At 67.3% G+C, this 43,702-nt stretch carries 40 protein-coding genes and 2 pseudogenes; 25 read left to right on the forward strand and 17 right to left on the reverse strand.

Annotated elements, in window-relative coordinates; genetic code table 11:
• Nucleotides 1–201 precede the first annotated feature (201 nt).
• Both ACWDNU_RS30285 and ACWDNU_RS30290 read right to left on the reverse strand, forming a co-directional pair.
• Nucleotides 202–567 (reverse strand): DUF2203 domain-containing protein, encoded by a 366-nt coding sequence (locus ACWDNU_RS30285; RefSeq protein WP_116201667.1) that lies wholly within the window; start codon nucleotides 565–567, stop codon nucleotides 202–204.
• 37 nt (nucleotides 568–604) lie between these two features.
• Nucleotides 605–1,081 carry a hypothetical protein gene (locus ACWDNU_RS30290; protein WP_449671412.1) on the reverse strand — a complete coding sequence of 159 codons (477 nt, stop codon included), beginning with the start codon at nucleotides 1,079–1,081 and terminating at the stop codon, nucleotides 605–607.
• A gap of 229 nt (nucleotides 1,082–1,310) precedes the next feature.
• Here ACWDNU_RS30290 and ACWDNU_RS30295 point away from each other — a divergent pair, with 229 nt between their 5' ends.
• On the forward strand, nucleotides 1,311–2,534 hold the full coding sequence (locus ACWDNU_RS30295; protein WP_449671413.1) for an NADP-dependent isocitrate dehydrogenase: 1,224 nt from the start codon (nucleotides 1,311–1,313) through the stop codon (nucleotides 2,532–2,534).
• Nucleotides 2,535–2,724: 190 nt separating this feature from the next.
• A complete protein-coding gene (locus tag ACWDNU_RS30300) occupies nucleotides 2,725–3,036 on the forward strand; it encodes an SH3 domain-containing protein (RefSeq protein WP_370932097.1) in 312 nt (103 codons plus the stop codon).
• A 380-nt stretch (nucleotides 3,037–3,416) separates the two neighbouring features.
• Here the strand turns inward: ACWDNU_RS30300 and ACWDNU_RS30305 are convergent, their stop codons facing one another.
• Entirely contained in the window at nucleotides 3,417–4,148 is a 732-nt protein-coding gene (locus tag ACWDNU_RS30305; RefSeq protein WP_449671414.1) for an MBL fold metallo-hydrolase, read from the reverse strand.
• Between the two features lie 64 nt (nucleotides 4,149–4,212).
• Between ACWDNU_RS30305 and ACWDNU_RS30310 the strand changes: the two genes are divergently transcribed.
• From ACWDNU_RS30310 to yhjD, 5 genes are all read left to right on the forward strand, one after another.
• Complete coding sequence (locus ACWDNU_RS30310) at nucleotides 4,213–5,028, forward strand: exodeoxyribonuclease III (protein WP_370940577.1); 816 nt, start codon at nucleotides 4,213–4,215, stop codon at nucleotides 5,026–5,028.
• A 350-nt stretch (nucleotides 5,029–5,378) separates the two neighbouring features.
• Nucleotides 5,379–5,852, forward strand: a complete 474-nt coding sequence (locus ACWDNU_RS30315) for a hypothetical protein (protein ID WP_449671415.1) — start codon at nucleotides 5,379–5,381, stop codon at nucleotides 5,850–5,852.
• 388 nt (nucleotides 5,853–6,240) lie between these two features.
• Nucleotides 6,241–7,260, forward strand: coding sequence for a tryptophan--tRNA ligase (trpS, locus tag ACWDNU_RS30320; protein WP_449671416.1), 1,020 nt, complete (start codon nucleotides 6,241–6,243; stop codon nucleotides 7,258–7,260).
• Between the two features lie 41 nt (nucleotides 7,261–7,301).
• Entirely contained in the window at nucleotides 7,302–8,558 is a 1,257-nt protein-coding gene (locus tag ACWDNU_RS30325; RefSeq protein ID WP_449671417.1) for a hypothetical protein, read from the forward strand.
• A gap of 54 nt (nucleotides 8,559–8,612) precedes the next feature.
• Entirely contained in the window at nucleotides 8,613–9,626 is a 1,014-nt protein-coding gene (gene yhjD / locus ACWDNU_RS30330) for an inner membrane protein YhjD (protein ID WP_370932092.1), read from the forward strand.
• 61 nt (nucleotides 9,627–9,687) lie between these two features.
• On the opposite strand, the gene ACWDNU_RS30335 is transcribed toward yhjD, so the two are convergent.
• A complete protein-coding gene (locus ACWDNU_RS30335; RefSeq protein ID WP_449671418.1) occupies nucleotides 9,688–10,917 on the reverse strand; it encodes a D-alanyl-D-alanine carboxypeptidase family protein in 1,230 nt (409 codons plus the stop codon).
• A gap of 42 nt (nucleotides 10,918–10,959) precedes the next feature.
• Between ACWDNU_RS30335 and ACWDNU_RS30340 the strand changes: the two genes are divergently transcribed.
• Nucleotides 10,960–11,205 carry an SCO4848 family membrane protein gene (locus ACWDNU_RS30340; protein WP_081654961.1) on the forward strand — a complete coding sequence of 82 codons (246 nt, stop codon included), beginning with the start codon at nucleotides 10,960–10,962 and terminating at the stop codon, nucleotides 11,203–11,205.
• 78 nt (nucleotides 11,206–11,283) lie between these two features.
• Nucleotides 11,284–12,666: a S8 family peptidase gene (locus ACWDNU_RS30345; RefSeq protein WP_449671419.1), complete on the forward strand. Its 1,383-nt coding sequence runs from the start codon at nucleotides 11,284–11,286 to the stop codon at nucleotides 12,664–12,666.
• A 64-nt stretch (nucleotides 12,667–12,730) separates the two neighbouring features.
• Here the strand turns inward: ACWDNU_RS30345 and ACWDNU_RS30350 are convergent, their stop codons facing one another.
• From ACWDNU_RS30350 to sdhC, 4 genes are read right to left on the reverse strand one after another with little or no spacing between them, the layout of a single operon-like run.
• Complete coding sequence (locus ACWDNU_RS30350) at nucleotides 12,731–13,504, reverse strand: succinate dehydrogenase iron-sulfur subunit (RefSeq protein ID WP_344270596.1); 774 nt, start codon at nucleotides 13,502–13,504, stop codon at nucleotides 12,731–12,733.
• Nucleotides 13,504–15,258, reverse strand: a complete 1,755-nt coding sequence (gene sdhA / locus ACWDNU_RS30355) for a succinate dehydrogenase flavoprotein subunit (protein WP_370932088.1) — start codon at nucleotides 15,256–15,258, stop codon at nucleotides 13,504–13,506. Before sdhA ends, ACWDNU_RS30350 begins: the two co-directional genes overlap by 1 nt.
• Before the next feature lie 35 nt (nucleotides 15,259–15,293).
• Nucleotides 15,294–15,710, reverse strand: coding sequence for a succinate dehydrogenase hydrophobic membrane anchor subunit (locus tag ACWDNU_RS30360; protein ID WP_037712346.1), 417 nt, complete (start codon nucleotides 15,708–15,710; stop codon nucleotides 15,294–15,296).
• Nucleotides 15,711–15,714: 4 nt separating this feature from the next.
• Nucleotides 15,715–16,164 (reverse strand): succinate dehydrogenase, cytochrome b556 subunit, encoded by a 450-nt coding sequence (gene sdhC / locus ACWDNU_RS30365; RefSeq protein ID WP_078870582.1) that lies wholly within the window; start codon nucleotides 16,162–16,164, stop codon nucleotides 15,715–15,717.
• A gap of 688 nt (nucleotides 16,165–16,852) precedes the next feature.
• Between sdhC and ACWDNU_RS30370 the strand changes: the two genes are divergently transcribed.
• The 6 genes from ACWDNU_RS30370 (at nucleotide 16,853) to ACWDNU_RS30395 (ending at nucleotide 23,674) form a co-directional block, all read left to right on the forward strand.
• Complete coding sequence (locus ACWDNU_RS30370; protein ID WP_449671421.1) at nucleotides 16,853–17,995, forward strand: BMP family lipoprotein; 1,143 nt, start codon at nucleotides 16,853–16,855, stop codon at nucleotides 17,993–17,995.
• 79 nt (nucleotides 17,996–18,074) lie between these two features.
• Nucleotides 18,075–19,640 (forward strand): ABC transporter ATP-binding protein, encoded by a 1,566-nt coding sequence (locus ACWDNU_RS30375; RefSeq protein ID WP_449671422.1) that lies wholly within the window; start codon nucleotides 18,075–18,077, stop codon nucleotides 19,638–19,640.
• On the forward strand, nucleotides 19,637–20,734 hold the full coding sequence (locus tag ACWDNU_RS30380) for an ABC transporter permease (protein WP_370932086.1): 1,098 nt from the start codon (nucleotides 19,637–19,639) through the stop codon (nucleotides 20,732–20,734). The genes ACWDNU_RS30375 and ACWDNU_RS30380 overlap by 4 nt, the downstream gene beginning before the upstream one ends.
• A gap of 47 nt (nucleotides 20,735–20,781) precedes the next feature.
• Nucleotides 20,782–22,014, forward strand: coding sequence for an ABC transporter permease (locus tag ACWDNU_RS30385; protein WP_336160549.1), 1,233 nt, complete (start codon nucleotides 20,782–20,784; stop codon nucleotides 22,012–22,014).
• Nucleotides 22,014–22,403 carry a cytidine deaminase gene (locus ACWDNU_RS30390; RefSeq protein ID WP_449671423.1) on the forward strand — a complete coding sequence of 130 codons (390 nt, stop codon included), beginning with the start codon at nucleotides 22,014–22,016 and terminating at the stop codon, nucleotides 22,401–22,403. The genes ACWDNU_RS30385 and ACWDNU_RS30390 overlap by 1 nt, the downstream gene beginning before the upstream one ends.
• The gene (locus ACWDNU_RS30395; protein ID WP_449671424.1) at nucleotides 22,400–23,674 is read left to right on the forward strand and encodes a thymidine phosphorylase; all 1,275 of its coding nucleotides are present in this window, start codon (nucleotides 22,400–22,402) and stop codon (nucleotides 23,672–23,674) included. Before ACWDNU_RS30390 ends, ACWDNU_RS30395 begins: the two co-directional genes overlap by 4 nt.
• Before the next feature lie 212 nt (nucleotides 23,675–23,886).
• On the opposite strand, the gene ACWDNU_RS30400 is transcribed toward ACWDNU_RS30395, so the two are convergent.
• Entirely contained in the window at nucleotides 23,887–24,978 is a 1,092-nt protein-coding gene (locus ACWDNU_RS30400; protein WP_370932083.1) for a PA containing protein, read from the reverse strand.
• Between the two features lie 211 nt (nucleotides 24,979–25,189).
• Here ACWDNU_RS30400 and ACWDNU_RS30405 point away from each other — a divergent pair, with 211 nt between their 5' ends.
• Together ACWDNU_RS30405 and ACWDNU_RS30410 are read left to right on the forward strand one after the other, a co-directional pair.
• Complete coding sequence (locus ACWDNU_RS30405) at nucleotides 25,190–26,281, forward strand: adenosine deaminase (protein ID WP_449671425.1); 1,092 nt, start codon at nucleotides 25,190–25,192, stop codon at nucleotides 26,279–26,281.
• 100 nt (nucleotides 26,282–26,381) lie between these two features.
• Nucleotides 26,382–27,602 (forward strand): annotated as a pseudogene (locus ACWDNU_RS30410) (MFS transporter); the annotation flags it as partial.
• Here ACWDNU_RS30410 and ACWDNU_RS30415 read toward each other — a convergent pair.
• Nucleotides 27,599–28,153 carry a TetR/AcrR family transcriptional regulator gene (locus ACWDNU_RS30415; RefSeq protein WP_449671426.1) on the reverse strand — a complete coding sequence of 185 codons (555 nt, stop codon included), beginning with the start codon at nucleotides 28,151–28,153 and terminating at the stop codon, nucleotides 27,599–27,601. The pseudogene ACWDNU_RS30410 and the gene ACWDNU_RS30415 overlap by 4 nt on opposite strands.
• Nucleotides 28,154–28,249: 96 nt before the next feature.
• Between ACWDNU_RS30415 and ACWDNU_RS30420 the strand changes: the two genes are divergently transcribed.
• Nucleotides 28,250–28,954, forward strand: a complete 705-nt coding sequence (locus tag ACWDNU_RS30420; protein WP_449671427.1) for an SDR family NAD(P)-dependent oxidoreductase — start codon at nucleotides 28,250–28,252, stop codon at nucleotides 28,952–28,954.
• Nucleotides 28,955–28,959: 5 nt separating this feature from the next.
• Here ACWDNU_RS30420 and ACWDNU_RS30425 read toward each other — a convergent pair whose 3' ends face one another.
• Nucleotides 28,960–30,213, reverse strand: coding sequence for a primosomal protein (locus tag ACWDNU_RS30425; RefSeq protein WP_354742329.1), 1,254 nt, complete (start codon nucleotides 30,211–30,213; stop codon nucleotides 28,960–28,962).
• 152 nt (nucleotides 30,214–30,365) lie between these two features.
• Between ACWDNU_RS30425 and ACWDNU_RS30430 the strand changes: the two genes are divergently transcribed.
• Entirely contained in the window at nucleotides 30,366–32,870 is a 2,505-nt protein-coding gene (locus ACWDNU_RS30430) for a DEAD/DEAH box helicase (protein WP_449671428.1), read from the forward strand.
• A 100-nt stretch (nucleotides 32,871–32,970) separates the two neighbouring features.
• On the opposite strand, the gene ACWDNU_RS30435 is transcribed toward ACWDNU_RS30430, so the two are convergent.
• The 5 genes from ACWDNU_RS30435 to ACWDNU_RS30455 are packed head-to-tail and all read right to left on the reverse strand — an operon-like array spanning nucleotide 32,971 to nucleotide 36,925.
• Complete coding sequence (locus tag ACWDNU_RS30435; RefSeq protein ID WP_449671429.1) at nucleotides 32,971–33,561, reverse strand: response regulator; 591 nt, start codon at nucleotides 33,559–33,561, stop codon at nucleotides 32,971–32,973.
• A gap of 39 nt (nucleotides 33,562–33,600) precedes the next feature.
• A complete protein-coding gene (locus ACWDNU_RS30440) occupies nucleotides 33,601–34,506 on the reverse strand; it encodes a hypothetical protein (RefSeq protein WP_370932076.1) in 906 nt (301 codons plus the stop codon).
• Complete coding sequence (locus ACWDNU_RS30445; protein ID WP_449671430.1) at nucleotides 34,507–35,133, reverse strand: hypothetical protein; 627 nt, start codon at nucleotides 35,131–35,133, stop codon at nucleotides 34,507–34,509.
• Nucleotides 35,134–35,179: 46 nt separating this feature from the next.
• Complete coding sequence (locus ACWDNU_RS30450) at nucleotides 35,180–36,322, reverse strand: FAD-dependent monooxygenase (protein ID WP_449671431.1); 1,143 nt, start codon at nucleotides 36,320–36,322, stop codon at nucleotides 35,180–35,182.
• A 21-nt stretch (nucleotides 36,323–36,343) separates the two neighbouring features.
• Entirely contained in the window at nucleotides 36,344–36,925 is a 582-nt protein-coding gene (locus ACWDNU_RS30455; RefSeq protein ID WP_449671432.1) for an NADPH-dependent F420 reductase, read from the reverse strand.
• 73 nt (nucleotides 36,926–36,998) lie between these two features.
• On the opposite strand from ACWDNU_RS30455, the pseudogene ACWDNU_RS30460 reads away from it, so the two are divergent.
• Nucleotides 36,999–37,301 (forward strand): annotated as a pseudogene (locus tag ACWDNU_RS30460) (winged helix-turn-helix transcriptional regulator); the annotation flags it as partial.
• Between the two features lie 5 nt (nucleotides 37,302–37,306).
• On the opposite strand, the gene ACWDNU_RS30465 reads toward ACWDNU_RS30460, so the two are convergent.
• Nucleotides 37,307–38,236 carry a sugar-binding transcriptional regulator gene (locus ACWDNU_RS30465; RefSeq protein WP_370940575.1) on the reverse strand — a complete coding sequence of 310 codons (930 nt, stop codon included), beginning with the start codon at nucleotides 38,234–38,236 and terminating at the stop codon, nucleotides 37,307–37,309.
• Between the two features lie 185 nt (nucleotides 38,237–38,421).
• Between ACWDNU_RS30465 and ACWDNU_RS30470 the strand changes: the two genes are divergently transcribed.
• The 5 genes from ACWDNU_RS30470 to ACWDNU_RS30490 all read left to right on the forward strand — a co-directional run bounded on the left by ACWDNU_RS30470 (nucleotide 38,422) and on the right by ACWDNU_RS30490 (nucleotide 43,664).
• A complete protein-coding gene (locus tag ACWDNU_RS30470; protein ID WP_449671433.1) occupies nucleotides 38,422–39,429 on the forward strand; it encodes a zinc-dependent alcohol dehydrogenase family protein in 1,008 nt (335 codons plus the stop codon).
• Nucleotides 39,416–40,762 (forward strand): ABC transporter substrate-binding protein, encoded by a 1,347-nt coding sequence (locus tag ACWDNU_RS30475; protein WP_449671434.1) that lies wholly within the window; start codon nucleotides 39,416–39,418, stop codon nucleotides 40,760–40,762. Before ACWDNU_RS30470 ends, ACWDNU_RS30475 begins: the two co-directional genes overlap by 14 nt.
• Nucleotides 40,759–41,691: a carbohydrate ABC transporter permease gene (locus tag ACWDNU_RS30480; RefSeq protein ID WP_344270655.1), complete on the forward strand. Its 933-nt coding sequence runs from the start codon at nucleotides 40,759–40,761 to the stop codon at nucleotides 41,689–41,691. Before ACWDNU_RS30475 ends, ACWDNU_RS30480 begins: the two co-directional genes overlap by 4 nt.
• Nucleotides 41,692–41,780: 89 nt before the next feature.
• Nucleotides 41,781–42,569, forward strand: a complete 789-nt coding sequence (locus ACWDNU_RS30485) for a carbohydrate ABC transporter permease (RefSeq protein ID WP_116201681.1) — start codon at nucleotides 41,781–41,783, stop codon at nucleotides 42,567–42,569.
• 12 nt (nucleotides 42,570–42,581) lie between these two features.
• Nucleotides 42,582–43,664 (forward strand): ABC transporter ATP-binding protein, encoded by a 1,083-nt coding sequence (locus ACWDNU_RS30490; protein ID WP_370932070.1) that lies wholly within the window; start codon nucleotides 42,582–42,584, stop codon nucleotides 43,662–43,664.
• Nucleotides 43,665–43,702 lie beyond the last annotated feature (38 nt).

Here is a 43,702-nt window from a genome sequence, read left to right on the forward strand (position 1 = left end):
CGGCGGCCGGTTCCAGCCGCAGCGCCGAGAAGGCGGCCGCGCCGGTCCCGGCGGCGACGTCGACCAAGAGAGCGGGCTTGGGGGCAAGGCCGCTGATCAGCTGCTCGGCCACATACGGGTGGAAGGTGTCCTCGTCGTATCCCGCCGCGTCGGCGTCGAAAAGTGTGCTCACCCAGCCACCGTAGTGGGCTTGACCAGTGATTATCCGGGCAATCGGCGACGGCCGGCGAAACCGAGATCGGCCCGGTGGTACCAGGTCAGCTCCCGGTCGCCCTCGAGCCAGCACAACAGCACGTCGTCGCCGTCGAGCGAGGCCGGGAAGTCCACCAGCAGCGGGGCGAACCCCTTGAGCTCGGCCCCGGTCGCCTGGATCGCGGTCATCAGGTCGTCCAGCCGGGCCTGCGCGGCCTTCCACTCCGGCAGGCCGCCGAGGCTGGTGTCCCGCCCGCCAGGACGCAGGGACGCGGCGAGCTCGGCGGCGTCGGCGCGGACCCGGATCAGTTCGGCGAGAACGGGAAGCAGCCGGGCGAGTTCAGTGCGGGCCTCGGCTACGGTGAACAATCCCATCTGCAAATAGTCTCACCGGGCCCGCGCCGTCTCGCCGCTACCTGCGCCGACGCACGAGCGTCGCCGCCAGACCCGCGCCGACCAGCACGAATCCGGCGCCCAGCAGCGCACCGGACACCAGCCAGCCGCCGAATCCGGCCGCCAGTTCGTCGCCCGGGAGCAGACGCAGCAGGTCGATTCCGGTCCGCGGCGACACGAGCGTGACGACCCCGGGCAGCACGCCCCAGATCACCCCGCCGACGACCGGCCCGGCACCCGACCACGCACCGAGGAGGGCCACTCCGACGAGCAGCAGCGCGCCGACCGCCATCAGCGTCATGCCGAGGCCGTCGCCGTGTTCGCCGAAGGTCGCGGACACCTGGGTCTGCTGGCGGTAGCCGCCGAAGGCCAGCACGCCGATCGCGATCGGCGTGAGCACGAGGCCGCACAGTCCGCTCAGCACGCGCGCGGCGGCGCGGCTGGCGGGCTGGCTGACCATCGCCGGTTGGGCGGGGTAGGGCGCGGGGTACGACATGGTGTGGCCTCCCAGGCTGTGGTTACGCGATGGGATGTTCGCCGGGCTCGTCCGGTTCCCCTCGAGCGGGCGCCCGGATCGTGCCCGGTCGGAGAGCCGCGTCAAGGGTGGTAGAGACTTGATTCCGACCACTTCTGGAACCATCCAGCTCTGTTTAGCAGTACGCTTGTACCGCTATCGGAGAGCGAAGAAGAGAACGCGAAGATCCGCGGAAGGAGCACCGCTGCTCATGGCCAAGATCAAGGTCCAGGGCACCGTTGTCGAACTCGACGGCGACGAGATGACCCGCATCATTTGGCAGTTCATCAAGGACAAGCTGATCCACCCGTACCTGGACGTGAACCTGGACTACTACGACCTGGGCATCGAGGAGCGGGACCGCACCGACGACCAGATCACGATCGACGCCGCCAACGCCATCAAGCAGCACGGTGTCGGCGTCAAGTGCGCCACGATCACGCCCGACGAGGCGCGCGTGGAGGAGTTCGGCCTCAAGAAGATGTGGGTGTCCCCGAACGGGACCATCCGCAACATCCTCGGCGGCGTGATCTTCCGCGAGCCGATCGTCATGCGCAACGTCCCCCGGCTGGTACCCGGCTGGACCAAGCCGATCATCATCGGCCGGCACGCGCACGGCGACCAGTACAAGGCCACCAACTTCAAGGTCCCCGGCCCGGGCACCCTGACGATGACCTACACCCCCGAAGACGGCTCCGAGCCGATGGAGTTCCAGGTCGCGAACTTCCCCGAGGGCGGCGGCGTCGCGATGGGGATGTACAACTACCGCAAGTCGATCGAGGACTTCGCGCGCGCGTCGCTGCAGTACGGCCTCGACCGCGAGTACCCGGTCTACCTCTCCACCAAGAACACGATCCTCAAGGCCTACGACGGCATGTTCAAGGACGTGTTCCAGGAGATCTTCGAGACCGAGTTCAAGTCGGACTTCGACGCCAAGGGCATCACCTACGAGCACCGGCTGATCGACGACATGGTCGCCGCGTCGCTCAAGTGGGAGGGCGGCTACGTCTGGGCGTGCAAGAACTACGACGGCGACGTCCAGTCCGACACCGTGGCCCAAGGCTTCGGTTCGCTCGGCCTGATGACCTCGGTGCTGCGCACGCCGGACGGCAAGACCGTCGAGGCCGAGGCCGCGCACGGCACGGTCACCCGGCACTACCGCCAGCACCAGCAGGGCAAGCCGACCTCCACGAACCCGATCGCCTCGATCTACGCGTGGACCCGGGGCCTCGAGCACCGCGGCAAGCTGGACGGCAACCAGGAGCTGATCGGCTTCGCGAACAAGCTGGAGCAGGTCGTCGTCGACACCGTCGAAGGCGGCAAGATGACGAAGGACCTCGCGCTGCTGGTAGGCAAGGACCAGGAATGGCAGACGACCGAGGACTTCCTCGCGACGCTGGACGAGAACCTGGCCAAGAAGATCGCGCAGGGCTGATCTTTCTTTAGCCGTTAGGGAGAAGGGCACCTCGGAGGAGTCTTCCGAGGTGCCCTTCTTTTTTTGTCACTCTTCGTGTTGTGTCGGTGACAGGATTGGCACCTCCGGGTGGAAAGGGGTCGGGAACCTGTCCGGGCCCGGCCGGACTGCCTACTCTGGACGAGGGGTTTTTCGCGACTGAGGAGCGGCCGTGATTCTGGGTTTGCCCAAGAAGACACTGATTATTATCGGCGTCATCGCTGCGGTCGTGGTCATCTACGCGTTCGGCCAGAAAGGTCAGGCGGACGCGCAGGGATCCCCGACCGGCTGCAAGGTCTCGGTGACCGCCGACGTGCTCAACGCGCGGGAAACCGCCGCGGGTAACGGGAAAGTCATCGGCAAGTACTTGCGCGGCGCGGAATTCGACGCACAACCCGTGGTGCAGAACGGGTTCCGGAAGATCGCCGACGGCAAGTGGGTCGCGGACAGCTTCGTGACGCCGGTGTCCGGGGCCAAGTGCTGAGTCCGTTTCGTACTGGTGCCTGGTCGTTCTCTGTGCGGGCGCTGGCTTGACTGGACTGCTTGCGGTGCTTGGATTCGTGTGGTTGCTGGGTTCGATGCGTCGCGTGGTTCGCCTGGGATCGAGCGGTTGGCGAGCCCGGTTCCGGGCGGGTCCGGTGTGGTGTCTCGGCTCCGGCGGTTCGTCTCATGTGGTGGGACGGCTTCGGTCGTCCAACCGGGATTGCCGCCGATCGGCTGAGCCGCTGCCTCCGTGCGGCTCGGAACTTTCGCGATTGCCGGATTTCTTTACGGCACCTGCTCCGGTTCGGTTTGCTCTTCGCACTGCTCGGTACTGGTGCGAAAGCGGGTAGTGGTCGATCGCGATTTTTATGTGGCACGCGGTTATGCGTGATTCAGCATGAGTCCTTCTTCCGCGGCGAGCACTTCTCCGGAGAAGTTGGCGCGGGCTTCGGCCACCGAAACCGCTCGGTCGGAACCCGGCCAGAAATGCGTGAGCAGCAGCGTTCGGACATTCGCCGCAGTGGCGAGCTGCCCTGCTTCCGCGGCGGTCATCAGGTAGCGGGGGCCGTCCGGCGGTGCGCCTTGCAGGGTGGCTTCGCAGATGAGGACGTCGGCGTCGCGGGCCAGATCGGTCAGTTGCGGAGCGGGACCGGTGTCGCCTGTGTAGGCGAGGGTGTAGCCGGGTGCGGTGAGCCGGACTCCGTAATTCGGCACGTGGTGCGGCAGAAGCGCGGTGGTGAGCCGGAACGGGCCGAGATCGGTCTCAGCGCCGAGGTCGTGGAGGTCGAAGTTCTCGTCGGGGGCGGGGCTGGGCTCCATCGCGGCCAGTCGGCGCACGCTGCCGGGAGTGCAGTGCAACGGGAGCTTGCGGTCGGTCGTGTAGTGGCGGGCCCGGCCGAGTGCGCTGACGTCCGCGAGGTGGTCGGGATGCTCGTGCGTCACGACGATCGCGTCGAGCCGGTCGGCGGGGACGTGCCGGAAGAGCTGTGCGGCGGCTCCGTAGCCGAGGTCGAGCGCGACGTGGAAATCCTCGTGGGACAGCAGGAATCCGGCGCAGGCGCGGCCGGGTTCCGGCCAGGCGCCGCAGCTGCCGAGGACGGTCAGGCGGGGCATGGCGGTCATTCTGGACCTCGCCGGACCTGCCGCGCGCGGAAAATTGTCGGACCCGGCGGGTAGCGTGCGCGGGGTGCTGATCGTCTCCACTGTCAACGTCAATGGCCTCCGGGCCGCCGTCAAGAAGGGCTTCGTCGAGTGGCTGGCCGCCACTGAGGCGGATGTCGTCGCGTGTCAGGAAGTGCGGGCCGAGGCCGCGCAGCTGCCCGCGTCCGTCGTCGCGCCGGAGGGGTGGTTCGCCGCGCACGCGCCCTCGGTCGTGAAGGGCCGCAACGGGGTCTCGCTGTACAGCCGCGTCGAGCCGGACGAGGTGCGGACCGGGTTCGGCGAGCCCGAGTTCGAGGACAGCGGGCGGTACCTGGAAATGCACCTGCCCGGCGTGGTGGTGGCGAGCCTGTACCTGCCGAGCGGCGACGTCGGCACCGAGCGCCAGGACGAGAAGGAGCGCTTCATGGCCGCGTTCCTGCCGTACCTGGTCGAACTGCGCGCGAAATCGGCCGCGGAAGGCCGGGAGGTCGTCGTGGTGGGCGACTGGAACATCGCCTACGACACGGTCGACCTCAAGAACTGGCGCGGCAACCAGAAGAACTCCGGCTTCCTGCCCGAGGAACGCGAGTGGATGGGCCGCGTCTACGAGGCGGGCTACGTCGACGTCCAGCGCCGTCTCGACGCCGAGGGGCCCGGTCCGTACACGTGGTGGTCCTACCGGGGCAAGGCGTTCGACAACGACTCGGGCTGGCGCATCGACTGCCAGCTAGCGACCCCCGGTCTCGCGGAGAAGGTGACGTCGGTGGTGGTCGAACGGGCAGAGTCGTATGACCAGCGCTGGTCGGACCACGCGCCGGTCACCGCGAAGTACGACGTGCCGTTCCCGGGCTGAGCCTGGTTTTCCCGCTGGTGACCAGCTGGTGAATAACCTGCTGAGAGTAGTTCGGGTTTGTTCTGCGGGGTGATTCTGTCCGGTTTCGCCGGGGTTGAGGACACTGTGCGTGGTCCCGCGAGCCGCGCACGGCGCTGACCACCGACGACGCCGAGACGGCGGGGGTGCCCATGGTTACTCCCCGAGTGGGCGCTAGCCTCGGCACCCGAGTTGATCAGATCCGACAGGTCTTGACACGCTCGGTAGTTTTCTGACCAGTAGCACGTCGAGAACTCATCCTTACGGGTGAGACGCTCACTCAGAACAGTCACCTCGCGGGAGGCACTCCGGTGCGCAACCCAGGCCGGTTCGTGACACGGTCCACGCTGGCGCTCGGCCGTTCGGCGTCCGTCACCCCATTGGGGGTGCCCGGCGCGACGGCACCTCAACCGACTTCGATCCGCGACGCGGCGCAGGACGGCCGCGGTGTTTCGGCGGCAGGCCGCGGCCGGGCAGCGGCTTCGGGCCGTTCCTTGGCGGTTGCGGGCGGACGCGTCCTGGCGGTGCTGGCGACGATCCTGGTCGCGGCCGTCGGAACGGGCGCGACGGCGTTCGCGGACGACGGCGTGGTCCGCGCGGAGACGACGTCGACCGGGTTCGGAATGCTCGGACCGGTCGGCCTGGTCGCGGTGGGTTTCGGCATCATCGGAATGGCGCTGGGCGTCGTCCGGCAGCGGCGCAAGGCCCGCGCGAAGACGATCGAGGCTGCCGCCGGGACTCTCGACGAGGAGCCGACCCGGCCGCTCGAACCGGCTCCGGCCGCGCTGCCCCTGCGGCAGTCCTAGTCGGCTCGCCGGTTCTCCGGCAGCAGCCCGGCAGCGGCGGTGAGTTTTCCCGCCAGAACCTTCAGCAGTCCCGGCGAACCGTGCTGGGGTCGCGGCGCGGTCGAGCCCGAATGTTTCGGTGGTGCTGGATCGTCGGCAGTCCGGACGGACCGTGCTCGGGGCGTGGCCGGGCGTGAATCTCGCGGTGGTGCTGGACATCGGCAATCCCGGTGAACCGCGCTCAGCCAGGGGCCCGAGGCTCCCGCCAGTTCTGAAATCCCCAGAGCGGCGGCTCCTCCCCGGAAGTGAATCTTCGGACCGAGGCCGTCGAGACGTCCCGGCTGCCCCTCCGGCCGCGAACCCCCGGGGCCGCGGCATCGCCTCCTTCGCAGCCTGAAAGAATCTCGGCGTGTCCGACGAACAGAACGGGCGCCTGCGGGTGCTTTCCGGGATCCAGCCGACTGCCGACTCCTTCCACCTCGGCAACTACCTCGGCGCCCTGCGTCAGTGGGTGCGGCTGCAGGACACCCACGAGACCTTCTACTGCGTCGTCGACCTGCACGCGATCACCGTCGAGCAGGACCCGAAGGTGCTGCTCGAGCGGACGCGGCGTTCGGCCGCGCAGCTGCTCGCCATCGGGGTCGACCCGGCGCGCAGCGCGTTGTTCGTGCAGAGCCACGTGCCCGAGCACGCTCAGCTGAGCTGGGTGCTCGAATGCCAGACCGGCTTCGGCGAGGCCGGCCGCATGACGCAGTTCAAGGACAAGGCCGCCAAACAGGGCAGCGACCACGCGAGCGTCGGCCTGTTCACCTACCCGGTGCTGATGGCCGCGGACATCCTGCTGTACCAGACCAACGCGGTGCCGGTCGGCGAGGACCAGCGGCAGCATCTCGAGCTGACCCGCAACCTCGCGCAGCGGTTCAACAGCCGGTTCGGCAAGACGTTCGTGATGCCGGAGCCGTTCATCGTCAAGGACACCGCGAAGATCTACGACCTGCAGGAACCGACGGCGAAGATGAGCAAGTCGGCGGCGACCGCCAACGGGCTCGTCGAACTGCTCGAGGACCCGAAGCGCTCGGCGAAGAAGATCCGTTCCGCGGTCACCGACACCGGCCGCGAGGTCCGGTTCGACCGCGAGGAGAAGGCGGGCGTCTCCAACCTGCTCACGATCTACTCCGCGCTGACCGACCGCACCGTCGCCGACCTCGAAACCGCTTACGAGGGCAAGGGCTACGGCGACCTCAAGAAGGACCTCGCCGAGGTGCTCGTCGACTGGGTCACGCCGCTGCAGGAGAGTGTCCAGTCCTATTTGGACGATGTCGCGGAGCTGGACCGGATCCTCGCTGCGGGGGCGCGGCAGGCGCGCGAGGTCGCGTCGGCCACGCTCGCGTCGGTCTACGAGCGGATCGGGTTCCTGCCCGCGAGCTGAGCGAGGCGCACACACAACAAGTCCAGGGGGGACGGAATAGCGTGAAATTCAAAACTGGTTTGTGGCCGATCAGTGTCGCGACGCTGGTGCTGGTCACGTCGTGCGGCGGAATGTCCGGATCGGACAGCGAGAAGGCGAAGGACCCGAACGGCGACGGCCAGACCGTGCAACGGCCGGGTTATGCGAACTCGCAGTATCCGGACCCCGCTCCGATCAAGGAAAAAGCGAACCCGCAAGCGGTGCGGATCGGCGGCAAGCCGGTGATCCAGGCGTGCAACCTGCTGACCGTCGCAGACCTCGTCGCGCTCGGGATCAGGGTCGACTCGCGGCCGGACCCGAACGGGGCCACCTTCGAGCGCCGCTACCTGGTCGGCGACGGTTCGGGACCGCTGCGGTCGTCCGAAAACACCTACGCCAAGGCGCTGACCTCGGGCGTAAACCACTGTGTGTACAGCCTGCAAGACGACCAGGGCAATCAAACACACGAGCACCTCGCGGTCGCGGTGTCCCAGCCGGCCTACGTGCCGACCGTGAACACCAAGCCCTACCTTGACGACGCGGATCCCAGCCTGACTGTCGGCCCGGTGAAGATCTTCTCCAAGCGCCGCAAGACGGATAGCCCGTCGGACGCTTCCGGCGATGCCGCGTTGGTCCTGGGAGACACGCTGGTCGATTTGGACTTCGAGCTGAAGGCAGACAAGAGCGCGGGCAAGCTGCAAGATCTCGGCAAGAAGGTCGCCGAGAACTTCGCGAAGCAGGTGAGCGCGCCGGCCGGGGCGAACGTCATCGGTTACGACAGCGCGGCATTCCCGAAATCGGTCGCGCAGCCCTGCCCGATGCTCACGCCCGACGCGGTGACCCCGGCGATCGGCACCGACGCTTCGCCGATGGTCGCCGAAACCCCCGCTACCGCCGTCGGCGACATGATCATGACCAACAGCACCGAGCACAACTACGTGCAGATCGACTGCGAGCGCGGCACCGGTCACGACAACGGCATCGACCGGCGCGCGCTGCACCTGACCGCGATCAGCTTCCTCGGCGAAGACGCGGCGAAGAGCTACCTCGGATCCGCGCCGAAGGACGGCCAATCCGCGCCCGCGCAGGTCGGGGACGAGGGACAGGTAAGCAGCAAGGGGCAGACCCACGGCGAGGTGCTGTTCCGCAAAGGCCGCTTCGTGTTCAAGCTCTACCTCGCCGACCACAACGCCGCACCGGACGGCATCAGCGGCGCGGACGCGACCCGGCTGCTGGTGCCCGCCGCCCAGAAGATGATCTCCGTCTTCCACGAACAGTAACCGCGCGGGCACGCTCGCGTTGCGGGGCCCGGTCGCCGTGGTTAGCGTTTTCCGGTGGCGAAAGAGACCGGTGACAAGGAAAAGCTGCTGCCCCGGCTGCGGCGGAAGTACCCGTGGCTGGATCACCTGATCCGCGCCAACGACTCCTTCAACGAAAACTACGGCAACCATTACGCGGCGGCGATCACCTACTTCAGCGTGCTGTCGGTGTTCCCGATCTTCATGGTGGCGTTCGCGGTCGTCGGCATGGTGCTCGGGCACAACACCGCGGTGATCGACCAGATCACCCACGGGATCGACAGCTCGGTGCCGGAGGGGCTGCGCGGCCTGGTCAAGCAGATCACCGACGCGGCGCTGAAGTCCGGCAGCGGCATCGGGATCTTCGGGCTGCTGCTGGCGGCTTACTCCGGCATCGGCTGGATGGCCAACCTCCGCGACGCGCTCACCGCGCAGTGGGGCCAGGAGAAGAAGACGGAACCGTTCGTCAGCAAGACGATCAAGGACCTGCTGTCGCTGCTCGGGCTCGGGCTGGCGCTGGTCGTGTCGTTCGCGCTCACAGCGGCGGGCAGCGGGCTCGGCGAACTGCTGCTGAAGCTGGTCGGGCTGGAAGGCCAGGGGTGGGCGAAGTTCCTGTTGCACGTCGCGACGATCGTGCTCAGCCTGGTCGCCAACGCGCTGGTTTTCCTGTGGGTGATCGCGCGGCTGCCGCGGGAGCACGTCGCGCTGCGGAGCGCGGTCAAGGGCGCGCTCATCGCCGCGGTCGGATTCGTGGTCTTGCAGCAGGTCGCGACGGTCTATCTGGCGAGCGTCACGAAGTCCCCGTCGGCGGCGATCTTCGGGCCGGTGATCGGGTTACTGGTCTTCGCGAACCTGGTGTCGCGGTTCCTGCTGCTGGTGACGGCGTGGACGGCGACCGCGCGGGAGAACCAGCGGCGCGTGGTGCAGCCGCCCGCTCCGGTGTTGCTGGAGCCGCGGGTGACGGTGCAGCACGGGCTGGGGCTCGGCTCGGTGGCGGGCGCGTTCAGCGCGGGTGCGCTGCTGGCCTGGCTAGGCAGGCGGAAGAGCTGACGCTACGCAACGAAAAGGGCCTCCTTGAGCGAATCAAGGAGGCCCTTTTTCATCGGTCGCGTTATGCGCGGGCGTTGCGCTTCCGCTGATAGCTGATGACGAACCCGGCCACGATGATCACCAGCACGATCACCGTCAGGATCCAGCCGGTCGTCCCGAACGGGTCCGGCTTCTGCGCGGACGCGGTCGTCGCGCCAGCGGGGGTGACCTGCTTGTCGGACATCGGGGCGGAGTCGGCGCTCAACGACTGGTAGGCGATCTGGCCGACCGGCTGCGCGCCGTTCTTCTCCAGCGCGAAGCCGTAGTCGAGCAGTTTCGCCGCCTGGTCGACCACCTTCGTCGGACGCTGTTCGGCGCGCATCATCACGATCGCGAGGCGGTGCCCGTCGCGCGCCGCGCCGCCGACGTACGTGTGCCGCGCGTCGTCGGTGAAGCCCGTCTTCCCGCCGAGGAAACCGGGATACACGCCGAGCAGCTTGTTGTCGTTGAACACCGGAATCGGCGGCTTCCCGTCGATGGCCGGGATCGTGAAGTTCTTCGTCGCCACCACCTTGGCGAATTCCGGCTGCTTCATCGCGTAGTGGAAGACGAGGCTCAGGTCGTACGCCGAGGTCGACATGCCCGGTCCGTCGAGGCCGGACGGGGTCGCCGCGCGGGTGTCGGTCGCGCCGATGCGGGCGGCGAGCGCGTTCATCTTGGCGACCGCCGCGTCGGCGCCGCCCAGCGCGGTCGCGAAGGCGTGCGCCACGTCGTTGCCCGAGTGCATCAGCAGGCCGTGCAGCAGCTGGTCAACCGTGTAGTGCCCGCCCGCGGTGATGCCGACGCAGGTGCATTCCTGCTCGGCGTCCTCCTTGGTCGGCACGATGATCTGCTCGGGCTTCATCTCGGTGACCACCACGAGCGCCAGCAGCGTCTTGATCAGCGACGCGGGCCGCTCCCGCGCGTGCGGGTCCTTCGCCGCGACGACCGCGCCGGTGTCGAGGTCCTGCAGGACCCACGACGCCGAGGTATCGCCAGGGGGCAGCGCGGGCGCGCCCGGCGGGAGGATCGGGCCGCAGCCGCCAAGACGGTCGCCGCCGACCGGCTGGGCGGGCATCGGAAGCGGCGGCGGGACGGTCTGGCCCGGCTTCGGCTTCTCCGAGGTGTCCACCGGGGCCGGCGGCGCGGCGTGCTCGGTGCATTGCTCCGCCGACGCCGGGGCGGCGAGGGCGACAGGCGCGGCGACGGCTACGAGGGCTGCGGCGAGTGGCGCGGCGAATGCTCGCAGCGACCGGGCGAAAGCAGGGTGCACCCACGCAATCTAGCGCCGATGGTCCGGCGGCATACTCGAGACATGCGCATTTCACGAGGTACAGCGATGGCCTTGTTCGCTTTCGGCATCTGGTCCTGGATCATTTGGATCACGTTCGCGAAGAATCTGTGGGCCAGCAACCAGTCCTGGGCGGCCGACGGTTCACCCACTGGGTACTTCATCGTGCACGCGATCCTGACGGTCGTGTCGTTCGTGCTCGGCACCGCCATCGGGGTGCTCGGCTGGCGCGGCATCCGGGCGACGTCGAAGGAACGCGCGAACACCTGATGCGGGGATGAGTCCTTTGGTCGGTGGCGGGACGCGTCCGGGCTGGCTTAGTTTCGGGCGACCGACCATGGAGGCTAAATGTCCCGTTTACGTCGATTGCTCGTCCCCATCGCGGTGGCCGGGGTCGCCGCCGGCGCGGTGGCCGTGCCCGCGTCCGCCGCGCCCGCGCCGTCGTGTGACACCACCAGCACCCAGTACAGCTACGTCGTGCTGTACCAACCGGGCGAGAAGCAACGTTCGGTCGACGCGGAGCTGAGCGCCAAGTGCGGCAAGCGGATCGCGTACTACCCGGAGATCGGCGTCGCGGTCGCCAGCTCGCGCAACGCGGACTTCGCCGACCGGCTCGGAGTGAAGCGGGCCTACTCGGCGGGCAAGGACGTCGCCGCGAAGGCCGCCGCCCGCGCCGGATTGCGCTCGGCTATCGGAATGCTGGAGCAGACCGAGAGCATCGCCGCCGGTGACGATTTGTCGACACAGCAGTGGGACATGCGCGCGATCCACGCTCCCGAGGCGAACAAGATCAACCCGGGTTCGCGGTCGGTCACCGTCGGCGTGCTGGATTCCGGCATCGACGCCAAGCACCCCGCGCTCGCGCATGCGGTAGACGCGCAGTCTTCAACCGGCTGTGTCACCGGCGCACCGGACGCGTCCTCGTGGACGCCGACGAACTCCGATCACGGCACACACGTCGCGGGCACCATCGCGGGCAAGGACGTTAAGCGCGGCTTCACCGGCATCGCGCCGGGCGTGCGGCTGGCGTCGGTGAAGGTGGTGAACGACGACGGCTACATCTTCCCGGAGGCGGCCGTCTGCGGCTTCGTTTGGGCCGGGCAGCACGGCTTCCAAGTGACGAACAACAGCTACTACATCGACCCCGGGATGTTCTACTGCCGCAACGAAGCGGGCGACGCTGCCGCGTACGAGGCCGTACGGCGCGCTGTCACTTACTCGACGCAGCGCGGGACTCTCAACATCGCTGCAGCGGGCAACTCCGGCTTCGATGTGCGTACGCAGACTGTGGACCCGAACCGTCCACACAAGATTGACTCTTCGTGCGGCATCCTGCCGAAGGCGATCGACGGTGTGGTGACGGTGTCTGCGGTTGGTTACGCGGGTACGAAGGCTTACTACTCCAACTACGGCTCGGTCACGGTTACCGCGCCGGGCGGGGATTCGGGGCAGAAGCCGCCTGCCGGGGAAGGCGCGGGCTGCCCGCTGTCGACGGTCTTCAATGGCGCTTACGGCACTAAGTGCGGCACCTCGATGGCTTCCCCGCACGCGGCCGGGGTTGCGGCTTTGCTGGCTTCCACGCATCGGAACGCGCCGCCGCGCGCTCTGTCGGCTTTGCTTACCGCGGAAGCGGATCCGGTGGCTTGCGATGTTTCGGCGTGTGAAGGGCCGAAGCAGAACAACTCGTACTACGGGCGCGGTTTGGTGAACGCGCTGGACGCAGTTCACTGACGCGGCAACAAAAACGGCCCTCGTCCCGAATGCTCGGGACGAGGGCCGCTTTCGTGGCTAAAAATCAGACGCGCTTGAAAAGCAGCGCCCGCTTCACTTCCTGAATCGCCTTCGTCACCTGGATCCCGCGCGGGCAGGCGTCGGTGCAGTTGAACGTCGTGCGGCAGCGCCACACGCCTTCGCCGTCGTTCAGGATGTCCAGCCGCTCTTCGGCGCCCTCGTCGCGGGAGTCGAAGATGAAGCGGTGGGCGTTCACGATCGCCGCCGGGCCGAAGTACGAGCCGTCGTTCCAGTAGACCGGGCAGGACGACGTGCAGCAGGCGCACAGGATGCACTTGGTGGTGTCGTCGAACCTGTTGCGGTCGGCCTGGGACTGGATCCGCTCGCGGGTCGGCTCGTTGCCGTAGGTGATCAGGTACGGCTTGATCGCCCGGTACGCCTCGAAGAACGGGTCCATGTCGACGTAGAGGTCCTTCAACGTCGTCAGGCCCTTGATCGGGGCGATGGTGATCTCGGTCTTCTTGCCGTTCTTCTCGAGCAGGTCCTTCAGCAGCACCTTGCAGGCCAACCGGTTGATCCCGTTGATCTGCATCGCGTCCGAACCGCACACGCCGTGCGCGCACGAGCGGCGGAAGGAGAACGTGCCGTCGATGTAGTCCTTCACGTAGAACAGCAGGTTCAGCACGCGGTCGGTCGGCTGCGCCGGGACGTCGTAGGACTCCCAGTGCGGCTCCTGGTCGACCTCCGGGTTGAACCGCAGGATCTTCAGCGTGACCTGGATCGGCGTGTGCTCGTCGGACGCCTTGGCGGAGGGCGCCTCTGGGGTGGCCGTCGTCATCAGTACTTCCGCTCCATCGGTTCGTAGCGGGTGAAGGTGACCGGCTTGTAGTCGAGCCGGATGTCGGCCGACAGCCCCTCGCCCTGCTTGTAGGCCATGGTGTGCCGCATGAAGTTCGTGTCGTCGCGGTTCGGGTAGTCCTCGCGGGCGTGGCCGCCGCGGGACTCCTTGCGCGCGATCGCGCCGACGACCAGCACCTCGGCCAGCTCCAGCAGGAAGCCGAGCTCGACGGCCTCGAGCAGGTCGGTGTTGTACCGCTTGCCCTTGTCCGCCACGGTGATCCGCTGGTAGCGCTCCTTGAGCGCCTGGATGTCGGTCAGCGCCTGCTTCAGCGTGTCCTCGGTGCGGTACACCGACGCGTGCGAGTCCATCGTCTGCTGCATTTCCTTGCGGATGTCGGCGACGCGCTCGTCGCCGTGCTCCGACAGCAGCAGCTCCAGCTGTTCCTCGACCAGCGTGGTCGGGCTCTCCGGGAGCTCGACGTGGTCGTGCGCCAGCGCGTACTCCGCGGCGGCGATGCCCGCGCGGCGGCCGAACACGTTGATGTCCAGCAGCGAGTTCGTGCCCAGCCGGTTCGAACCGTGCACGGACACGCACGCGACCTCGCCCGCGGCGTACAGGCCCGGGATGACGTGCTCGTTGTCGCGCAGCGCCTCGCCGTGGATGTTCGTCGGGATGCCGCCCATGACGTAGTGGCACGTCGGGAACACCGGCACCGGCTCCTTGACCGGGTCGACGCCAAGGTAGGTGCGGGAGAACTCGGTGATGTCCGGCAGCTTGGTCTCGAGGACCTCGACCGGCAGGTGGGTCACGTCGAGGACGACGTAGTCCTTGTTCGGCCCGCAGCCGCGGCCCTGCAGCACCTCCTGGACCATCGACCGGGCGACGATGTCGCGCGGCGCGAGGTCCTTGATGGTGGGGGCGTAGCGCTCCATGAACCGCTCGCCGTCGGCGTTGCGGAGGATGCCGCCCTCGCCGCGCACCGCCTCGGAGATCAGGATGCCGAGACCGGCGAGGCCGGTCGGGTGGAACTGGAAGAACTCCATGTCCTCCAGCGGAAGGCCCTTGCGGAAGATGATGCCGAGGCCGTCGCCGGTCAGGGTGTGCGCGTTCGAAGTGGTCTTGAAGATCTTGCCCGCGCCGCCGGTGGCGAACACGATCGACTTCGCCTGGAACACGTGCAGTTCGCCGGTGGCCAGCTCGTAGGCGACCACGCCGGAGGCGACCGGGTTGCCGTCCTCGCCCTCGGACAGGACCAGGTCGAGCACGTAGAACTCGTTGAAGAACTCGGTGCCGTGCTTGACGCAGTTTTGGTACAGCGTCTGGAGAATCATGTGGCCGGTGCGGTCCGCGGCGTAGCAGGCGCGGCGCACCGCGGCCTTGCCGTGGTCGCGGGTGTGCCCGCCGAACCGGCGCTGGTCGATCTTGCCCTCGGGCGTCCGGTTGAACGGAAGGCCCATCTTCTCCAGGTCGAGGACGGCGTCGATGGCCTCCTTGGCCATGATCTCCGCGGCGTCCTGGTCGACCAGGTAGTCACCGCCCTTGACGGTGTCGAAGGTGTGCCACTCCCAGTTGTCCTCTTCGACGTTCGCCAGCGCGGCGCACATGCCGCCCTGTGCCGCGCCGGTGTGGGACCGGGTCGGGTACAGCTTGGTGAGGACCGCGGTGCGGGCGCGCTGGCCGGACTCGATGGCCGCGCGCATGCCGGCGCCGCCCGCGCCGACGATCACCACGTCGTACTTGTGGAACTGCATAGGGAAAGACTCCGCTAGCTAGTGGTGGGTGCGCCTCAGGAGGCAGGCATCTCGGGGTCGAACGTGAAGATCACCATCGTGCCGACGGCCAGGATGAGCGCCATCGAGACGTACAGCAGGATCTTCAGCCAGAACCGGGTGGAGTCCTTGCGCGCGTAGTCGTCGATGATCGTGCGCAGGCCGTTGCCGCCGTGGATCTCGGCGAGCCACAGCATCGCCAGGTCCCAGAACTGCCAGAACGGCGAGGCCCAGCGGCCGGCGACGAAGCCCCAGTTGATGCGGTGCACGCCGCCGTCGAGGATGTTCATGATGAACAGGTGGCCCAGCACCAGGATGATCAGCGCGAGCCCGGAAATGCGCATGAACAGCCAGCTGTAGAGCTCGAAGTTGCTGCGCCGGGCGGACGGGCGCCGCGGCGAGCGCGGCTTGTCGAGGATCAGAGCGTCGGCCATGGGATCAGGCACCCCCGAAAAGCGTCTCGACGGTGCGCTTCAGCATGAAGAACGCACCAGGAACCATCACGACCACCCACACGACGCCGATGACCCAGAGCATCGTCTTCTGGTACTTCGGGCCCTTGGCCCAGAAGTCGACCAGCAGGACGCGCAGCCCGTTGAGCGCGTGGAACAGCACCGCGCCGACAAGGCCGACCTCGAGCAGGTTCACGATCGGCGTCTTGTACGTCTCGATGACCTGGTCGTAGGTGTTCGGCGACACGCGCACGAGCGCGGTGTCGAGCACGTGCACGAACAGGAAGAAAAAGGTCAGCACGCCGGTGATGCGGTGAAGCACCCAGGACCACATGCCGGGGTCGCCCCGGTAGAAAGTTCCCTGCCGGCGTGAGGCACCCGCCCGATCGCTAGCTCCTGCCCCGCTTTCGGTGGCAGTGCTCGCCGTGGTGGACATCGGTGAACGGCCTCCAACGTCATGACTGTCGTGCCCGGGTGACCGGTGAGGTCCGCACCCGCGGCCGGGGTCGGTCCACTGGGGACAACTCCGGCGACGGTGCCGAGATCAGGGGCCATCGAGCGTGGATGCATGGATGCTAGACCCGACCCATACGCGCGGCTCACCTCCGGGTTCCTCTCTGTGACAGACCAGACACCGGTGACCACGGCAGACCACTCGGACGTGTGGTCTGGAGCACGTCTGAGCTGGCCGTGACGGGGTCCTTCCGGCGGGCCGGGTTGACCTCTGCCGGGGCCGGATGCGGGTGGCGGGGCGAAGATACGTGAGGGGAACCCTGAAGGAATCTGATTCCTTCAGGGTTCCCCTCACGTACTCGCCGAGACGCCCTCACGCGCACGAATCGGGCATCTCGCCACCTTGGGAGTCCTTCACGGACCTTTCCCGGGCGAAAGCGGGGCCACGGTGAGTGATCGCGGCGGGCGGGGCGGCGGCAGTTGATCACGGTCGGCGCCGGATTGGTCGCGGATCGAGCCTCCGAGTAAACGTTTGTGTTACGTAGCGTGCCGTTCCTATGGCGGCTACCCGGCGGTTGGGTACGGTCTGCCAGTTGAGCCCGGCGACCGTGACCGGGCCGTTCCTGGATCGTCCGCTGGATCAGCGGGGAGGGAGACACACGTTGCGTCGCATGCGTGGAACCGCGCTGGCCGCCGCGACCATGGCTGGGGTGCTTGCACTGGCCGGGTGCGCGAAGGACACCGGGGGAAGCAACAACAACGCGTCCGGTTCGGACGGCAATGCGGGCTCGAACTGCATCACCGCCCCGAAGCCGCCCGCCGCTCCGGCCGCCGCCACGAGCAGCAGCGCCGCCTCGGGCAAGGTCGACGGCAGCAAGCTGAAGGTCGGCCTTGCCTTCGACGTCGGCGGTCGCGGTGACGCTTCCTTCAACGACGCGGCCGCCGCGGGCACCGACCGGGCGAAGTCCGACCTCGGCGTCCCGACCGTCAACGAGAGCACCGCGAGCGCGAGCGAGAGCGAAGCCGCCAAGCAGCAGCGCCTCGAGCAGATGGCGCAGCAGGGCCTGAACCCGATCGTCGCGGTCGGTTTCGCCTACGCGCAGTCGGTCAAGGCCGTCGCCACGAAGTACCCGAACACCAAGTTCGCGATCGTCGACGACGACTCGATCACCCTGCCGAACGTCACGCCGCTGGTCTTCGCCGAGGAGCAGGGCTCGTTCCTGGCCGGCGTCGCCGCCGCGTACAAGAGCAAGAAGTGCCACGTCGGCTTCGTCGGCGGCGTGAACACCCCGCTGATCCAGAAGTTCGAGGCGGGCTTCCTGCAGGGCGCGAAGGCCGTTTCGAGCAAGATCAAGGTCGAGGACGAGTACCTGACGCCGGCCGGCGACTTCTCCGGTTTCCAGGACCCGCCGAAGGGCAACGCGAAGGCCGCCGCCGAGATCTCGCGCGGCGCGGACGTCGTCTACCACGCCGCCGGCGCCTCCGGTAAGGGCGTGTTCGACGCGGCGAAGCAGAACAACGCGCTGGCCATCGGCGTCGACTCCGACCAGTACAACCAGAAGACGGTCGCCGCCGACAAGGACATCATCATCACCTCGATGATCAAGCGCGTCGACGTCGCGGTGTTCGAGTACCTGCAGGCCGTCGCGAAGGGCGACCTGAGCACGGTGCCGAAGCGCTTCGACCTCAAGTCCGACGGCGTCGGCTACTCCACCTCCGGAGGCAAGGTCGACGACATCAAGGACGTGCTCGACGGGTACAAGGCCCAGATCGTGTCCGGCGCCATCACGGTTTCGGACAAGCCGGCCAAGTAACGCTCACGACGCGGCAGGGCTCGGAAGGATCTTCCTTCCGGGCCCTCACGCGTTTCGACAGAACGGGATGTCCCCTCCGATGACCGAGATCGAGGCCGAAGCCGTCCCCGACCGGGGCGTGCCGGCCGTCCAGCTGACCGGGATCACCAAGCGGTTCCCCGGCGTCGTCGCGAACTCCGACGTCAACCTCACCGTCGCGGCGGGCGAGGTGCACGCGCTGTGCGGCGAGAACGGCGCGGGCAAGTCGACCCTGATGAAGATCCTCTACGGGATGCAGCAGCCCGACGAGGGCAGCATCGCCATCAACGGCGCCGAGGTGAAACTGCGCAACCCGCAGGACGCCATCCGCACCGGGATCGGCATGGTGCACCAGCACTTCATGCTCGCCGACAACCTGACCGTCGCGGAAAACGTGTTCCTCGGCGCGGAGGCGCTGCACGGCATCGGCCGCGCGGCGCGGGCGCGGCTGGCGGAACTGTCGAAGCGGACCGGGCTGCACGCGAAGCCGGACGCGCTGCTGGAGGAACTCGGCGTCGCCGACCGCCAGCGCGTCGAGATCGTCAAAGTCCTTTACCGGGGCGCGAAAATCATCATCCTCGACGAGCCGACCGCCGTGCTCGTGCCGCAGGAAGTGGACGCGCTCTTCGCCACCGTCCGCGAGATGCAGGCCGACGGGTACACGTTCCTCTTCATCTCGCACAAGCTCGACGAGGTGCGCGCGATCGCCGACACGGTCACCGTGATCCGGCGCGGCACCACGGTCGGCACCGCGGATCCGAAGAAGATCACCAGCCGCGAGCTGGCCGAGATGATGGTCGGTTCGGAGCTGCCGAGCCCGGAGACGCGCGAGTCGACGGTGACCGCCCGCGAGGTCCTTCAGGTACGCGAGTTGCGGCTGTCCGCCGAAGGCTCCGAGCGCAACGTGCTGGACCACATCTCCTTCACCGTGCACGCGGGCGAGGTGCTCGGCATCGCGGGCGTCGAGGGCAACGGCCAGACCGAACTGGTCGAGACGATCATGGGAATGCGCAAGGCGAGCGGCGGCCACATCGAGCTGACTCCGCCGGACGGCAAGACGCACGATCTGGTCAAGCTGGGCACGCTCGCCCGGCGTGAGGCGGGCATCGGCTACATCGCCGAGGACCGCACGCGGCACAGTCTGCTGCTCACGCAACCGTTGTGGGTCAACCGGATTCTCGGTTACCAGACGCGCGAACCGGTGTCCGGCGGGCAACTGCTCAACATCGCGGGCGCGCGCGAGGACACCGAGCGGATCGTGCGCGAGTACGACGTCCGCACGCCCGGCATCGACGTTCCGGCGGCCGCGTTGTCCGGCGGTAACCAGCAGAAGCTGATCGTCGGGCGCGAGCTGTCCGGGAACCCGGTGCTGCTGATCGCTTCGCACCCGACGCGCGGCGTCGACGTCGGCGCGCAGGCGTTGATCTGGGAACAGATCCGCCAGGCGCGCGCGGACGGCCTCGCCGTGCTGCTGATCTCGGCGGACCTCGACGAGCTGATCGGGCTGTCCGACACCATTCGCGTGATGCTGCGCGGACGGCTCGTGAGCGAGGCCAACCCCGCCACCGTTACTCCGCAGGAACTCGGTTCCGCCATGACCGGCGCCGAAGAAGGTGAAGACTCATGAGTTCGTGGCGCACGCGGCTTCTGCCGCCTCTGCTCGCGATCGCGTTCGCAGTGATCCTGTCCGCGATCGCGCTCGTCATCTCCGGCGCCGACCCGTTGCAGGCGTACGGGACGATGATCGGCCAGCTGTTCAAGGGCTCCACCGCGGTCGACACGGTGAACCTCGCGACGGTGTACTACCTGTCCGGCCTCGCCGTGGCGATCGGGTTCCAGATGAACCTGTTCAACATCGGCGTCGAGGGCCAGTACCGGTTCGCCGCGGTGGTCGCCGCGATCATCGGCGGGGCGCTGCAGCTGCCGCCGGTCATCCACACCATCGTGATCCTGCTGGTGGCCATCGTTTCCGGCGCGCTGTACGCGACGATCCCGGCGGTGCTCAAGGTGACTCGCGGCGTCAGCGAGGTCATCTCGACGATCATGCTGAACTCGATCGTCGCCGGCATCATCGCGTTCCTCATCAACGCCGACCAGTTCGGCGTGCAGACCGGCAACAACATCGGGACCAGGGTGATCGCGCCGTCCGGCCGGATCCCGGGCATCCCGCTCGGGTCGGGCACGCTGTTCGGGTTCGTGTTCATCGCGGTCGTAATCGGCGCGGCGTACTGGTTCATGTTGAACCGCACCAGGTTCGGCTTCGAGCTGAAGGCGAGCGGCGAGTCCTCGACGGCCGCCGCGGCCGGTGGCGTGAGCGCGAAGAAGATGACGCTCATCGCGATGCTGCTTTCCGGTGCGGTGGCCGGTCTGGTCGCCATGCCGGAACTGCTCGGCCGCGACTACAGCTACGGCATCACCGCGACCCAGATGTACGGCTTCACCGGCATCGCGGTCGCGCTGCTCGGCCGCAACCACCCCGGCGGCATCGCGTTCGGCGCGCTGCTGTGGGCGTTCCTCGACACCTCCGCGGTGTCGCTGGAGCAGATCAACGTATCCAAGGAAATCGCGACGATCATGCAGGGCATCATCGTGCTCTCGGTCGTCGTGGCGTACGAGATCGTGCGCCGGGCCGACCTCGCCGCGGAACAGCGAAGGGTCGGCAGGGCGCTCGCCGGCAACGGCCGCAAGGGCGCCTCGGTCGCGGAAGGCGGTGCGGTGTGACCACCACGACGGAGTTCTCCCGGCCGGGTCCGGAATCCGGGACGCCGATGCCGGTCAAGCGCAAGCGGCCGCGGATCCCCGGCTGGCTGCGCGGCGTGATCTGGGCCGTGGTCGCGATCGCGGTCATGTCCACCGCGTCGTACGCCACCGGCGTTTCGGCGCTGACGTCCAGCAACACCGCGTCGACCGCGCTGCGGCTGGCGCTGCCGATCCTGCTGTGTGCGCTGGGCGGCCTGTGGGCCGAGCGCGTGGGCGTGATCAACATCGGCCTCGAAGGCATGATGATCCTCGGCACCTGGGGCGCGGCCTGGGGTGCGTATTACGGCGGCGCGTGGGTCGGCCTGCTGGCCGCGATCGCGTTCGGTGCGCTGGGCGGGCTGCTGCACGCGGTGGCGACGGTGACGTTCAACGTCAACCACATCGTCTCCGGTGTCGCGATCAACCTGCTCGGGCTCGGCGTCGCGAAGTATCTGGCGAACCTGATTTTCGAGCCGCTGTCGGGAAACCCGCGCCAGTCGCCGCCGGTGCCGAAGTTCGACACCTATTCGGCGGCCGGATTGTCGGACTGGCTGGGCTCGCTGGAGAACCAGCAGCGCGTCGGGCTGTCTGATGTCGCGGGCATTCTGCGCGGACTGGTGACCGGCGTCGCGCCGCTGACCATGCTCGCGATCGTGCTGATTCCGGTGAGCTACTGGATTCTCTGGCGCACCCGGTTCGGCCTGCGGCTGCGTTCGTGCGGCGAGAACCCGGTCGCGGCGGAGTCGCTCGGCGTGAACGTGTACCGCTACAAGTACGTCGGCGTGCTGATCTCCGGTGGGTTCGCGGGCATGGGCGGTGCTTCGCTGGTGCTGCTCAAGGGCGGCGCGGACTACCTGGAGAACCAGACCAACGGCCGCGGTTACATCGGTCTGGCCGCGATGATCTTCGGCAACTGGCGGCCGGGCGGGCTCCTCGGCGGTGCCGCGCTGTTCGGGTACTCCGACGGTCTGCAGCTCGCCGGTGGCGGCGATGCGGTGCTGGCGCTGCTGTACGGTGCGGTCATTCTGCTCGCGATCATCGTGATCGTGCAGCTGATCCGGAAGCGTTGGCTCGCGGCTGCGCTCGGCGTGGTCGGCGCTGGCATCCTGTACGCGATTTACTGGACCAACGACACTCTGCCGAGCGACTTGATCCCGTACACCGCGCACTTCGTGACGCTGATCGTGCTAGCCGTTGCGTCGCAACGACTTCGGCCACCCAAGGCGGACGGTGCGCAGTACCGGCGAGGTGAGGGCGACTAATGTCCGAAGTGGACTGGGAAGCTTTGCGCGCGGCTGCGGTTTCGGCTGCCTCGTACGCTTACGCGCCTTATTCGGGACTGCACGTGGGCGTCGCGGCCATTGTGGACGATGGCCGTCAGGTGACCGGGTGCAACGTCGAAAACGCTTCGTACGGCTTGGGTTTGTGTGCTGAGTGCACAATGGCCGGACAATTGCGACTGTCCGGCGGCGGCCGTTTGGTTGCCGTCGCTTGCCGCAGCGGCGCGGGCGAATTGCTGATGCCTTGTGGACGGTGTCGCCAGATTCTGTTCGAACTCGGCGGTTCTTCTTGCCTGGTCGACACTCCGCGCGGGGTGCTGCCGATGTCGGAGGTGCTGCCGGACGCGTTCGGGCCGGAGGATTTGCCGTGACTTTCGCTGCGGTAGACGTCATTCGGACCAAACGGGACGGCGGACGGCTGAGCGACGAACAGATCGACTGGGTCGTCGACGCCTACACGCACGGGGCGGTCGCGGAAGAGCAGATGGCCGCGCTGGCCATGGCGATTTTCTTGCGTGGCATGGACGACGGCGAGATCGCACGCTGGACCGGCGCGATGATCGACTCGGGTTCGCGGCTGTCGCTGGACGTCGCGCGCCCGACCGTGGACAAGCACTCGACCGGCGGGGTCGGCGACAAGATCACCTTGCCGCTGGCTCCGCTGGTTGCGGCGTGCGGGGCTGCGGTGCCGCAGCTGTCCGGCCGCGGGCTCGGCCACACCGGCGGGACCCTCGACAAACTGGAGTCGATCCCGGGTTGGCGCGCGGCGCTTTCGCTGGACGAGATCGCGGCGCAGCTGAATTCAGTCGGCGCGGTGGTCTGCGCGGCTACCGAGGGGCTGGCTCCGGCGGACAAGAAGCTGTACGCGCTGCGGGATGTCACGTCGACTGTCGAGTCGGTGCCGTTGATCGCCAGCTCGATCATGAGCAAGAAGATCGCCGAGGGCGCTTCGGGGCTGGTGCTGGATGTTAAGGCTGGGTCCGGGGCTTTTATGAAGACTGTGCCGGAGGCGCAGCTGCTGGCGCGGACGCTCGTGGACATCGGGACTGCGCACGGGGTGGCTTGTACGGCGTTGATCACCGACATGAGCGCGCCGCTCGGCCGGGCTGTTGGTAATGCGGTGGAAGTTGCTGAGGCGGTTGAGGTCCTTCGCGGCGGTGGTCCGGCTGATGTTGTCTCGCTGACCGTGGCGTTGGCTCGGGAAATGCTTACGCTTGCGGGCATTTCAGTGGACCCGGCTGCGGTGCTGGCGTCCGGTGAGGCGTACGAGGTGTGGGCCCGGATGATCGCCGCGCAGGGCGGAGACCCGTCGGCTGAGCTGCCGCGTCCGGCGCACGTGCACGTTGTCGCCGCGCCGGAGTCGGGAGTGCTGACTTCGCTGGACGCCTACGCGGTGGGCGTCGCGGCTTGGCGGCTCGGGGCTGGCCGGGCGCGTAAGGAGGACCCAGTGCAGGCTGCGGCGGGGATTCTGTGTCACGCGAAGCCGGGCGATGCGGTGGTGGCGGGGGAGCCATTGCTGGAGCTGCATACGGACACTCCGGACGCTGTGCCTGCTGCTCTTGCCGCTTTGGAAGGCGGGTTCTCGGTGGGTGCGGAGGCACCTGCTTCGCGAGAGATCGTTTTGGAGACAGTGCGGCCTTGATGGATTGCTCCCGGGCCGGTTGTCCACACCCAGTCTCAGTTGTGGAGTAGTCGGCCTCCGCGCGCTCGATGCGCCGGTTTCGTCGGGTAGCGCCGGTAAACTGGGCATGGGCCGCCCCCCGAGGAGGGCGGGGGTGGGCTCGGCCCCGGCTGGTGAGCTTGAAACGACGAAGCCCCCGTCCGGATCCCGGACGGGGGCTTCATGCAAAACCGTCAGTCAGTCGACTCGTCGGCGTCGCCGCCAGCCTTGGCCTTGGCGTCAGCGGCCTTCGGCGAACGCCCGTTCCGCGAGCTGCGGCGCGGCTGCCGAGGAGCCGGAGGCGGCGGCGCGATCTGCTGCACCGCGGGTCCGCCGCCCAGCATCAGTTCGGCGAACGTCGCCATCGCTTCGTCCAGCTGGCCGCCGATGCGGCGGACCGATTCGTCGTTGCTGCGGCGCACCAGCGAGTCAACCGAGTCGGTGTCCGGCTGCTTCGACAGCGTGCTTTCGACCTTCGACAGGCCGCTGCGGACCGAGCCGTCCAGGTCGCCGATGCGGCCGGTGACGTCGTCTTCGACCTTGTCGATGCGGCCGGACAGGTCGTCGAGACGCTGGGTGATCGTTTCGAGCTTCGTGCCCACCGAGTCGAGGCGCGCGGCCGGGTCGATCATCTCGCCGGTGTCGGAGACCGCGCTCTTCAGCGCGTCGGTCGCGTTCGCGATGCGTTCCTTCGTCGCGCGGTCCAGTTCGTCCACGCGGGAGCGCAGTTCCTGGTCCGTGGTCTCGATCCGCTCGCGCAGCGACGTCTCGGCCATCTCGATCCGGTCGCGGATCGGGCCCTGCGTGGCCTGCGGCAGCGATTCGAGCTTCGCGTCCTGCTTGTCCAGGTGCCCGCCCAGCTCGTCGAGCCTGCGGTGGATGTTCTGCAGCTTGTCCTCGAGCCCGTCCATCCGGCCCGCGACGCCCTCGAACCGCGCCGCCACGCCGTCGAGGCGTCCGTCGAGCTGGGCGAAGGGCTTCGCCAGCTTGTCGACGATGCTCTCCACCGCGTGCGTGAGCGCGGCGATCGCGTTGTCCTGCGATTCCAGCCGCGTCATCGCCTCGTCGAGGCGCTCCGCCAGCACCCCGACCTCGGTCCGGTCCGGCATTTCCGACAGCCGCTTGCGCACCGCGCCGAGGGAGTCCACCGGCGCGAGCCGGGCGTAGATGTCGTCGAGCGCGTCGAAGATCTGCTGCTGCTCGCTCTCACGAACCTCGGCCGCGCGCACCAGCATGTTGCGCATCCGGTCGAACGACGGAGCGGCAATGTGGTTGTCAGTGGTCACTGCGGTGTCCTTCGTCGGCGGGGAAAATGGAAGGGACTGACCCGAGCTTATCGATGAAGAAAATTGCTGTGCGTATGGCCCCCGGGGAACGCGGATAAGGGGCGCGCCACCCGGATGGCCGATTCCTTGCGCACAGTGCTGAGCAGAGGGTTGTTCCGGTGCTCTCGGTTACGGCCAGGTAGGGGAATGACAGCGAGGCTACCGTTGGAGCATGTCGGACGTAACCCCGCTGAGCGCGGAGATCCTGCGCCGTGCCCCCAAGGTCCTGCTCCACGATCACCTCGACGGCGGCTTGCGCCCGGGCACGGTCGCCGAACTCGCCGAGGATCTCGGCTACCGGGACCTTCCCGCGACGGATCCCGAGGAACTCGGCCGCTGGTTCCGCGCCGCCGCGGACTCCGGTTCCCTCGTGTCGTACCTCGAAACGTTCGCCCATACGTGTGGTGTCATGCAAACCGAGGAAGCGCTGGTCAGGGTTGCCGCCGAAGCGGTGGAAGACCTGGCCGCGGACGGGGTTGTCTACGCCGAGCTGCGGTACGCGCCGGAGCTGTTCGTGGAACGCGGACTGTCACTCGATGCAGTGGTTGAGGCCGTCCAGGAAGGCTTCGCCGAAGGGACCCGGAGGGTAGTCGCGGGCGGCGGCCGGATCCGGGTGCGGACTCTGTTGTGCGGCATGCGCCAGCACGCCCGCGCGCTCGAGATCGCCGAACTCGCGGTGCGCTACCGCGACGCCGGCGTGGCCGGATTCGACATCGCCGGACCGGAGGACGGATTCCCGCCCACCCGCAATCTGGACGCATTCGACTATTTGCGCCGGAACAATGCGCACTTCACTATTCATGCCGGCGAAGCGTTCGGACTTCCGTCGATCGGCGAGGCAATCCAGTACTGCGGTGCGGAACGGCTCGGGCACGGCGTGCGGATCGTCGAGGACATCACCACCGACGCCGACGGAAATGTCCATCTTGGACGGTTGGCGGGCTACGTCCGGGACCGGCGCATCCCGCTGGAAATCTGCCCCTCGTCGAATGTCCAGACCGGAACCGTGCCGTCGCTGGCCGAGCATCCGATCGGCTTGCTCGCCCGGCTGCGCTTCCGCGTCACGGTCAACACCGACAACCGGCTGATGAGCGGCTGCACGATGACCAGTGAATTCGCCGCGCTGGCCGAGACGTTCGGCTTCGGCCTCGACGACTTCCGCTGGTTCACCATCAACGCCATGAAATCCGCGTTCCTCGATTTCGACGAGCGGCTCGAGTTGATCGAGAAGGTCGTCAAACCCGGGTACGCGGCGCTCGGCTGAATCCCGGCTCCGAAGGCGCGGCCGCCCCCGAAAGGCGGTTGCGTTCGTTAGCTATGCCAACTATCGTTCACTATGTAAGACATATTTCTCAAATAATGAGACGGTGGACGGAATGGCGCAGGTCGAGACCGGGGAGCAGGTGCGGCAAAAAGGCAGCTCGCGGCGGTGGCTGATCCTCGCGCTCGGTCTCGCCGCGCAGACCGCCAGTTGCTCTTTCCTTTACGGGCTGCCGTTTCTCGTGCCCGCCATGCGCGAGGCCGACCATCTGACGCTGGCGCAGGCGGGCACGGTCGTCGCGGCGCCGAGCATCGGCCTGTTGCTGACGCTCATCGCGTGGGGCGCGGCTGCGGACCGTTACGGCGAGCGCCTCATCATGGCGCTCGGCCTGGGCGTATCGGGGTTACTCCTCGTGTACGCCGCCCTGTGGCACCACCCGGTCGGACTTCTCTTTGGTGTATTTCTCGTGGCCGGTGCGTGCACGGCTTCGGTGAACGCGGCGAGCGGCCGGGTCGTGATGGGCTGGTTCGCCAAATCCGAGCGCGGCGTCGCGATGGGGATCCGGCAGACGGCGCAGCCGCTGGGTGTCGGCGTGGCCGCGCTCGGGCTGCCGCCGCTCGCCGCGCAGTGGGGATTCCAGGCGGCGATGCTGCTTCCCGCCGCGCTCGCGGTCGGAGTGGCGTTGCTGGTGGCGGCGTTCGTCGTGGACCCGCCGCGGCCGCCACGCGCGGCGAAGGGGGAGCGGCCGCCGTCGCCGTACCGCAAGCCGTGGCTGTGGCGAGTGCACGGCGCGAGCGCGCTGTTGGTGGTGCCGCAGTTCGCGGTGTCCGCCTTCGCGCCGGTGTATCTGGTGTCGCAGCATCAGTGGACCGCCGCGCAGGCCGGGGTGTTCGTCGCGGTGGCCCAGGTGCTCGGCGCGCTCGGGCGGCTGGCGTCGGGGTATTGGTCGGACCGGGTCGGCAGCCGGTTGCGGCCGATGCGGCAGCTCGCCGTCGCCAGCGTCGTCGTGATGCTGCTGGTCGCGGTCGGCGACGCGACGGGGCTGTGGCTCGTGCTGGCCGCGCTGGTGCTGGCGGCGGTGATCACGGTGGCGGACAACGGTCTCGGCTTCACCGCATCAGCCGAGCTGGCGGGTGTCGCGTGGTCGGGGCGGGCGATGGGGACGCAGAACACTGCGCAGAACATCGCGGCATCAGCGACACCGCCGTTGCTGGGTTTGGTGATCGGGGACAGCCGGTATGCGCTGGCGTACTGCGTGGCGGCGGTTTTCCCGCTGCTGGCAATAGGTTTGGTTCCGGTGCGCGCGGAGTCCGAAAAGGACTAAGCGCGCAGGCCGTCGAGAAAGAACGCCAAATGCCGTCGCCAGGTTTCGGGTGATTCGCGGATCAGCTGCGACATCGCGGAGACCAGCGGGGCGAGATCCGCGGGCTCGAAATCGGCGCGCAGCTGACCGGATTCCTTTGCCCGGTCGATGATTCGCGCCGCGTGCTCGAAACCGGTGTGGCACGCCTCCAGGACAGCGGGACTCAGCGGCAGCCGTCGGGCGAGGGCGTCGCTGAGTCCGTGATCCTTGGCCTGCAACGCAAATAGCCCGTCGAGGAATCCGGTGAAGCCCTGCCACGGGTCCGGCTCCGCCAACGCCTTCGTCGCGAGATCGTCCAACGCGGCGAGTTGTGTGGGCAGGATCGCGTCGACAAAAGCTTCTCGCGTCGGGAAGTGCGCGTACAGCGTGCCGATGCTGACCCCGGCGCTGCGGGCGATCTGCTCCAGCGGCGCGTCGAGGCCGTGCTCGCCGAACGCGCGCGTCGCGGCGGCCAGCAGCTTGTCGCGGTTGCGGGCGGCGTCCGCGCGCAACGGCTTCGATCCGGTGGCCATGGAACCCATCGTACAAAGTCGAGGGCACCCTCGGGTTTTGTGGTAGGTTGGCGAAGTCGAGGGCACCCTCGATTTAATCCTGGGGAAGGACAAGCCATGCCCACTCGCCCGACCGCTGTCGTACTCGGAGCCGGACCCGGCCTCGGAATGTCGATGGCACGCCGGTTTTCAGAGGAGGGATACCAGGTCGCGCTCGTTTCGCGTACCGCTGAGCGGCACCCGGCCTACCTGGCCGAACTCGAAAACGCGGAAGCCTTCGTCGGCGACGTCCGCGACGGAATCGGGACGACCCTCGACGAAATCGCCGAACGGTTCGGCGGCATCGAAGTCGCCTACTACGGCCCGGCCGCGATCGAACCGGACAGTATGCCCACGGACATCACCGACGCGACCATGGACGCCGTTCGGAAAGCGATGAGCTGGGTGTACCCGGCGGTCGAGGTCGTCGGCAAGCTGCTGCCAGGAATGCTGGAACGCGGCAGCGGCGGATTCCTGTTCGCCGGCGGGCTCAGCGCGGTGCGGCCGCTGCCCGCGCTCGGCGCGCTCGCGGTGTCGTCAGCGGCGCTGCGGAACTACGTGCGGACGTTGCACGAGGGGCTGGGCGGGACCGGCGTGTACGCGGGCAGCCTGATCATCGGCGGTCTGATCGAACGCGGCGACATTCACCGGATGGTCGTCTCGCAGCGGGAAAAATACGGCGACGCCGGCGGTCACACCCTGGATCCGGATGCGATCGCCGGCGTCGCCTGGAAGATGTTCTCCGCCGGTGACTCGGCCGAGAGCGTGTTCGACGCCCTCTGAGAGGTTCAGACCACCGTGAGGCGGTTTTCGAAGTCCTCGACCAGCTTGCGCCAGGCGCTCTGCTCGGTGTCGAACGGAGCGCTCGGCTCGAGCCGGCTCGGGTCCGGCCGCAGCACGAACGACACCAGCCAGCCGAGGCTTTCGTTGGCCGCCAGCGCGGTTTCGACGGTGTCGTCGCCCGCCCATTCGGCGGCGTCGGTGATCAGCTCGACCGCCAGCTCGAGCTGGGTCGGGTCGATCGACTCCGGGCCCTCGGCGATGTCGTCGTCGAGGCCGGGGAAGACGTAGGTGTTGTCGGTGTCGACCTCCACCTCCAGCTCGTCGGCCGCCGCCTTCTCCCGCACCTCGTCCCAAGTGGACACGCCGGCGATGTCGGTGTCGGCGAGCTCGTCGCCCGCCTTGATCGCCTTGAGCAGCGCCTTCGGCGAGCTGAACACGTCGATCTCGCCGTCGTTGCCGAGGAACACCGGCTTGTCGTCGAGGTAGCAGCGCAGCGTGTAGTACTCCGCGCCGGAGGTGACGATCTTGATCGGGTCGATGCCGACCTCGCCCCAGAAACCGACCGGCTCGTCCTCGGCGTCCTCGTCTTCGCCGTCGACGGCCTCGAGGTCTTCCGGCCCGCCGTCCTCTTCGCCGGCTTCCGCCTCAGCGGACTCCTCGTGGAAGGCGGCCAGCTCTTCGGCGGTCTGCTCCAGCACCGCGGCGTCGACGTCCGGCACGGTCACCAGGTTGTCGATCGCGTCGAGCACGGTGTCCCACTTCTCGGAGACGGCCTTCGACAGGTCGTTCCAGAGCGCTTCGCCCTCGCGCCCGGTGAACGGCAGCCGCCCCTGCTCCAGGAGCGAGAAGCCCTCGTAGGCGTCGAGCACCTCGTGGACCTCGTCGAGCTCGCACACGTCGGCGAGCGAACGCACGATGCCGACGATCTCGGCCAGTTCGCCGATCGTCCACGAGTCCGGCTCCTCGGCGACCAGTTCGGGCACGCCGACGAGGTCGTAGGAGTGGTCGTCGTCCGGGATCAGCTCGGGCACGTTCAGCGCGGGCACCGCGTCCCACGCCGGGTGGTCGAGCAGGTCGTGCTGCTCGGCCGTGCGCACGAAGGCGGCCAGGTGCGCGGCGTCCGGGAAGGCGTACAGGTCGTCCTCGTCGCCGAGGAACGCTTCCCACTCCTCGCCGTCCTCCCGCCACCGCGGGGCCCAGAGGGTGACCACGTCGCCCTGCGGCAGCCCGAGCTCGATCGGGATGATGTCCTGTGCCATTGCCGAATCCTCCGCGAGTACCGCCCGTGTGCGCGCCCGCCTGTCCGTCCCCTCCGGCAGCGCGCGGTACCGGAAGCCTACGGGTTAGGGCAAGCACCCGCGATCTCCCCTGCACCTGCGGCCGGGGGCGGGATGGCACGATAGGTGCCGCGATGACTCTCACCGACCTCCTGCCAGCGGATCCCGACGCAGATGCCCTGTTCGAAGCCTTCACGACGTGGACGGCCGAACGGGGGATCGAGCTGTACCCCGCGCAGGAGGAGGCGGTGATCGAGGTCGTCTCCGGGGCCAACGTGATCCTGTCGACGCCGACCGGCTCCGGCAAAAGCCTCGTGGCGGTCGGCGCGCACTTCACCGCGCTCGCACACGGCAAACGCAGTTTTTACACCGCGCCGATCAAGGCGCTGGTGTCGGAGAAGTTCTTCCAGCTCATCGAGATCTTCGGGGCCGACCAGGTCGGCATGATGACCGGTGATTCGAGCGTCAACGCGGACGCGCCGATCATCTGCTGCACCGCGGAAATCTTGGCGAACATCGCGTTGCGCGACGGCGCCGACGCCCCGGTCGGCCAGGTCGTCGCGGACGAGTTCCACTTCTATTCGGAACCGGACCGCGGCTGGGCGTGGCAGGTCCCGCTGATCGAGCTGCCGAACGCACAGTTCGTGCTCATGTCGGCCACGCTCGGCGACGTTTCGTTCTTCGAAAAGGACCTGACCCGGCGGACCGGACGGCCGACCGCGGTGGTCACTTCGGCGCAGCGGCCGGTGCCGCTCACCTTCCGGTACGCGCTCACGCCGCTGCACGAGACGATGTCCGAATTGCTCAACGGCGGCCAGGCGCCGGTGTATGTCGTGCATTTCTCGCAGGCCGCGGCCATCGAGCGGGCGCAGACGCTGATGAGCATCAACGTCACCACTAAGGCGGAGAAGGAAGCGATCGCCGACCTGCTCGGCGACTTCCGGTTCTCCGCCGGATTCGGCAAGACGCTCTCGCGGCTCGTGCGGCACGGCATCGGCGTGCACCACGCGGGCATGCTGCCGAAGTACCGGCGGCTGGTCGAAACGCTCGCGCAGTCCGGGCTGCTGAAGGTGATCTGCGGGACGGACACCCTCGGCGTCGGCATCAACGTGCCGATCCGGACGGTGGTGTTCTCGGCGCTGACGAAGTACGACGGCGTGCGGCAGCGGCATTTGAAGGCGCGCGAGTTCCACCAGATCGCCGGACGCGCGGGCCGGGCTGGCTACGACACCGACGGTTATGTCGTCGTACAGGCCCCGGATCACGTGGTGGAGAACGCGAAGGCGCTGGAGAAGGCGGGCGACGACCCGAAGAAGAAAAAGAAGATCGTTAGGAAGAAAGCGCCGGAGGGCTTCGTCAACTGGACCGAGAGCACGTTCGACCGGCTGATCGCGGCCGATCCGGAACCGCTCACGTCCAGCTTCCAGGTCAGCCACTCGATGCTGCTGAACGTGATTTCGCGCCCCGGCAACGCTTTCGACGCGATGCGGCACCTGCTGGAGGACAACCATTCGGACCGTCCGACGCAGCGGAAGCTGATCCTGCGGGCGATCGAGATTTACCGTTCGCTGCTGGCCGCCGGTGTCGTGGAACGGCTGCCCGAACCGGACGCCGAGGGACGGATTGTCCGCCTGACGGTGGATCTGCAGTTCGATTTCGCGTTGAACCAGCCGCTTTCGCCGTTCGCGTTGGCCGCGGTGGAACTGCTGGACATGGAGTCGCCCTCGTACGCGTTGGACGTGGTGTCCATTGTGGAATCCACTGTGGACAATCCGCGGCCGGTGCTGTCGCAGCAGCAGTTCAAGGCGCGTGGCGAGGCCGTGCAGGCGATGAAGGCTGACGGCATCGAGTACGACGAGCGGATGGAGCTTCTCGAGTCCGTCACGTACCCGAAACCGTTGGAGGAGCTGCTTAACGCGGCTTATCAGTCTTATCGCGCCGGACATCCGTGGGTGGCGGATTACGAGCTGTCGCCGAAGTCGGTGGTGCGCGATATGTACGAGCGCGCGATGAACTTCGTGGAATACGTGGGCTTTTATCAGCTCGCGCGTTCTGAGGGTTTGGTGCTGCGCTACCTCGCCGACACCTACGACGCGCTGCGGCACACCGTGCCGGACGAGGCGAAGACCGAACCGTTGCAGGACCTCATCGAATGGCTTGGCGAACTGGTACGTCAAGTCGACTCGAGCCTGCTGGACGAATGGGAAGCGCTGCGGCATCCGGACGAGGAGGGCCCGGTTTCGCACCGTCCGCCCGCCGAGCCGCCCGCGGTCACTCGCAACGAGCGAGCGTTCCGTGTGCTGGTGCGCAACGAATTGTTCCGCCGGGTGGAGCTGGCTTCGCGCCGGGCTTACGACACCCTCGGCTCGCTGGACTCCGGCTCCGGCTGGGACGCGGACGCGTGGGAAGACGCGATCGAGGACTACTTCGACGAGCATGACTCGCTGGGAATCGGCCCGGACGCGCGCGGTCCGGCTTTGCTGCTGATCGAGCAGGAGCCGGATCTGTGGCGGGTGCGGCAGATCTTCGACGACCCGGCTGGGGACCATGACTGGGGGATCAGCGCGGAGGTCGATCTGCGTGCCTCGGATGAGGTGGGCAGTGCGGTGGTTCGGGTTGTGGACGTGAATCAGCTCTGAGGGTTTCGGCCACGGTGTGCGAGCCCATGGGTTGGCTCTTCCGGTGTCCGTCGCTGTCTTGGAGAAACCACCCGATTCGACCTAGCGGGTCTGCGGATGGTCAGCGCTTCCGGCGACTGCTCGTGACTCGGGACTCGATGTTCTGGACGAGGCGGTGCGGGAGGTCGAATACTCCGTCCGCGCCCGCAGCCCGGGCCGCGGCCGCAGCGCTTGAACTGGCGTTTCCGGTGTAGACCAGAACCGGAATGCGGTTGCCCGCGGCCCGGAGTTCCTGGATGAACCGCCTGCCGGCATCGGGGTCGCCGTCGCGCTCAAGGTCGGTGACGACAGCGGCGAAGTCCATCCCGCTGAGGTAGATGCGCGCGGCAGCGCTTGAAGTCGCTACGGTGACGAGCTTTCCGAGGCGTTGCAGCGCGAGGGTTTCGTAAACGTTGTTGTCCGGCCGGTCATCGATCCAGAGCACCCGGGCCAGCGCGCTTGTCGCCCCCAGTTCGGAGATTATGCCCGGGGAATGTTGCGGATCTTTGGTCTTCTCGGCCTTTCGCACGTCTTCCTCGGCCTGGGCCGCGTTCTGCGGGGACAGCGACAGGTCCATCTTGAAGATATCGGACAAGGACAGCTTGAGGGTGCTTGGCCGGGAGCCTTTCTGTCCCCGCCACAGCAGCACCAAGACGCCGGCCACGATGAGCACGCCGAGAATCAGGATGACAGTGTTCGTGTCCACTTCTGGCTACTCCAGGTCGTTCGGATTCGGCCGGGCGAGGGATAATCCCAGGTTCAACGGTATTCGGGCGAGCTGATCGAGCGGACCTGCGTCGGCGAGCACGTCCTCCATCATCGCGAGACCGAACCGTCGGACGGAGAAGGCGGTTAGGCCGGAGATGTCAAGGTCGGCTACGTCGACTGGGGCTGAGGCATTCTTCCACAGGTGTTTGTTGGACTGGGCCAGCGCCATCGTCTCGCCGTACGCTCGGCACATCGAGTGGAGCAGGTTGGCTATGGCGAGTGCGTCCTCCTCTCCGTCTCCAAGCAGATGTCTGGCGATTGACCAGTACTTGGCGATCGGGGTGCCAAGGCTGCCGACCGGAATGACGCCGTCACGGTGCGGCGACCGGATTGCAGCGAGGCGACTGAGTCGCTGAGCGCTCCCCGAGTCGAGGCTGCTTGCGGTGACGATCAGGTATGCCTGCTGTTGATGACGAACACGGATTTCTGAGGCAGCAGGGATCTCTGGGTGATCCGGACGCTCGTCGGTCAACTCGGCGACCATCGCGCGCATCAGGAGGTCGATCCGGTTCTGGTCTCGCTCGTCGAGCGTTCCCGCCATTGACTTCAGGTAGTACCCGAATGGTTGGCCGAGCTGTTGGAACAGGGAACCGGCTTGACCTAGGTCGGGCAGCGCACTCGAGGGGCTCAGGAGCAGTCTCCACTGAGCAGCCTCGCGTAGCGCGCTGGCCGCGTTCGCTCGAAGGGCAAACTGGATGTCGTTCAGGTTCTCCGGTCCGGAGACGGGAGTGCGACGCGAGATCGCTTCGAACTCGGCGAGTGCGGTTTGCGCGCATGCTTCGTGAAACTTGGCCGCGGTGCGCACCTGCTCGGCGGAGAGGTTGAGTGCTCGCAGTTCTTCCCAGGCCATTCAGATCAGCTCCCGGACGTTGCTCAGCGCCTCAGGCTCAGTGAATCGAGGGTTTGAGTGCGTCCATTTCAGCTTGAAGGACTTCTTTGATCGGTCCAGTTGCCACTTCTCGCATGACTTGATCTGGTTGTCCGGAATTTGGATCTTGGCGGTCACTTCGCCTTCGGTTTGGTACGCGGAGTATCTCCGGTAGGCGTTGAGGTCCCGTATTTCCTCGGCGACCCCTTCGATCCCCACCGCGGGTCGCGGGGCGAGCAGCACCCAGCAGGTGTAGAGATAGGCGAACTCGTGCTCGCCATAGTTGGTGCCGAACCACAGTGCGGTGTCTTGTGCTCGCCGTACGTGGTTGGTGACGGCGAATCTATCGCGCTCCACAGTGCCGGCCGTCAGCGAGATAAAGGGGCTTTCCTCGCTGAAGGCAACTCCGGTGATCGGGTCAGGTTGGTCGAAGTGGTTGACGTGGCGGTCGAGTGCTGTGGTCGTAAGCTTGCCTCTGACCTCTGCGGGCGTAATGTGGTGTACTTTCCGCCACCAGTTGCAATGAAGTCCGGCGTTGCAGTCGATCAAGGCTCGCGCTTCTTGGTCGTTCTCTAGGTGTAATCCTTTTATGCACCACTGGACGATCATGCCGGCAAGGCCCCTTCAGTCGTTCGCCGCGGCGAAGTCAGGAATTTCAGTTGATCAGACGTGGCGGCTGCCAACGGGTGTAGCGCAGCATCGACCGGGCCATCACCGATGTCGGCATGGCCCGGAACATCGCATTCCGCACCGCGATCCCGACGGGGTTCGTCAGCTGCTGGCCCATCCGGCCGGTTTGCCGAGCAGCGCGGGCGACGGCTTGGCTGCGCGGACGGCGCTCGGCGTCGTATCGAGTAAGTGCGGTGTCGACGTCGGCTGATGACAGCGCGGCCGCCAGCGTCACCGCGTCTTCCAAGGCCTGGCAGGCACCCTGGCCGAGATTTGGTTGCATCGCGTGCGCGGCATCCCCGAGGAAGGCAACCCGACCGGCCACATAGGACGGCAGCGGCGTCACCAGCTCGTAAACATCATGGTGCAGCACGGCTTCCGAGTCGGTCGCGTCGAACAACGCGGTGATCGGCTCGTGCCAGGAGCCGAAGCGGCGGCGCATTTCGGCCAGGAGATCCGGGTATCGGGTGTCCGGCGGAATAGTCAGCACTGCGTGCCATTCGGCTCGGCCGTCCGCCAAGACGATGTGGCCGAACTCGACGCCTCGGCCCCAGGTGAGGTTGAAGTCCGAAGAGGACAGTTCGACCGGCTCGGCGGTGATGGCCCGGACGACCGATGATCCACTGTAGACAGATCCCGGATGCGAGGGAAAGAAGTGCTTGCGCAGCAGGCTGTTGACGCCATCAGCGGCGATGACCACGTCAGCTTCGTGGCGGCCCGAGGAAGTAACCACGGCGTTGCCCTCGACGGCGGTGACCTCAGCGCGCACCACCGGCGAGGGCAGCAAGGAACGCAACAACCGATGCAGTTCGTACCGTGCGATGCCGACGATCGGGGTTCCGGCGACGCGTTCGAGTTCGGCTCCGTCCATGCGGGCCAGCCAGGCACCGCGCGGGTTGCGGGTGCTTACCGTGCGCTGGAAGCGGCCGGCGGCGCGGAGTGCGTCGCCGGCGCCTAAAGCGTCCAGGGCCCGTACTCCGTTGGCGGCCAGGGAAATGCCGGAACCGGAGTCGTCCAGTTCGCCGGGCAGGCGTTCGAAGACGGTGGCCTGCCAGCCGACTCGCGACAGGCCGATCGCCGCGGCCAAACCGCCGATTCCGCCGCCGACAATGACCGCTGATCCGCCCATAGGCGAACAGGATAGGCCCGATCAGCTCGCCATGAGCATGGAACGCGCATCCAAACCGTCGAACCACAGGCCGATCGCCAATCCGGCGGCGGCTTCCAGCAGGGCGGCCCGCTCCAGGCCGCCAGCGGGCAGCGGAGTACCGCCCAGGTCCTGGACCAGCTCCGTTGCCACAGCGACCGCGTCCGGGGAACCGCACAGCGGGACGCCGAGCGGACGGCCTTCGAACAGCGGCGGGGTCATCCGCCAGACGTCCACATGAGCGAGGTTGAACGCCTTCACCACCGACGCACCGGGGGCGTACTCGGCGATCCGGGCGGCCACCGGTTCGCCGGTCGCGCCGGGAGTATTGGTGCAGTCGATGAGGACTTTGCCAGCGAGGTCGAGTGGCGTGAGCAGGGCTTCGAGGGCGGTGGTCGGGACGGCCAGCAGGATGGCGTCCGCTCGGGCGGCGGCGTCGGCCCAGTCCAGGGCCTCGGCTCCGAGCTTGGCTGCCAAGGCGGCGACACCAGCGGGGGAGCGGCCGGAAACGGTCAGGTCGTGCCGGGTCCATTGGCCGCCGAGGGCGGACGCCATTCCGCCGGTGCCGAAGAGGGCGATGCGCATGGGAAGGTCTCCTGTCGTCGCGTGGTTGTACGGAAGCGACGTTATGGACGCGGGCAGGAACCGAAAGGTAACCATGGACTTCATCGCCGACTGCCGCACCCGGCTCGCGTTCGACCTCGTGTCCAACACCTGGCATCCGGTCGTGTTGTGGGCGTTGAAGAACGGCCCGCTGCGGCACGGCGAACTGCGCACGCGCATCGGCGGAATCAGCGCGAAGGTGCTCACCGAGGCGGTGCGCAAGCTGGAACGCGACGGGCTCATCGGGCGTGTGGACGGGGCGTATCGGCTTACCGACCTAGGGGTGAGTTTTCTCGGGCCGATCGAGGGATTCGGGCATTGGGCGGCGGAGTACGGCGATCAGGTGCTCGACGCGCAGCTCGCTCATGAGGGCAACGGCCTCGCCCGCGCCAGCTCCAGCAGCGGTACGGCCGCCGCGGCGTCGGTGACCAGCGTCGACACCAGCCCGGACCGCAATACCGCGTCCACGGCCTCGGCTTTCGGGCGGCTGTAACCGATCGCGATCACCTCGGGGACCGACATCAGCTCCTCGTGGCTGATCGCCAGCACGTGATGCGCGAGCCCGGTGCCGAGCGAGTTGCCGTCCGCGTCGAACAGCCGCGCGGCGACCTCGGCGGTCGCGCCCCTGGCGGCGATGGCGGCGCGTTCGGCCTCGTCCAGCGCGTCGTACACCGTCGATTCCCCGGCCTCCCACGAACCGATGCTGACCACGGCCTTGGTGAGTTTTCCGAACTGCGCGAAAGTTTCCGCGATGCCCGGCTGGTGCCGCAGGATCTCCGTCGTCCGCCGGTCGGGCAGGACCAGCGGGCCGAAGATCGGGTAGGAATCGCCGCCGGACACCGACGTCACGCGGCTGACCGTCTCCACCGAGCGGCCGCGCATGTCCATCCCGGCCTGCACCCCGCACAGTTGCACGATCGGGCAGCGCGGCAGGGTCCGGATCGCCTCGGTCATCGCGTTGACCGACCGCGCCCAGGACAGCCCGATGACGTCGTCCGGCGTCGCGATCTCCTCCAGCAACCGGGCGGCCAGCGCGCCGACCTGCTTGCGGACGATCTCGCGCGGCTCGGTCTCGGATGCTCGTTCGAGCACGAGCACGCGGTCGAGCCGGTAGGCGCGGCGGATGTCGTCGGACAGTTCGACGTCGATCGGCGCGGGCAGGTCGAACTCGATCCGCACCAGCCCGGACTCGAGTGCCGCGTCCAGCATCCGCGCGACCTTGAACCGGCTCATGCCGAACTCGTCGGCGATCTCCAGCTTCGAGGCGCCCTGCACGTAGAACCGCCTGGCCATGGTCGCCAGCAGCAGCGTTTCGGTCAGCGGCGGTGGCCCCTTTTTCCTGCTCACATGAGCAGGATAGCGCAAAAATGAGCTTTGCCGGTTGACGGATCCGCAGGCAGGGGCCTGTAATGCCTACGCATGTTACCTACGGCATAAGTCAAAATCGCTCAAATGAGCATCTTGGAAGGTGATGACGCATGCGCGCCGCGATCGTGGACCGGCCCGGGGAGATCCGGGTCGGCGAGGTTCCCGATCCGAAGCCCGGGGAGCGCCAGGTCGTCGTGAAGGTGGGTGCCTGCGGGATCTGCGGCACGGACCTGCACATCGCCGACGGGCATTTCCCGCCGACCCCGTATCCCATCGTTCCCGGGCACGAGTTCTCCGGGGAGATCGTCGAACTCGGCGCGGACGTGCCCGCCGAGTGGAAGGTCGGCGACCGGGTCGCGGTCGACCCGTCGATCTACTGCGGATACTGCACCCCGTGCCGGTCCGGGCACGGCAACCTCTGCGCGAACTGGAACGCCACCGGCGACACGGTCAACGGCGCGTTCGCCGAGTACGTCGCGGTGCCCGCCGACACCTGCTACCGGATGCCCGACTCGATGACCTGGGAACAGGGCGCGCTGGTCGAACCCGTTTCCTGCGCGGTGCACGGCGTGCGCCGGATCGGCGTGGAGGCGGGCGAACGCTTCCTCGTGGTCGGCGCGGGCACGATGGGCCTGATCATGCAGCAGCTCCTGCTCCGCGCGGGCGCGCACGTGACGATGGTCGACCGCAATGCCGCACGGCTTCCGAGGGCGACCGATCTCGGTGCGGCCGCGGTGGCTTCCGATGCGTCCGAATTGGACGATGAACGCTTCGACGCCGCAGTGGACTGCACTGGCGCGGCACCCGCCATCGAGGCCGCGTTCAACGCGCTTCACCGCGGCGGCCGGTTGCTCGTGTTCGGCGTCGCTCCGGCTGAAGCTCGCGTCGCGCTTTCGCCGTTCCGCATCTACAACGACGAAATCACCATCGTCGGTTCGATGGCCGTGCTGAACAGCTACGGCAACGCGCTCGACCTCGTCGCGAACGGCTACATCGACACCGAAGCGCTGATCACCGACACCCTTCCGCTCGAGCAGTACCCCGAGGCGCTGGCGAAGATGCGCAGCGGGTCCGGCCTCAAGATCCAGGTGCTGCCCGGAGGTGGTGGCGGTGCGTAAACTCCTGTGCCTCCTTGCCGCGACAGCGTTGTTAGTGACGGGATGCGCCGGAGCCGGGGCGATCGGCACCGGCGGGCGGACACTGGTCGTCGCGATCGTGTCCAATCCGCAGATGAAGGACGCCATCTCGCTCAAGGGCGAGTTCGAGCAGGCCAACCCCGGGATCAAGCTGAAGTTCGTCTCCCTGCCGGAAAACGAGGCCAGGGCGAAGATCACCGCGTCCACCGCCACCCAGGGCGGCGAGTTCGACGTGGTGATGATCAGCAATTACGAGGCTCCGCAATGGGCGGCCAACGGCTGGCTGGAGAACCTCGAACCGCATATGAAGGCGACGCCAGGGTACGACGAGGCCGACTTCATCCCGAGCATCCGGCAGTCGCTGTCGTATCAGAACCAGATGTACGCGGTGCCGTTCTACGGCGAATCGTCCTTTGTGGTCTATCGCAAGGACCTGTTCCAGAAGGCCGGGCTGAACATGCCGGCGCACCCGACGTGGCAGCAGATCGCCGATTTCGCCGCGAAACTCGACGACAAGCAGGCCGGCATCTCCGGAATCTGCCTGCGCGGCAAGCCGGGCTGGGGCGAGAGCCTCGCGCCGTTCACGACGATGGCGAACACCTTCGGCGGGCAATGGTTCGACAAGGACTGGAACGCGAAGCTGACCAGCCCGGAGTTCACCCAGGCGGCCAACTTCTACGTGAACCTGCTGCGCGACCACGGCGAGGTCGGCGCCTCCAGTGCCGGGTTCACCGAATGCGGCACGAAGTACGCGCAGGGCAACGCCGCGATGTGGTACGACGCCACGTCGATGACCGGCACCACGGAAGACCCGAAGAGCAGCCACGTCAGCGGCAAGAACGGGTACGTCGCCGCGCCAGTGGAGAAGACGCAGGCGAGCGGCTGGCTCTACACCTGGTCGCTGGGCATTCCGAAGGTCGGCAAGAACAAGGACGACGCCTGGAAGTTCATGGCGTGGATGACGAACAAGGAATACGCGAAGAAGGTCGGCCAGACTTACGGGTGGAACCGGGTGCCGCCGGGCACGCGCAAGTCCACCTATGAGATCCCGCAGTACAAGGAAGCCGCGAAAGCCTACGCACAGCCCACTTTGGACGGCATCGCGGCGGCCAACCAGCAGAAGACGATGGTGAATCCGGTGCCGTACCCGGGCATCCAGTTCGTCGGAATCCCGGAGTTCCAGGACCTCGGCACCCGGGTGAGCCAGCAGCTGTCCGCCGCGATCGCCGGTCAGACCTCCGTCGCCGACGCGCTCGCGCAATCGCAGAAATACGCGGAATCCGTCGGAAAGTCCTATCAGGAGGTGCAGCGATGAGCACCCTCTCCGTCCCCGCCGGAACCGCGCCGGCGACCGCGAAGCCCGCTGCGAAGAAAGTGACCGGCTCGACCGGGAAACGGCGGCTTCCGCTGCTGCCCGCGTTGATCTTCGTGATCGCCGTGACGCAGATTCCGTTTCTGCTCACCTTGTTCTATTCGTTCCAGTCGTGGAACCTGGTGCGCCCGGGCTCGCGGCATTTCGTCGGTTTCCGCAACTACGTGGATGTCTTCACCGACACGACGTTCCTCGGCGCACTGCTGAACACGGTGGTGCTCACCGTGGTCTGCGTGTTCCTCTCGCTGCTGCTCGGACTCGGGCTCGCGGTGCTGCTCGACCGGAAGTTCTTCGGCCGCGGATTCGTCCGCACGCTGCTGATCACGCCGTTCCTGATCCTCCCGGCCGCGGGTGCGCTGCTGTGGAAGACGACGGTGTTCGACCCGAGCTTCGGGTTGCTGCACTTCGTGTTCGGCACGGACACCGACTGGCTTTCGCAATTCCCGATGGCCGCGGTGATGGCGCAGATCATCTGGCAGTGGACGCCGTTCATGACGCTGCTGATCCTCGCCGGGCTGCAGAGCCAGTCGAAGGAGGTGCTGGAGGCGGCGTCGGTGGACGGCGCGAGCCGCTGGCGCACCTTCGTGTCGATCACGCTGCCGCACCTGTCGCGCTTCCTGCAGTTGGCCACGCTGCTCGGCGCGATCTACATCGTGAACAGCTTCGACGCGATTTTCCTGATGACGCAAGGCGGTCCGGGCACGGCCAGCACGAACCTGCCGTTCTACATCTACCAGCGCGCCTTCGAGGGCTTCGACATCGGCCAGTCGTCCGCGATGGGCGTCGTCGTGGTCATCCTGACGATGATCGTCGCGACGTTCGCGCTGCGGCTGATGTTCCGCGCGTTCTCCGTGGACGGAGGAGTCAAGTGAGCACCGCAACCGCCACCGCCTCGCCCGCCGCCACCGACACCGCGCCGCCTCCGCAGCGCAAGACGAAACGCCGCTACGGCCCGGGCACGCTGACCGTCGCGACCTGGATCATCGCGATCCTCTTCGTTTTCCCGTTGCTGTGGATGATTCTCACCGCGTTCAAACAGGAGAACGACGCCTACACCGATCCGCCGAAGCTGTTCTTCACACCGACGTTCGACCAAATCTCCGGTGTGCTCAACAGCGGTTTCCTGCCATACCTGGGAAATTCGGCGTTCGTCACGGTGATTTCGACGCTGCTCGTGCTGCTGCTGGGAATCCCGGCCGCATACGCGCTGTCGCTGGCGCCGGTCAAGGGCACGAAGAACGCGCTGGGCTTCTTCCTGTCGACCAAGATGCTGCCGATCGTCGCGGCGATCATTCCGCTGTACGTGATTTCGCAGAACACCAATCTGCTGGACACCGTGTGGGCGCTGATCATCCTGTACACCGCGATGAACCTGCCGCTGGCGATCTGGATGATGCGGTCGTTCTTCCTGGAAGTCCCCGGCGAAATGATCGAGGCGGCGCGGATCGACGGGGCGAACCTGCCGACGCTGCTGCGCAAGATCATCATGCCGGTGGTCGCGCCGGGTATCGCCGCGACCGCGCTGATCTGCGTGATCTTCTCCTGGACGGAGTTCTTCTACGCGGTCAACCTCACCGCCGCCCGGGCCGGCACGGTGCCGGTGTTCCTGGTCGGCTTCATCACCAGCGAGGGCCTGTACTGGGCCCAGCTGTCCGCCGCCGCGCTGCTGGCCTCGCTGCCGGTGATGATCGTGGGCTGGATCGCGCAGAACCACCTGGTGCGCGGGCTTTCCATGGGCGCTGTGAAGTAAGGGAGAACGCAGATGTCCGCTGAAGTGATCTACGACAAGGCGTCGCGCGTCTATCCCGGCAACCCGGGCGTCCGCGCGGTCGACCAGCTGAGCCTCGAAGTGCCGGACGGCGAATTTCTCGTGCTCGTCGGACCGTCCGGGTCAGGCAAGTCCACCGCGCTTCGGATGCTCGCTGGGCTGGAGGACGTCAACGAGGGTGCCATCCGGATCGGCGACCGCGACGTGACCGACCTGCCGCCGAAGGACCGGGACATCGCGATGGTGTTCCAGTCCTACGCGCTGTACCCGCACATGACGGTCGCCGACAACATGGGTTTCGCGTTGAAATTGCGCGGTTTCTCGGCGGCCGATATCAAGAAGCGGGTCGACGAGGCTGCCACGATGCTCGACCTGTCCCGTTTCCTCGACCGCAAGCCGAAGGCGTTGTCCGGCGGGCAGCGGCAGCGGGTCGCGATGGGCCGGGCGATCGTGCGCGAGCCGAGCGTGTTCCTGATGGACGAGCCACTGTCCAATTTGGACGCGAAATTGCGCGTCGAAACCCGCGCCAACATCGCGAAACTCCAGCAACGGCTCGGCACGACGACCATCTACGTCACGCACGACCAGGTCGAGGCCATGACGATGGGCGACCGGGTGGCCGTGCTGAAGGACGGCGTGCTGCAGCAATGCGACGCGCCGCGGTCGCTGTACGAGAAACCGGCGAACTCGTTCGTAGCCGGGTTCATCGGGTCGCCGGCGATGAACCTGGCGACGCTGCCGCTGTCCGACGGCGGCGTGCAGCTGGGTGACCTGGTGGTGCCGCTGCCAACCGAGGTGCGGACAGCGGCGGCTGGGCTGTCGGAGATCGTGTTCGGGATCCGGCCGGAGTCGCTGCGCCTGGTCGGCGAGGCGGACGAGGGTTTCGAACTGGTGGTGGAGCTGGTCGAGGAGCTGGGCGCGGACGCGTACCTGCACGGCAAGGTCGGCGACGACCGGTTCGTGGTCCGGGTCGACGGACGGACGCCGCCCCGGATCGGCGACAACGTCCGAGTCGCGTTGCGCGGCGAGGGCGAGACGCACGCGTTCGACCCGAAGACGACGCTGCGGCTGGGCTGAGCGGCTCGTGAGTGTTCATGCCGGTTAGAACCGGCATG

It is taken from the genome of Amycolatopsis sp. NPDC003676, from assembly GCF_053587275.1.

Coding starts and splice junctions, on each gene's coding strand:
- ACWDNU_RS30490 (WP_370932070.1), top strand. CDS start 42,582: ATGTCCGCTGAAGTGATCTACGACAAGGCGTCGCGCGTCTATCCCGGC.
- ACWDNU_RS30450 (WP_449671431.1), bottom strand. CDS start 36,322: ATGGGCGGATCAGCGGTCATTGTCGGCGGCGGAATCGGCGGTTTGGCC.
- ACWDNU_RS30360 (WP_037712346.1), bottom strand. CDS start 15,710: ATGGCCGACGCTCTGATCCTCGACAAGCCGCGCTCGCCGCGGCGCCCG.
- ACWDNU_RS30345 (WP_449671419.1), top strand. CDS start 11,284: ATGTCCCGTTTACGTCGATTGCTCGTCCCCATCGCGGTGGCCGGGGTC.
- sdhA (WP_370932088.1), bottom strand. CDS start 15,258: ATGCAGTTCCACAAGTACGACGTGGTGATCGTCGGCGCGGGCGGCGCC.
- ACWDNU_RS30480 (WP_344270655.1), top strand. CDS start 40,759: ATGAGCACCCTCTCCGTCCCCGCCGGAACCGCGCCGGCGACCGCGAAG.
- ACWDNU_RS30430 (WP_449671428.1), top strand. CDS start 30,366: ATGACTCTCACCGACCTCCTGCCAGCGGATCCCGACGCAGATGCCCTG.
- ACWDNU_RS30295 (WP_449671413.1), top strand. CDS start 1,311: ATGGCCAAGATCAAGGTCCAGGGCACCGTTGTCGAACTCGACGGCGAC.
- ACWDNU_RS30455 (WP_449671432.1), bottom strand. CDS start 36,925: ATGCGCATCGCCCTCTTCGGCACCGGCGGAATGGCGTCCGCCCTCGGC.
- ACWDNU_RS30350 (WP_344270596.1), bottom strand. CDS start 13,504: ATGACGACGGCCACCCCAGAGGCGCCCTCCGCCAAGGCGTCCGACGAG.
- ACWDNU_RS30285 (WP_116201667.1), bottom strand. CDS start 567: ATGGGATTGTTCACCGTAGCCGAGGCCCGCACTGAACTCGCCCGGCTG.
- sdhC (WP_078870582.1), bottom strand. CDS start 16,164: ATGTCCACCACGGCGAGCACTGCCACCGAAAGCGGGGCAGGAGCTAGC.
- ACWDNU_RS30465 (WP_370940575.1), bottom strand. CDS start 38,236: ATGGCCAGGCGGTTCTACGTGCAGGGCGCCTCGAAGCTGGAGATCGCC.
- ACWDNU_RS30390 (WP_449671423.1), top strand. CDS start 22,014: ATGTCCGAAGTGGACTGGGAAGCTTTGCGCGCGGCTGCGGTTTCGGCT.
- ACWDNU_RS30340 (WP_081654961.1), top strand. CDS start 10,960: ATGCGCATTTCACGAGGTACAGCGATGGCCTTGTTCGCTTTCGGCATC.
- ACWDNU_RS30305 (WP_449671414.1), bottom strand. CDS start 4,148: ATGCCCCGCCTGACCGTCCTCGGCAGCTGCGGCGCCTGGCCGGAACCC.
- ACWDNU_RS30385 (WP_336160549.1), top strand. CDS start 20,782: ATGCCGGTCAAGCGCAAGCGGCCGCGGATCCCCGGCTGGCTGCGCGGC.
- ACWDNU_RS30370 (WP_449671421.1), top strand. CDS start 16,853: ATGCGTGGAACCGCGCTGGCCGCCGCGACCATGGCTGGGGTGCTTGCA.
- ACWDNU_RS30445 (WP_449671430.1), bottom strand. CDS start 35,133: ATGATCGTCCAGTGGTGCATAAAAGGATTACACCTAGAGAACGACCAA.
- ACWDNU_RS30420 (WP_449671427.1), top strand. CDS start 28,250: ATGCCCACTCGCCCGACCGCTGTCGTACTCGGAGCCGGACCCGGCCTC.
- ACWDNU_RS30415 (WP_449671426.1), bottom strand. CDS start 28,153: ATGGCCACCGGATCGAAGCCGTTGCGCGCGGACGCCGCCCGCAACCGC.
- ACWDNU_RS30380 (WP_370932086.1), top strand. CDS start 19,637: ATGAGTTCGTGGCGCACGCGGCTTCTGCCGCCTCTGCTCGCGATCGCG.
- ACWDNU_RS30425 (WP_354742329.1), bottom strand. CDS start 30,213: ATGGCACAGGACATCATCCCGATCGAGCTCGGGCTGCCGCAGGGCGAC.
- ACWDNU_RS30440 (WP_370932076.1), bottom strand. CDS start 34,506: ATGGCCTGGGAAGAACTGCGAGCACTCAACCTCTCCGCCGAGCAGGTG.
- ACWDNU_RS30290 (WP_449671412.1), bottom strand. CDS start 1,081: ATGTCGTACCCCGCGCCCTACCCCGCCCAACCGGCGATGGTCAGCCAG.
- ACWDNU_RS30405 (WP_449671425.1), top strand. CDS start 25,190: ATGTCGGACGTAACCCCGCTGAGCGCGGAGATCCTGCGCCGTGCCCCC.
- ACWDNU_RS30470 (WP_449671433.1), top strand. CDS start 38,422: ATGCGCGCCGCGATCGTGGACCGGCCCGGGGAGATCCGGGTCGGCGAG.
- ACWDNU_RS30375 (WP_449671422.1), top strand. CDS start 18,075: ATGACCGAGATCGAGGCCGAAGCCGTCCCCGACCGGGGCGTGCCGGCC.